General features: G+C 61.4%; 54 protein-coding genes, 1 tRNA gene and 1 pseudogene (2 of these 56 only partly in view). 28 read left to right on the top strand and 28 right to left on the bottom strand.

Features of this window, described 5'->3' with window-relative positions:
- Both RLCC275e_RS19675 and RLCC275e_RS19680 read left to right on the top strand, forming a co-directional pair.
- Positions 1-546, top strand: partial view of a YdcF family protein gene (locus RLCC275e_RS19675; protein ID WP_033179337.1) — the 3' portion only. It extends 165 nt beyond the left edge of the window; only the last 546 of its 711 coding nucleotides appear in the window; its start codon lies beyond the left edge, outside the window; its stop codon occupies positions 544-546.
- A 252-nt stretch (positions 547-798) separates the two neighbouring features.
- Positions 799-1596, top strand: coding sequence for a lysophospholipid acyltransferase family protein (locus RLCC275e_RS19680; protein WP_033179338.1), 798 nt, complete (start codon positions 799-801; stop codon positions 1594-1596).
- A gap of 2 nt (positions 1597-1598) precedes the next feature.
- Here RLCC275e_RS19680 and RLCC275e_RS19685 read toward each other — a convergent pair whose 3' ends face one another.
- Positions 1599-2129 (bottom strand): gamma-glutamylcyclotransferase, encoded by a 531-nt coding sequence (locus tag RLCC275e_RS19685; protein WP_033179339.1) that lies wholly within the window; start codon positions 2127-2129, stop codon positions 1599-1601.
- Between the two features lie 51 nt (positions 2130-2180).
- Here RLCC275e_RS19685 and RLCC275e_RS19690 point away from each other — a divergent pair, with 51 nt between their 5' ends.
- The gene (locus tag RLCC275e_RS19690) at positions 2181-3182 is read left to right on the top strand and encodes a DUF2125 domain-containing protein (RefSeq protein WP_033179340.1); all 1002 of its coding nucleotides are present in this window, start codon (positions 2181-2183) and stop codon (positions 3180-3182) included.
- A 93-nt stretch (positions 3183-3275) separates the two neighbouring features.
- Here RLCC275e_RS19690 and RLCC275e_RS19695 read toward each other — a convergent pair whose 3' ends face one another.
- The 4 genes from RLCC275e_RS19695 to RLCC275e_RS19710 all read right to left on the bottom strand — a co-directional run bounded on the left by RLCC275e_RS19695 (position 3276) and on the right by RLCC275e_RS19710 (position 6634).
- Positions 3276-3695, bottom strand: a complete 420-nt coding sequence (locus tag RLCC275e_RS19695; protein WP_033179341.1) for a GNAT family N-acetyltransferase — start codon at positions 3693-3695, stop codon at positions 3276-3278.
- An 8-nt stretch (positions 3696-3703) separates the two neighbouring features.
- Entirely contained in the window at positions 3704-4627 is a 924-nt protein-coding gene (locus tag RLCC275e_RS19700; RefSeq protein WP_033179342.1) for a prephenate/arogenate dehydrogenase family protein, read from the bottom strand.
- Positions 4624-5721, bottom strand: coding sequence for a histidinol-phosphate transaminase (gene hisC, locus RLCC275e_RS19705; protein ID WP_171816871.1), 1098 nt, complete (start codon positions 5719-5721; stop codon positions 4624-4626). The genes RLCC275e_RS19700 and hisC overlap by 4 nt, the downstream gene beginning before the upstream one ends.
- A 136-nt stretch (positions 5722-5857) precedes the next feature.
- Positions 5858-6634, bottom strand: a complete 777-nt coding sequence (locus RLCC275e_RS19710; RefSeq protein ID WP_017962305.1) for a class I SAM-dependent methyltransferase — start codon at positions 6632-6634, stop codon at positions 5858-5860.
- A 53-nt stretch (positions 6635-6687) separates the two neighbouring features.
- Here RLCC275e_RS19710 and gloB point away from each other — a divergent pair, with 53 nt between their 5' ends.
- Together gloB and RLCC275e_RS19720 are read left to right on the top strand one after the other, a co-directional pair.
- Positions 6688-7458, top strand: coding sequence for a hydroxyacylglutathione hydrolase (gloB, locus tag RLCC275e_RS19715; protein ID WP_033179344.1), 771 nt, complete (start codon positions 6688-6690; stop codon positions 7456-7458).
- Positions 7458-7880: a cupin domain-containing protein gene (locus tag RLCC275e_RS19720; RefSeq protein WP_033179345.1), complete on the top strand. Its 423-nt coding sequence runs from the start codon at positions 7458-7460 to the stop codon at positions 7878-7880. Before gloB ends, RLCC275e_RS19720 begins: the two co-directional genes overlap by 1 nt.
- Before the next feature lie 2 nt (positions 7881-7882).
- On the opposite strand, the gene yddG is transcribed toward RLCC275e_RS19720, so the two are convergent.
- Together yddG and RLCC275e_RS19730 are read right to left on the bottom strand one after the other, a co-directional pair.
- Positions 7883-8770, bottom strand: coding sequence for an aromatic amino acid exporter YddG (gene yddG / locus RLCC275e_RS19725; protein WP_033179346.1), 888 nt, complete (start codon positions 8768-8770; stop codon positions 7883-7885).
- Between the two features lie 31 nt (positions 8771-8801).
- Positions 8802-9584 carry a DUF3108 domain-containing protein gene (locus RLCC275e_RS19730; protein WP_130707875.1) on the bottom strand — a complete coding sequence of 261 codons (783 nt, stop codon included), beginning with the start codon at positions 9582-9584 and terminating at the stop codon, positions 8802-8804.
- 242 nt (positions 9585-9826) lie between these two features.
- Between RLCC275e_RS19730 and rpmB the strand changes: the two genes are divergently transcribed.
- Positions 9827-10123 (top strand): 50S ribosomal protein L28, encoded by a 297-nt coding sequence (rpmB, locus tag RLCC275e_RS19735; protein WP_003543341.1) that lies wholly within the window; start codon positions 9827-9829, stop codon positions 10121-10123.
- 112 nt (positions 10124-10235) lie between these two features.
- Positions 10236-10871 (top strand): VUT family protein, encoded by a 636-nt coding sequence (locus RLCC275e_RS19740; protein ID WP_017962311.1) that lies wholly within the window; start codon positions 10236-10238, stop codon positions 10869-10871.
- A gap of 11 nt (positions 10872-10882) precedes the next feature.
- Here the strand turns inward: RLCC275e_RS19740 and RLCC275e_RS19745 are convergent.
- The 5 genes and pseudogenes from RLCC275e_RS19745 to RLCC275e_RS19765 form a co-directional block, all read right to left on the bottom strand.
- A pseudogene (locus tag RLCC275e_RS19745) lies at positions 10883-11448 on the bottom strand (ATP-binding protein).
- A 191-nt stretch (positions 11449-11639) separates the two neighbouring features.
- Positions 11640-12677, bottom strand: a complete 1038-nt coding sequence (locus RLCC275e_RS19750; RefSeq protein WP_033179347.1) for an esterase-like activity of phytase family protein — start codon at positions 12675-12677, stop codon at positions 11640-11642.
- A 13-nt stretch (positions 12678-12690) separates the two neighbouring features.
- Positions 12691-14592, bottom strand: coding sequence for a cobaltochelatase subunit CobT (cobT, locus tag RLCC275e_RS19755; protein WP_033179348.1), 1902 nt, complete (start codon positions 14590-14592; stop codon positions 12691-12693).
- Positions 14593-14604: 12 nt separating this feature from the next.
- The gene (gene cobS, locus RLCC275e_RS19760; protein ID WP_027682639.1) at positions 14605-15597 is read right to left on the bottom strand and encodes a cobaltochelatase subunit CobS; all 993 of its coding nucleotides are present in this window, start codon (positions 15595-15597) and stop codon (positions 14605-14607) included.
- A 310-nt stretch (positions 15598-15907) separates the two neighbouring features.
- Complete coding sequence (locus RLCC275e_RS19765) at positions 15908-16525, bottom strand: J domain-containing protein (protein WP_011653732.1); 618 nt, start codon at positions 16523-16525, stop codon at positions 15908-15910.
- 102 nt (positions 16526-16627) lie between these two features.
- Here RLCC275e_RS19765 and RLCC275e_RS19770 point away from each other — a divergent pair, with 102 nt between their 5' ends.
- Positions 16628-16912: a BolA family protein gene (locus tag RLCC275e_RS19770; protein WP_171816872.1), complete on the top strand. Its 285-nt coding sequence runs from the start codon at positions 16628-16630 to the stop codon at positions 16910-16912.
- A 48-nt stretch (positions 16913-16960) separates the two neighbouring features.
- Here the strand turns inward: RLCC275e_RS19770 and RLCC275e_RS19775 are convergent, their stop codons facing one another.
- From RLCC275e_RS19775 to RLCC275e_RS19785, 3 genes are read right to left on the bottom strand one after another with little or no spacing between them, the layout of a single operon-like run.
- Entirely contained in the window at positions 16961-18271 is a 1311-nt protein-coding gene (locus RLCC275e_RS19775; RefSeq protein ID WP_033179349.1) for an HlyC/CorC family transporter, read from the bottom strand.
- Positions 18271-19401 carry a 3-dehydroquinate synthase gene (gene aroB / locus RLCC275e_RS19780; protein WP_033179350.1) on the bottom strand — a complete coding sequence of 377 codons (1131 nt, stop codon included), beginning with the start codon at positions 19399-19401 and terminating at the stop codon, positions 18271-18273. Before aroB ends, RLCC275e_RS19775 begins: the two co-directional genes overlap by 1 nt.
- Positions 19398-19988 (bottom strand): shikimate kinase, encoded by a 591-nt coding sequence (locus tag RLCC275e_RS19785; protein WP_018069267.1) that lies wholly within the window; start codon positions 19986-19988, stop codon positions 19398-19400. Before RLCC275e_RS19785 ends, aroB begins: the two co-directional genes overlap by 4 nt.
- A gap of 148 nt (positions 19989-20136) precedes the next feature.
- On the opposite strand from RLCC275e_RS19785, the gene RLCC275e_RS19790 reads away from it, so the two are divergent.
- The 5 genes from RLCC275e_RS19790 to RLCC275e_RS19810 all read left to right on the top strand — a co-directional run bounded on the left by RLCC275e_RS19790 (position 20137) and on the right by RLCC275e_RS19810 (position 24055).
- Complete coding sequence (locus RLCC275e_RS19790; protein WP_003543363.1) at positions 20137-20313, top strand: hypothetical protein; 177 nt, start codon at positions 20137-20139, stop codon at positions 20311-20313.
- Between the two features lie 5 nt (positions 20314-20318).
- Positions 20319-21272, top strand: a complete 954-nt coding sequence (gene xerD, locus RLCC275e_RS19795; RefSeq protein WP_033179351.1) for a site-specific tyrosine recombinase XerD — start codon at positions 20319-20321, stop codon at positions 21270-21272.
- Between the two features lie 62 nt (positions 21273-21334).
- A complete protein-coding gene (locus RLCC275e_RS19800; protein WP_033179352.1) occupies positions 21335-22288 on the top strand; it encodes an acetyl-CoA carboxylase carboxyltransferase subunit alpha in 954 nt (317 codons plus the stop codon).
- A gap of 310 nt (positions 22289-22598) precedes the next feature.
- Positions 22599-23825, top strand: a complete 1227-nt coding sequence (locus tag RLCC275e_RS19805) for a L,D-transpeptidase family protein (protein WP_033179353.1) — start codon at positions 22599-22601, stop codon at positions 23823-23825.
- Positions 23826-23830: 5 nt separating this feature from the next.
- On the top strand, positions 23831-24055 hold the full coding sequence (locus tag RLCC275e_RS19810) for a sulfurtransferase TusA family protein (protein WP_033179354.1): 225 nt from the start codon (positions 23831-23833) through the stop codon (positions 24053-24055).
- Here RLCC275e_RS19810 and RLCC275e_RS19815 read toward each other — a convergent pair.
- Positions 24052-25233: a CobW family GTP-binding protein gene (locus tag RLCC275e_RS19815; RefSeq protein WP_033179355.1), complete on the bottom strand. Its 1182-nt coding sequence runs from the start codon at positions 25231-25233 to the stop codon at positions 24052-24054. The genes RLCC275e_RS19810 and RLCC275e_RS19815 overlap by 4 nt on opposite strands.
- Positions 25234-25252: 19 nt before the next feature.
- Positions 25253-26386, bottom strand: coding sequence for a D-alanyl-D-alanine carboxypeptidase family protein (locus RLCC275e_RS19820; RefSeq protein WP_033179356.1), 1134 nt, complete (start codon positions 26384-26386; stop codon positions 25253-25255).
- Positions 26387-26543: 157 nt separating this feature from the next.
- Here RLCC275e_RS19820 and RLCC275e_RS19825 point away from each other — a divergent pair, with 157 nt between their 5' ends.
- From RLCC275e_RS19825 to eat, 9 genes are all read left to right on the top strand, one after another.
- On the top strand, positions 26544-27707 hold the full coding sequence (locus RLCC275e_RS19825; protein WP_033179357.1) for a M20 aminoacylase family protein: 1164 nt from the start codon (positions 26544-26546) through the stop codon (positions 27705-27707).
- Positions 27708-27761: 54 nt separating this feature from the next.
- Positions 27762-27838, top strand: a tRNA-Arg gene (locus RLCC275e_RS19830).
- A 70-nt stretch (positions 27839-27908) separates the two neighbouring features.
- Positions 27909-28724 (top strand): hypothetical protein, encoded by an 816-nt coding sequence (locus RLCC275e_RS19835; protein ID WP_033179358.1) that lies wholly within the window; start codon positions 27909-27911, stop codon positions 28722-28724.
- A gap of 56 nt (positions 28725-28780) precedes the next feature.
- Complete coding sequence (locus tag RLCC275e_RS19840; protein ID WP_033179417.1) at positions 28781-28981, top strand: helix-turn-helix transcriptional regulator; 201 nt, start codon at positions 28781-28783, stop codon at positions 28979-28981.
- Positions 28978-29166, top strand: coding sequence for a hypothetical protein (locus tag RLCC275e_RS19845; RefSeq protein WP_033179359.1), 189 nt, complete (start codon positions 28978-28980; stop codon positions 29164-29166). Before RLCC275e_RS19840 ends, RLCC275e_RS19845 begins: the two co-directional genes overlap by 4 nt.
- Positions 29163-30020: a hypothetical protein gene (locus tag RLCC275e_RS19850; RefSeq protein ID WP_050516782.1), complete on the top strand. Its 858-nt coding sequence runs from the start codon at positions 29163-29165 to the stop codon at positions 30018-30020. The genes RLCC275e_RS19845 and RLCC275e_RS19850 overlap by 4 nt, the downstream gene beginning before the upstream one ends.
- 708 nt (positions 30021-30728) lie before the next feature.
- Entirely contained in the window at positions 30729-32177 is a 1449-nt protein-coding gene (locus RLCC275e_RS19855) for an ethanolamine ammonia-lyase subunit EutB (protein ID WP_033179360.1), read from the top strand.
- Entirely contained in the window at positions 32174-32920 is a 747-nt protein-coding gene (gene eutC / locus RLCC275e_RS19860) for an ethanolamine ammonia-lyase subunit EutC (protein WP_033179361.1), read from the top strand. The genes RLCC275e_RS19855 and eutC overlap by 4 nt, the downstream gene beginning before the upstream one ends.
- A gap of 28 nt (positions 32921-32948) precedes the next feature.
- Positions 32949-34313 (top strand): ethanolamine permease, encoded by a 1365-nt coding sequence (gene eat, locus RLCC275e_RS19865; protein WP_027682627.1) that lies wholly within the window; start codon positions 32949-32951, stop codon positions 34311-34313.
- 158 nt (positions 34314-34471) lie between these two features.
- Here eat and RLCC275e_RS19870 read toward each other — a convergent pair whose 3' ends face one another.
- Positions 34472-34990 carry a DUF2937 family protein gene (locus RLCC275e_RS19870; RefSeq protein WP_033179362.1) on the bottom strand — a complete coding sequence of 173 codons (519 nt, stop codon included), beginning with the start codon at positions 34988-34990 and terminating at the stop codon, positions 34472-34474.
- 146 nt (positions 34991-35136) lie between these two features.
- On the opposite strand from RLCC275e_RS19870, the gene RLCC275e_RS19875 reads away from it, so the two are divergent.
- Positions 35137-35379 carry a hypothetical protein gene (locus RLCC275e_RS19875; protein ID WP_018482748.1) on the top strand — a complete coding sequence of 81 codons (243 nt, stop codon included), beginning with the start codon at positions 35137-35139 and terminating at the stop codon, positions 35377-35379.
- A gap of 117 nt (positions 35380-35496) precedes the next feature.
- Complete coding sequence (locus RLCC275e_RS19880) at positions 35497-35649, top strand: hypothetical protein (protein WP_165418930.1); 153 nt, start codon at positions 35497-35499, stop codon at positions 35647-35649.
- Positions 35650-35732: 83 nt separating this feature from the next.
- Here RLCC275e_RS19880 and RLCC275e_RS19885 read toward each other — a convergent pair whose 3' ends face one another.
- Positions 35733-36023 (bottom strand): BON domain-containing protein, encoded by a 291-nt coding sequence (locus tag RLCC275e_RS19885; protein ID WP_033179363.1) that lies wholly within the window; start codon positions 36021-36023, stop codon positions 35733-35735.
- Positions 36024-36084: 61 nt separating this feature from the next.
- Positions 36085-36735, bottom strand: coding sequence for a hypothetical protein (locus tag RLCC275e_RS19890; protein ID WP_033179420.1), 651 nt, complete (start codon positions 36733-36735; stop codon positions 36085-36087).
- 407 nt (positions 36736-37142) lie between these two features.
- On the opposite strand from RLCC275e_RS19890, the gene dxr reads away from it, so the two are divergent.
- Positions 37143-38333 (top strand): 1-deoxy-D-xylulose-5-phosphate reductoisomerase, encoded by a 1191-nt coding sequence (dxr, locus tag RLCC275e_RS19895; protein WP_033179364.1) that lies wholly within the window; start codon positions 37143-37145, stop codon positions 38331-38333.
- A gap of 15 nt (positions 38334-38348) precedes the next feature.
- Here the strand turns inward: dxr and RLCC275e_RS19900 are convergent, their stop codons facing one another.
- From RLCC275e_RS19900 to hemA, 7 genes are all read right to left on the bottom strand, one after another.
- Positions 38349-39422, bottom strand: a complete 1074-nt coding sequence (locus RLCC275e_RS19900; protein ID WP_171816873.1) for an ABC transporter ATP-binding protein — start codon at positions 39420-39422, stop codon at positions 38349-38351.
- 24 nt (positions 39423-39446) lie between these two features.
- On the bottom strand, positions 39447-41369 hold the full coding sequence (locus RLCC275e_RS19905; protein WP_033179366.1) for a glycoside hydrolase family 127 protein: 1923 nt from the start codon (positions 41367-41369) through the stop codon (positions 39447-39449).
- A gap of 20 nt (positions 41370-41389) precedes the next feature.
- Entirely contained in the window at positions 41390-42253 is an 864-nt protein-coding gene (locus RLCC275e_RS19910; RefSeq protein WP_033179367.1) for a carbohydrate ABC transporter permease, read from the bottom strand.
- A complete protein-coding gene (locus tag RLCC275e_RS19915) occupies positions 42250-43167 on the bottom strand; it encodes a carbohydrate ABC transporter permease (protein ID WP_033179368.1) in 918 nt (305 codons plus the stop codon). The genes RLCC275e_RS19910 and RLCC275e_RS19915 overlap by 4 nt, the downstream gene beginning before the upstream one ends.
- 74 nt (positions 43168-43241) lie before the next feature.
- Entirely contained in the window at positions 43242-44480 is a 1239-nt protein-coding gene (locus RLCC275e_RS19920; protein ID WP_033179369.1) for an ABC transporter substrate-binding protein, read from the bottom strand.
- Positions 44481-44534: 54 nt separating this feature from the next.
- Positions 44535-45512, bottom strand: coding sequence for a LacI family DNA-binding transcriptional regulator (locus RLCC275e_RS19925; protein ID WP_033179370.1), 978 nt, complete (start codon positions 45510-45512; stop codon positions 44535-44537).
- Positions 45513-45851: 339 nt separating this feature from the next.
- Positions 45852-47066: a 5-aminolevulinate synthase gene (gene hemA, locus RLCC275e_RS19930; protein ID WP_033179371.1), complete on the bottom strand. Its 1215-nt coding sequence runs from the start codon at positions 47064-47066 to the stop codon at positions 45852-45854.
- 324 nt (positions 47067-47390) lie between these two features.
- Between hemA and RLCC275e_RS19935 the strand changes: the two genes are divergently transcribed.
- From RLCC275e_RS19935 to RLCC275e_RS19945, 3 genes are all read left to right on the top strand, one after another.
- A complete protein-coding gene (locus RLCC275e_RS19935; protein ID WP_012759223.1) occupies positions 47391-47648 on the top strand; it encodes a YMGG-like glycine zipper-containing protein in 258 nt (85 codons plus the stop codon).
- 169 nt (positions 47649-47817) lie between these two features.
- Positions 47818-49746: an autotransporter assembly complex protein TamA gene (locus RLCC275e_RS19940; protein WP_171816874.1), complete on the top strand. Its 1929-nt coding sequence runs from the start codon at positions 47818-47820 to the stop codon at positions 49744-49746.
- A gap of 67 nt (positions 49747-49813) precedes the next feature.
- Positions 49814-55915 (top strand): translocation/assembly module TamB domain-containing protein, encoded by a 6102-nt coding sequence (locus RLCC275e_RS19945; RefSeq protein ID WP_033179373.1) that lies wholly within the window; start codon positions 49814-49816, stop codon positions 55913-55915.
- 62 nt (positions 55916-55977) lie between these two features.
- Here the strand turns inward: RLCC275e_RS19945 and RLCC275e_RS19950 are convergent, their stop codons facing one another.
- Positions 55978-56372 carry the 3' portion of an Lrp/AsnC family transcriptional regulator gene (locus RLCC275e_RS19950; protein ID WP_171816875.1) on the bottom strand. The gene runs 43 nt beyond the window's last position, so 395 of the gene's 438 nt are visible here — the last part of the coding sequence; the start codon falls outside the window, past its right edge; its stop codon occupies positions 55978-55980.

The raw sequence follows: 56372 nt of genomic DNA on the forward strand, positions 1-56372 counted from the left end.
TCGGTGACGACACTCAGGCCGCCGGCCGAGCCGAAAGCGGATGCGATCGTGGTCCTGACGGGTGGTTACCAGCGCATCGACCAGGCCGTGGAGCTGCTGCAGAAGGGTGCCGGCAAGCGCTTGCTCATCTCCGGCGTCCACCCGACGACGACGCCGGCACAGATCCGCAAGATGACGCAGGGTTCGGCCGATCTCTTCTCCTGCTGTGTCGATATCGGCTACGATGCGATCGACACGATCGGCAATGCCGAGGAGGCTTCGAACTGGATCCACGCCAAGGGATACCGGAGCGTTCTGATCGTCACCAACAATTACCACATGCCGCGAAGCCTTGCCGAACTCTCCTATGTCGATCCCGACATCGAGTTCATCGCTTATCCCGTGGTCAATTCGGATTTGAAGAGCCGCAACTGGTTCACCGATCCGAATGCGATGCGCGTCATGCTGGCCGAATATGTGAAAGTGCTGCTGACCGGCGCCCGCAACATCACCGGCTTCGGCCGCCACACCGGGCTGCGCTCGGCAAACGCGTCCGGCCAGGAATAAAGCACCGCGCTTCGATAGGACGCGCAAGTACGGTCCATCACTTTGAAAGTTGCGCATAATTCCTTCCGAAAATCGACTCCGACTTTCGGGGTCATGCTCTATCTTCTTGTTTTTGCGCAATTCCGGACGCAAAACTGCTGCGCAGTTTTGCTGGAATTGCTTCCGGCTTTTACATCGAGGCGTCATCAAATGCTTTTTATGGCGGGCAATATCGTGTAGGCCGGTCGCGTGAGCATGCCTCGGGAAAGTTTCATGATCGCCCTGCGTTCCGTTCTCTTCAACACGATCTTCTACGCCAACCTCATCATCCGGATGATCGTGTTCTCGCCCTACTATTTTGTCGTGCCGCGCAAGATCGCCTATGCGATCCCGAAGAACTGGGCGCGCTCCAACCACTGGCTGATGCGGGTGATCGTCGGCACCACCTTCGAGATCGAGGGGCTGGAGAACCTGCCTGATGGCAGTTACATCCTGGCCCCGAAGCATCAGTCCTTCTGGGATACCTACGCACTGCTGCCCTGGCTGAAGGATCCCGTCTACATCCTGAAGCGCGAACTCATGTGGATTCCGCTCTTCGGCTGGTATGCGAAGAAACAGCGCATGATCCCGGTCGATCGCGGCGCCCGCGGCAAGGTGATGGTGGAAGTACTGAAACGCACGAAGGAGGAGCTTTCGACCGGGCGCCAGCTCATCATCTATCCCGAGGGCACCCGCCGCCCGCCGGGCGCGGAACCGGTCTATAAATACGGCATCGCCCGCATGTACCGTGACCTTAACCTCCCCGTCGTGCCGGTCGCCATGCATCCCGGCCTCTTCTGGCCGCGGCGGAGCATTCGACGTTATCCCGGCCATTTCAAGGTGAGGATCCTGCCGCCGATCATGCCGGGAATGGATCCGGACGCCTTTTTCGCCCATCTGATCGAGGTATCGGAGCGGGCGAGCGACGAGCTTCTGCTCGAGACCGTCGCGCAAAATCCGCATCTGCCGCTCCCGCCGACGGCGGTCGAAAAACTGGTCGAGCTGCGCAAGCTGAACGCGGCCACTGGCTGAGATCAGGCGGCGCGCAGCCGCTCCACTTCGTTGACGACCTGCTCCAGCCAATGGTCGCGAATGCCCATCTGCTTCAGATGCGCAAGCGTATTGAAGACATAGGCATCATTCGGACCTGACTGGCCGTTTGCTTCGTTCACCACCCGTGCCGCCGCAAGCGCATCGAGCGCGCCGGCATATTGCTCATGCTGACGATCGGTGATGTAGGCGACCGCCTCCACCCGGCGCCGGCCGGCAAGCTGCAGCCGCACCCGGCGCTCCAGGTAGACATTGGTGACCAGCTCGCGGGCGCGGAGATAATCGATCACCTCATCCCATTTTTCCGGCGAAATGCGGAAAGCCATGCCGCGGCAGGCGCCACCCCTGTCGAGGCCGAGAACCAGGCCCGGATTGTCGCGGGTGCCGCGATGGACAAAGGAGCGGACGCAGAGCGAGCGCCTGTAACCGTAGACCAGGGCCTCTGCCCGCTCCATGAACTCGAAGCCCGGATTCCACATCAGCGAACCGTAGCCAAATACCCAAAATTCGTCCATATCGCACGCCAGACCGGGAATCACATTTGCGATTCACCATTGGAGAACATCATGGCAGCGTCAAGCCAATCCGGCAGCGGTAAGAAATTCTGGTTGCTGGGTGGGGGCGTCCTCCTGGTGATGGCGCTTTATACCGGCGGCTGGTTTTATGCGGCCTCAGCGCTGAAGACCACGGTGCTGAAAGCGATCGCGCCGCGCGACCAGGCAGGCGTCAGCGGCGAATGCTCCAATATCGAATTCCGCGGCTATCCCTTCCGGATCGGCCTGTTCTGCTCCAAGATCGACGTCGACGACAATGTCAACGGCGTCTCCGCCACCTTCGGCGCGCTGCGCTCGGCAGCACAGGTCTACGCACCCGGCAATATCGTCTGGGAACTCGATTCGCCGGCAGAGATCCGCACCAGCAACGGACTTTCGATCTCGGCCCAATGGACGAACCTGCAGGCGAGCCTTGCGACGAGGCTGCAGGGCGTCGACCGCAGCTCGACGGTCATCGAGGGTCTGAAGGCGATGGCCGTCTCTTCCTACACCGGCCAGACCATGAGCTTCGATGCCGCTCGCACCGAAATCCATCTGCGGCAGAACGGCGCCGATCTGGATGGTGCAATCTCCGTGCAGGACGCCAACACGGCGATCAAGGACTGGCCGCAAATCTTCCCGAAATTCTCGGCGAGCATCGATCTGACCGTCGCCGGCAAGGCCGGCCTGATCGACGGCAGTGACCGGAACGGCCTCAATGGCGCCACCGGTGAACTGCGCCGCATCGTCGCCGACATCGGCGACGGCAAGGTGATGACGCTGACCGGCCCCTTCTCCTTCGACGAGCAGGGCTTCCTTTCGGGAAAATTCAAACTGGAGATCGAACGGCTCGGCCCCTGGGGCGACAGCCTGAAACAGGCCTTTCCCGATATCGCCTCAAGCGTCAACACGGCGACGAAGCTGCTGAAGTCGCTTGCCGGCGGCAGCGACAAGGTCTCTGTCGATCTCGTCGTCAATCGTGGCAATGCCACCGTCAGCGGTTTCATCCCGCTCGGCCGGATTCCGCCGATCTGATGCATCTCGCCCAAAAGTGTCCAGCGGTTTTGGGATAACGGGATGCATAGGAAATAGAAAAGGCCTGAAGCGCGTCGCATGACGCGATGCGCTTCAGGCTATTCGCTTGATGAAGAAGACTTCCGGGACCGATTGCAGGCCGGGCAATTCGATCGCGCCGGTTTCGGAAAATCCGTTGCGGCGATGCCAGTCCTGGGGCCGGCTTTCGTCGCATTCGCTCGACGTCATCAGCAGGCGGGCGCCGTCGTCGCGCATGGCTTCTTCCCAGGCGAGAAACAGCGCCGTGCCGACGCCCGACCAGCGGTGGCCGGGCAAGACGCGGATCATTTCCATATAGGGAACCCTGCCCCAGAAGCGGGAGAAGCGCAGGAAGCCGACGATCTCGTCGGCCTCTCTGGCAACCAGATATTCGCCGAGCGCGACGCAGCGCGATACCCATGCCTCACCGGCGCTGCCATCCTCGCGCACCAGCCAGTCGATATCAGCCTGGCTCGCGTTTGCCACCTCCACCATCGCGGTGGCTACTTCTTGTCCAGCGCGTGCCGGCCGAAATCCGGCGCGTCGACATCCTGGCCGGCCTGGACGATCGAACGGCGGATGGCGCGCGTGCGGGTGAAGAGTTCGAAAATCTTGTCGCCCTCGCCCCAACGGATGGCGCGCTGCAGATAGGCGAGATCCTCCGAGAAGCGCGCCAGCATTTCGAGGATCGCATCGCGGTTATGCAGGCAGACGTCGCGCCACATCGTCGGGTCGGAGGCAGCAAGGCGGGTGAAATCGCGAAAGCCCGAGGCGGAATATTTGATGACTTCCGTTTCCGTCACCGTCTCCAGATCGTCGGCAGTGCCGACGATATTGTAGGCGATGATATGCGGCAGGTGCGAGACGATGGCGAGCACCTTGTCGTGATGCTCGGCATCCATTTCGTCGACCTTCGAGCCCAGCGCTTCCCAGAAGCTGCGCAGCCGCTTCAGCGCCGTCTCGTCGGTGCCTGCGACCGGCGTGAAGATGCACCAGCGGCCTTCGAAGAGGCCGGGAAAGCCCGCATCCGGGCCGGATTTTTCGGTGCCGGCCAGCGGATGACCGGGGATGAAATGCACATTATCAGGCATATGCGGCAGCATCTGCGCAATGACAGAAGCCTTTGTCGAACCGACATCGGTGACGATGGCCCCCGGCTTCAGGCTTGCCGAGATCTCCTTCGCCACACTTTCCGAAGCGCCGACCGGCACCGAGACGATCACCAGATCGGCATCCTTGACGGCATCCTGCGACGACGTCGTGTAGCTGTCGCCGAGACCGAGTTCTTCCGCGCGCTTCAGCGTATCGGGGCTGCGCGTGGCGACGACGATCTCCGTTGCAAGACCAAGCCGTCTGATATCGTAGGCAAGCGAAGAGCCGATCAGGCCGATGCCGATCAGCGCGATCCGATCGAACTGCACGCTCATGCCTGATGTCCCATGAATTCGGTGAGCGCGGCAATCACGCCACGGTTGGCCTCCTCGGGACCGATGCTCATGCGCAGCGCATTGGCGAAGCCATAGCCGCGTACGGCGCGCAGGATGTAGCCGCGGCTCGTCAACAAATCGTCGGCATCCGCGGCGCGCTTGCCGTCGATCTCCGGGAAATGGATGAGGACGAAATTGGCGACGGACGGCGTCACCTTCAGGCCGATCGCTTCGAGTGCCTGGGTCAGCGTCTCCACCCACATCTGGTTGAAGGAGACGGCCTGCTGGATGAAGGCCTGGTCGCGGATGGCAGCGGCAGCAGCGGCGATTGCCGGCGCGTTCAAGTTGAACGGCGCGCGGACGCGGTTCAGTGCGTCGACGATCTCGGCGGGCGCATACATCCAGCCGACGCGCAGCGCCGCAAGACCATAGGCCTTCGAGAAGGTGCGGGTCATCACCACGTTGGCATAGGAGGATACGACCTCGATGCCGGCTTCATAATCGTTGCGGCGCACATATTCGGCATAGGCGGCATCGAGCACGAGGACGACATGTTTCGGCAGTCCGGCCTGCAGGCGGCGGATCTCGCTGACGGAAACATAGGTGCCGGTTGGATTGCCGGGATTGGCGATGAAGACGATCTTCGTCTTCTCCGTCACCGCGGCAAGGATCGCATCGACATCGACGGTATAGTCCTTCTCCTTGACGACGACAGGCGTGGCGCCGGCGCCCAGGATCTGGATCTTGTAGACGAGGAAGCCGTGCTCGGTGATGATGCCCTCGTCGCCGGCGCCGAGATAGACATGGCAGAGCAGGCCGAGCAGCTCGTCGGAACCATTGCCGCAGAGGATGTTTGCCGGATTGAGGCCGTGCACGGCGGCGATCGCCTCGCGCAGTTCGATCGCCTGCCCGTCAGGATAACGCCCCAGATTGTCGGCAACCGTCTTGAAGGCCTCGATTGCCTTTGGGCTGGCGCCGAGCGGCGTTTCGTTGGACGAAAGCTTGTAGACGCGGGCAACGCCCGGCGCATGTTCCTTGCCCGGCACATAGGCTGCGATATCGAGAATACCGGGACGCGGAACGGGCTTGCTCATCTCAACGCTCATGGGTTCGACCTTGGAATTGCCGGAAATCCGGGCTGAAAAACACCAAGTGGCATTAAAGCGGAATGCGATTGTTGTCGAGACCTATGGGCGTGACACAAGCAGTTGGGAAGCGCTGGGAGGGACGTTACCTGCTGCGTGTGGTCGGCACGCCATGCGGTGCGAGAACCGGCACGAAGACGCGGCGGGAGGCCCGCGCCGCAACCGGCAGCCCCTGATAGAGCCGCTTTTGCGCTTCGACGATGATGACGCCCGAGAAGGCCGGCCACAGCGTTCGGCCGATCCGCTCGAAGGCGCGGCGAAGGCGCAGGATGGTTCTCAGCTTCGAGGGCGGGAAGAACAGCGCTTCAGCCGTCGCGCCCGGCGTGAAGTTCGTCTCGCGCAGCAGATTTGTCAGCTGACCGCGGGAATAGGGGCGGCCCGAACCGAAGGGCGTATGCTCCATGCGTGCCCAGACACCGCGCCGGTTCGGCACGACGATGACCAGCCGTCCGCCCGGCGCCAGCACCCGCCAGAGCTCCTTCAGCGTCTCGCGCGGGCTTTCGGCAAATTCCAGCGAATGCACCATCAGCACCCGGTCGATCGACGAATCCGGCAGCGGCAGTTCCTCGTCGAAAATCAGCGCCGTCGTCGAGAGCGAGCCCATCGGCCAATTCACCGCGCCCTGCCCGGCCGGCATGAAAGCGAAGGTGCGCTCGGTATCGGCCTGGAAACGGTCGAGGAAGGGCACGGCATAACCGAGACCGACCAGACGCTCCTGCGGCAGCCGCACCCAGAGCGAGGACAGCGCCATGGCAATCGACTGCTCGGCAAGACGTCCGAGCTCGGAATGATAGAACTGGCGTAAGTCGACGATATCGGCGTGCATTGCGACAAATGTTATCAGCGGGCGGTTGGACTTCAAGGCCGGAACCTCTACATTTCCGCGAGACTCCTGGGATAAGGGATTATTGAACGATGAAACCTTTGGAATTAGACGTTTTTCTCTGCCGCACCGACAATTTCGGCGTTCTCGTGCACGATCCGGAGACAGGCTTTACCGCGGCGATCGATGCGCCGGAGGAGGCGCCGATCCTCGAAGCGGCGACACGTCGCGGCTGGAAAATCACGCATATCTTCACCACTCATCATCACACCGACCATGTTACTGCCAACCTGGCGCTGAAGGAACAGTTCGGCTGCGAGATCATCGGCCCGATCAACGAGGCCGTCGCCATTCCCGGCCTCGATCGGACGATGGCCGATGGCGACAGCTTCCTTTTCGGCGATCACACGGTCAACGTCATCGAGACACCCGGTCACACCGCCGGCCACATCTGCTATCACTTCGTCGATGACAAGCTGCTGTTTGCCGCCGACACGCTGTTTGCGCTCGGCTGCGGCCGGCTGTTCGAACGCCCGGCCGCCGATATGTGGCATTCCCTGCAGAAACTCTCCGTGTTGCCCGATGAGACCGCCATCTATTTCGGCCATGAATACACATTGTCCAATGCCCGCTTCGCGCTGACCGTCGATCCTGACAATGGGCGCCTGAAGAGCCGTGCCGCCGAGATCGAGGCCTTGCGCACCGACGGCAAATTCACCATCCCGACGACATTGGGGCTGGAAAAGGAAACCAACCCGTTCCTGCGCGCCGCCGATCCGGCGATCCGCCGCAATCTGCTGATGGAAGGCAAGACCAACGAGGAAGTCTTTGCCGAGATCCGCAAGCGCAAGGACAATTTCTGATGTCGCCCGAGGACATTATCCGCGAACTCGGCATGCAGCCGCATCCTGAAGGTGGCTGGTACGTGCAGACATTCCGCGATACGGCGGGCGGAGAACGCGGCCACTCGACGGCGATCTATTATCTGCTGACCACGGGACAGCGTTCGCACTGGCATCGCGTCCACGATGCGGCCGAGGTCTGGCACTATTACGCCGGCGCACCGCTCTCGCTGCACCGCTCGGAAGACGGAACGGCAAGCGAAACCCTGACGCTCGGAACGAATCTTCCTGCCGGCGAGCGGCCGCAGGCGATCATTCCCGCCAATTGGTGGCAATCGGCCGAAACCCTCGGCGATTTCACCCTGGTCGGCTGCACCGTCTCGCCCGGCTTCGAATTTTCAAGCTTCGAGATGGCGCCGCCGGATTGGAAGCCCGGCGGCTGAGATCATTCGGCTGCCACGGGCGGCTGGACCTTGCGGCGGAACATGTCCTGAGCGGCGAGCACCGCCCCGCCGGTGACGAGCACGCAGGCGAGAGCAATGCGCCAGCTCGGCTCCGCAAATCCGAACAGCACCAGAATAAGCGTCGAAAGCAGAGGTGCTGCATAACTTGCTGCGCCGAGAATCTGGATATCGCCGTTCTTGACGCCGTAATCCCAGGCGTAGAAGGCAGCCCCGACCGGAAAGAGCCCGAGCCCGGCGATGGCGACCCACTCGAAACCAGTTGCCGGCCAGACGGTCGTCTCGAGGCCGAGATGGCAGACGAACGACAGGATGGCGGTCGCAAGGCAGAAGCCGGTGACGACATCCGTAGAGACGGCGTCGAAACGCCGCGTCAGCAGCGAATAACCGGACCATGTGAAGGCGCAGAGAAAGGCGGCACCGTAACCGATGGCATAGGCGCCGTCGAATTCGACGCCGTTGCGGCCAACGATCAGGAAGGTACCGCAAAGTCCGGCAAGCGCACCCGCCACATGATACCAGCGCAGCCGTTCGCCCGGCAGCAGCGCCGAACCGACGACGATCAGCAGCGGCCAGAGATAGGCGACCAGCCCCGCCTCCACCGCCGGCGCGTTCCGGAGCGCGGTAAAATAGAGGAAATGATAGCCGAACAGCCCTGCAATGCCGGTTATCCAGACCTTGGCCGGCTGCTTCAGCAGCGCCAGCCGCGCGGGATTGAGGGTAAGCACGACAAGGCCGGGAATGCTGCCGATCGCAAAGCAGACGGCCGAAAGCTGGAACGGCGGCATCTTGCCGGAGGCGGCCGTGAACAACGCCAGGAACGACCACATCAGAATGGCAGTAAAACCGATCAACGTCGCGCGAAGCTTCACCTGTCCCCCTTCACGGAGGCAGAAGGCCCCGTCAGCTGTTGCTGCCGTATTTGACGGCAGTGATCGTCACCATTCCATATTCGGTTGGAATGCGCACATAGACAGGAGCGTATACATTTGCCGCGTCCGACTTGGCAAACCAGATTTCCATGCGATCGCTCTTGCTGAGATAGTCGATGTCCTTGCGGCCCTTTTTGTAGCCCGAGCGCGGAACGAAGCGCACGCTGCAGACGGTTGCCTTGCCCTTGAAGCCATTGGTGGAAAAATCCTCGTCGCCCTTCGGCGAGAGCACCAGATCCATGCGCGTCTCGCCGTCGAAGATCGGCAGCGTCTGCGAGCAGACCTTGGTGTCACCGGTAAAGACCAGGCCGGAGATCGGATCGAGCACCGAGCGCATGTCGCGCGGCGTGACGTCGATCCAGTTCTTCGGACGCTTCGGCGCCGGTGTCGTCGTCGCCGAGATGATGTTGCCGTTGCGGTAGCTGACCTCGTAGACCCGGGCCTTCTTCTTGCCGCTCTTGTAGTAGAGCGAATATTTCTGCGCCTGCAGCCTGTCATTGCGCACGACGCCTGAAACGCTGGTCTTCGCCGAAATCGTCGTGATGAGATCGGCAAGACCGGCGGAATTGATGTCGCCGGCGATCTTGTAGCTGTGATCGTCCTCGATCTGCGTCAGGAACGCGGCGCGCGCGATCGGCAGGCCGGCGAGCGCCACCCGGTATTCCGTCCGATGCTGGATTTCGGCCGCCGATGCCGGTATGGCAAGAAGCGCGGCGATGGCCGAAATGAAAATCCGTCTGCCCGAATGAGCCATGGAAAAAAGCCTTGTCTTGCTGCGCGCTGACAGCCCCTGCTGAGCGCTGTATACTCCTGCCGCGAAGGGAAGAAAACAGCAGCTTTTTGACAGAATTGCGGGAAAGGCCAAGGTTTGGCTTGACGCGAGCAGCCTGCCTGACTATAGAACCGCAACTTTCCAATCATGCCCGTTGGATTGCGCGTCTGGCTTTGCCGGAAGTGGCAATTCGATGGCCCGAGAAAAACAAGAATAGGTGTTCCATGTCCCGCGTGTGCGAATTGACCGGCAAGGCCGTCCTGACTGGTAACAATGTCAGCCATGCCAACAACAAGACCAAGCGCCGGTTCCTGCCGAACCTGTGCCAGGTAACGCTGATTTCCGACGCTCTCAACCAGCGTTATCGTCTTCGCGTTTCGGCTGCCGCTCTTCGCACCGTCGAGCATCGTGGCGGCCTCGATGCCTTCCTGCTGAAGGCCAGCGAAAACGAACTGTCGATGCGCGCCCGCCTGCTGCGCCGTCAGATTGCCAAGAAGACCGCCGAAGCCGCTGCTGCGTAAGCTTCTGCCCTTCTTCCATACGGCTTCAAAAGGCTTGAACGGATAATACCGGACAAGCCTTTTGCTTTGCCGGTCCGTCTCTCCAACTGGTGGCATCACCCAGGATAAAAAAATGCTGAAGACTCGCTATACCATTGCCTATGTCGCGCTGATGACGCTTGTCGTCGTCGCCTCCAACTTCCTCGTCCAATTTCCGCTGAACGCCGAAGTCGCCGGCATCAACCTCGCCGACATCTTGACCTGGGGCGCCTTCTCCTATCCGATCGCTTTCCTGATCACCGACCTGACCAACCGTCAGTTCGGCCCGCAGGCAGCCCGCAAGGTCGTCTTTGCCGGCTTCGTCGTCGGTGTGACGCTCTCCTTCTTCACCTCGGTGCCGCGCATCGCCATCGCCTCCGGCTCGGCCTATCTCGCCGGCCAGCTGCTCGATATCGCCGTCTTCAACCGCCTTCGCCGCCAGGCCTGGTGGCGCGCGCCGCTGGTCGGTTCGCTGATCGGCTCGGCGCTCGATACGGTGATGTTCTTCTCGCTGTCCTTCGCCGCGTTTTTTGTCTTCCTCGGCCCGAACGATCCCTTTGCGCTCGAAGCAGCCCCCGTCCTCGGCGTTTTCGCCACCGAGGCACCGCGATGGATTTCCTGGGCGATCGGCGATTTCGCCGTGAAGATGATCGTCGGCCTCGTCATGCTGCTGCCTTATGGCGCGCTGATGAACGTGCTGCGGCCGATGCAGGCCGCTCGCGCCAGCTAGTCTAGTTGAAGTTACGGACGCCGCCGGACCGCACCGGCGGCGATAGCCGGATGCAGCAGCACTTCTGCCGCCAGGTCGTCGATACCCAGCGTTGAATCGAGCCGCAGCACCGGCGCTGTCTGCGTTTCCAGCCATTGTTCATGTGCCGCAAGGCTGCGGCGTTCGGGACCGGCCGTATCGTAGCTCGCCGCCCATTCCAGGAATTCCCCGCTTTTTGCGGCCATGTCGCCGCCGGGCGTGATTCTATTGCCGTATCGGGAAATCTCCCGCGCAAGGATGCGCGCCATTCTAAGCTCCGGGTCGATCGTCAGGAACACGATCAGATCGTAAAGCGGCTCAACCGGCCTTCCCCATTTCAGCGCCGATCCGGAGAGGATCCAACCTTCATGCCGCTCCACCTCATCGAGCAGCAGCCCGATGCGCTCGTCGGCATCCCTCGGCGTGGTGAACGGCGGATCGGTCGGCAACCAGAAGAAGTCGTCGGTGTCGAGATGGGCGATGTCGAGCTTTCGACAAGCGCACGGCCGAGCGATGTCGTGCCGGAACCGGACGCGCCCATGACATGAATATGCACCACGAACTTCCCTCCGAGGCTGCTTTTCCCTATGCCGCAAGCCGACCGATTGCGGCGTGATAGCCGAGGCATATGACATCAGTCTGACGTCTAGAGCGCCGTGCGTCCTTTAGGACGCACAAAGGACGCTCTAACATTTTGATCTTAGCCATCGACCCGAAAATCGATTCCGATTTTCGGGTCGATGGCTAAGATCAATTCCGCTTCCGGGAATTCGGCGCTGACCACGCGGCCTCTTCCGAAAGCCGGAATTCCAGCATCAGATTGCGCTGCAGGATCGAATGATTGTCGTCCGACACCAGGATGATATGGGTCGTGCCGTCGGCCGCCTGGAAAGCATCGAGCCCTTCCATATTGTCGATCTGCGAGTTGAAATTGCCTTCCAGCAACAATTCGCCGTCAACGACGGCGTCGGGCCTGATATCGGCGCCCTTGATGCGCCGAAGACGCATGCCGATGCCTTCGGCCATGTTGAAGCGGCGCTCCAGCAGCAGCAGGTCGCCGTTCGGCAGGAAGGCGCCGTCGGTGATGTCGAAGCTGCCATCCCGCTCGACCGAGAAACGTCCTTTCAGCGGACCGCTGAGAATGGCCGCCAGCCGGTTGCCGTCGCTGTCGAGACCGCGTTCGGAGACGACCACCACACCACCCCGCAACGGGCTGGATGCCGGCGCCACGGCGATGGTTTCGATGCCGCGGTTGTCGTCCAGCATCTTCCGCGGGATAAGAATCGGCAGAGTGGCGATCGCTCCCGAGCCGGCAAAGCCGGGATCCGGATAGACATCGACGCGATGATCCTGCTCGAAGGAGACCAGGATCCGGTCGCCGTCAAGCGCCAGGCCTTCGGCATCCATATGTCCCTTGCCTTCGAAGCTGCGCCCGGCGCTGTTCTTCATCGGCGTGATCTCGACATCCGAAAGGCCGGAAAGCCTGCCCTTGACGTCGCGCTCGATGCTGCCGGTCAGCCACTGGCCGGTATCGAGCACGACGACGAAATGTTTTTGGTCCGGTCGGAAACGGATGGAGGAGAGCGAGCCGAACAGCGCTCGGCTGGACACCATCTCCAGCCCGCCGAGAAATTCCAGCGATCCGAATTGCATCTCCGAAGAGCCGATCCTGAAATCGGAGATTTGCCGGCTAATGACCGGCACGTCGTCGCCGGCCCATGACGAGGAAGCGCCGGCTGCGATACAGAGCGCGATAGACGCCACACGGCAGAGGCGCTTGACCGTCATTCTTCCAGCGGCGTCAGCCGGCACGGCGTATCCGGCCGCCGCGCGGCTGCACGGATTGGTCTTCAAACAATGAGGCAAGCTGCTCGGTCATCGCACCGGCAAGCTCGTCCGCATCGACGATCGTCACGGCGCGGCGATAGTAGCGCGTCACGTCATGGCCGATGCCGATCGCCAGCAGTTCGACAGGCGAGCGCGTCTCGATCTGTTCGATGACGGCGCGCAGGTGCCGCTCGAGATAATTGCCCGGATTGACCGACAGCGTCGAATCGTCCACCGGCGCTCCGTCCGAGATCATCATCAGGATACGGCGCTGCTCGCGTCGCGCGAGCAGGCGATTATGCGCCCAGATCAGCGCCTCGCCGTCGATATTTTCCTTGAGCAGGCCCTCGCGCATCATCAGCCCGAGATTGGCGCGCGCGCGCCGCCACGGCGCGTCGGCCGACTTGTAGATGATATGACGCAGGTCGTTGAGGCGGCCGGGCGTCTGCGGCTTGCCGCCGGCAAGCCAGTTTTCACGCGCCTGCCCGCCTTTCCAGGCTTTGGTCGTAAAGCCCAGGATCTCGACCTTGACGCCGCAGCGCTCCAGCGTGCGGGCGAGAATATCGGCGCAGGTGGCGGCAACCGTGATTGGTCGGCCGCGCATCGAGCCGGAATTGTCGATGAGCAGGGTAACGACGGTATCGCGGAACTGGGTGTCGCGTTCCATCTTGAAGGAGAGCGCCTGCATCGGATCGATGATGATGCGCTGCAGCCGGGCCGGATCGAGATAACCCTCTTCCAGGTCGAAATCCCAGGAGCGGTTCTGCTGCGCCATCAGGCGGCGCTGCAGCCGGTTGGCGAGACGGCCGACCGCACCTTGCAGATGCGCCAGCTGCTTGTCGAGAAAGGCGCGCAGGCGCTCCAGCTCGGCGGCGTCGCAAAGTTCCTCGGCGGTGATAATCTCGTCGAACTCTTCGGTAAAGACGTGATAATCGACCTTCTCGTTGAAATCGGCAAAAGGCGTATTCGGCCGGCGGGTCTCGCCCGGCGTTTCCGAATCGTCCTCGCCCTCTTCCATCATGTCGTCATCGGAGATTTCGGCGCCTTCGGTCTCGCCGTCCTCCATCTGCTCGTCGGCGACCTCACTGTCCTCGACAGGGGCGGCATCCGTGCCGGCATCCTCGTCGACCTCGTCCTGGTCCTGCTCGTCGCCGCTCGACTGGTCTTCCTGCTCCGACTGGTCGTCATTGTCGGCATCGCTGTCGTCGTCGCCGTATTCCTCGGCCATTTCCATCGCCGACAGCATGTTGCGGATGACCTTGGCGAAGGCTTGCTGGTCGTTGATCGCGCTTGAGAGGTTGTCGAGTTCAGTTCCTGCCTTGTCTTCGATAAAGTCGCGCCAAAGGTCCAGCACCTTGCCGGCGGAGGCTGGCGGGCGCTGGCCAGTCAGCTTCTCGCGCACCATCATCGCAACGGCTTCGCCGACCGGTGCGTCTTCCTGGCGCTCGATGCCGGTCAAATTCGCCTTGGAATATTTCTCATCCGTCATGGAGCGCAGGTTCGACGCCATGCCCTCCATGCGCAGCGCGCCGATCGATTCGACACGCGCCTGCTCGACCACATCGAAGATCGCCCGGGCATCCGAGCCCTGCGGCGCCATCGTCGCATGCACCTTCTCGTCATGGCAGGCGAGCCGCAGCGCCATCGAATCGCCGAGACCACGAGTGACCGCCAGCTCATGCGCCGTCGGCCGCTTGGAAAGTTCCGGCAGCCGAATGCGCTCGCCGGTCATCCCCGGCCGTTCATTGGCGAAGGTCACCTCGACGTCGCCGTCGCCAGCGATCGAGCGCACGCAGCCGGTTATCGCCCGGCGCAATGGCTCGACGTCGACAGGCGCGCCGGGCTTTGCTTTCGAATTGTCACCGCGAGCTGCCATGATCGGTCGGTCTCAAGCCCCGAGAACGATGTTGGCGGCACTTTCCTTCAGCTCGACGCCGAAGGCGCGCTGATAGTGCTCGGCGACCAACGGGCGTTCCAGCTCATCGCACTTGTTGAGGAAGGTGACGCGGAAGGCGAAGGCGAGATCGCCGAAGATCTCGGCGTTTTCGGCCCAAGTGATGACCGTGCGAGGGCTCATGACGGTGGACAGATCGCCGTTCATGAAGGCAGCGCGCGTCAGGTCGGCGACACGCACCATCTTCGAAACCGTCTCGCGGCCGTTCTTGTCATTACCGAAGCTCTTCACCTTGGCGGCGACGATATTCACTTCGTGATCATGCGGCAGGTAGTTCAGCGTGGTGACGATCGACCAGCGGTCCATCTGCGCCTGGTTGATCTGCTGCGTGCCGTGATAGAGGCCGGTCGTGTCGCCGAGGCCGATCGTGTTCGCAGTCGCAAACAGGCGGAACGCCGGGTGCGGCCGAATGACGCGGCTCTGGTCGAGCAGCGTCAGGCGGCCGGAGGATTCGAGCACACGCTGGATGACGAACATCACATCGGGGCGGCCGGCATCATATTCGTCGAAGACCAACGCGACATTGTGCTGGTAGGCCCAGGGCAGGATGCCGTCCTTGAACTCGGTGATCTGCAGCCCGTCCTTGACGACGATCGCATCCTTGCCGACGAGATCGATACGGCTGACATGGCTGTCGAGGTTGATGCGCACGCAAGGCCAGTTGAGCCGCGCCGCCACCTGCTCGATATGCGAGGACTTGCCCGTGCCGTGATAACCGGAGATCATCACGCGGCGGTTATGGGCGAAGCCTGCGAGAATGGCGAGTGTCGTGTCGCGGTCGAACAGGTAGTCGGTATCGAGGTCCGGCACATAGGCGTCGCCCTTGCTGTAGGCGGGAACGCGGATGTCGGAATCGATGCCAAAGGCCTCGCGGACCGAAACGGTGGTATCGGGCAGTTCTGATATATCCAGGTCGATCTTGCTCATCATGTCTCCAAGGCGGGTGATGCCACCCGGCCATACTGTCTCAGGCCATGTCGCAACCGTGACGCCGCGTTTTTTATTCCGCGCCCGTCCAGGTCGGAACGTCGGCGATGCTTCTCCGGGACTGAAACGAAACCTCGGCGGGATAATGACCGCGTGCGAGCATTCTTGAAAGAGTCCCGGACAAGAAACGCCGCATCCGGAAGGTCGGCGGAGGCGATGTCGGGAAAACGCACAAATATGAGCCGCGTTTGCCTGCGGCCTCAGCCGATTTGGACCATACCCGATTGAAGCCTAAGAGCAAGGACGGGAATTAACAAAAACCGTTCTGCTTCAACAATTGATAGGCCTGGATGACGGCGCGGAAACGCTCCTCCGAGCCGCGGTCGCCGCCATTGGCATCCGGATGGTGTTTCTTCACCAGTTCCTTATAGCGGCTCTTGATCTCCGCCGATGTCGCATTGGCGTCGAGCCCCATTGTTTCGAAGGCCTTGGTCTCAAGCGATTTCAGCTTGCGCGCCTGGGGAAAACGCGGTCCGCTGCCCTTGCCGCCTTCCTTGACGAAGCCGAAGGGATCGCGAACGCGGGTATACGCGCCGGAGCGGATCTCCGAATGCAGCGGACTGTCCTTCGCCGCCTTGTTGACGCCGACCGTCCATGTCGGCCGATGGCCGGTGATCGCCTCTTTCTGGTAACGCGCGATCTCGCCGTCCGAAAGACCGGAGAAATAATTGTAGCCCTTGTTGTATTCCTTGACGTGCTCGAAGCAGAACAGGAAGAACTGGCCTTCCGCATTGCGGCCGACGGGAGCGCGATGCGCCCCCTTCTTGTCGCACCCGTCCCATTGACAGGTAGGCGGCGCCTGCTCTGTCTCCGGCTCGCGTTTGCGGCGTGTTCGGATGCGATCGAAATATTTGGAATCAAGTCTCATGACGGCGCTAATTATGGGGCTGTCGCGAAGCGACAACAAGAATTGACAAATGGGAATGTTGCAGGCTTGGTAGGAACCCCTTTCGCGAACCAGCAAGACCGGATGATGACCCTGCGAACCCGCATCGAAGAAAAACTTGTTGAAGCCTTCGCGCCCGAACGCCTGAGCGTCATCGACGAAAGCCATCTGCATGCCGGCCACCAGCCCGATATCACCGGCACCGGCGAAACCCATATGCGGGTGAGGATCGTTTCCGGGAAATTCGCCGGCATGTCGCGGCTGGCACGCCACCGGGCAATCACCGACCTGTTGAAACCGGAGCTCGATGCCGGCCTGCATGCGCTGGCCGTCGAACCGGCTGCACCTGATGAACCGACCCGCTGGTAGCGGCACCGAAGCCTATATGGATATTCGCCGCCTAAAACCCAAGCCGGATCAGCCGGGCTTTGCGCCGTCTTCCCCGGCCGGGCGGATGCGCAGCTTGGTGATGCGGTTCTTCTCCCGCTTCATGACGACGAAACGCTTGCCGTAAAAGGTGAAGGCTTGGCGCTCTTCCGGGATGGTCATCGATTCGTGGATGACGAGGCCGGCGATCGTCGTCGCCTCCTCATCGGGCAGGTTCCAATCGAGCGCGCGGTTGAGGTCGCGGATCGGCACGCCGCCGTCGACGACGACGGAACCGTCGGCTTCCTGACGCACGCCCTGTATTTCGATATCGTGTTCGTCGGAAATGTCGCCGACGATTTCCTCGAGAATATCCTCCAGCGTGACGATGCCCTGCACTTCGCCATATTCGTCGACGACGACGGCGAAATGCTGCTTGCGCCGCAGGAAGGCGTTGAGCTGGTCCTCGAGGTTGGTGCTGTCGGGCACGAACCACGGCTTCTGCGCGATCTTCACGATATCGAGGTTCTGCGGCTCCATGTTCGGCTCGGCAAGCGCCCGCAGCAGATCCTTGGCATGGACGACGCCGATGATATTGTCGATCGTGCCACGCCACAGCGGCATGCGCGTATAGGGGCTTTCGAGGATAACCCGCACCACCGCTTCCGGCGCATCGTCGGCGTTGATCGCCCGCATCGCGGTGCGGTGGACCATGATGTCGGACAGTTCGAGCTCGCTAAGATCGAGCACGCCGCCGAGGCGGTCGCGGTCGGCCTTCACCACCGATCCCTCGCGGTGCAGCAGATCGACGGCACCGCGCAGTTCCTCATGCGCCGTCAGCATCGATGTCTCTCGTGAGAGATTGATGCCGAACAGCGAAAGAATCTGCCGCACGATCGCATTGACGAAGGAGGAAACCGGGCCGACGACGGCAACGAACAGCCTGGCCGGCAGCGCGATAGCGAGTGCGAAGCGCTCGGGCGCCGAAATCGCCCAGCTCTTCGGCAGCACTTCCGCGAAGATCACCAGGATGACGGTCATCGCGAGCGTCGCCAGCGCCACGCCGGAACTGCCGAACAGCCCGAGGAAGAGGCTGGTGGCAATCGAGGAGGACAGGATATTGGCGAGATTGTTGCCGATGAGCAGCGCACCGATCAGCCGGTCGCGCCGTTCGATCAACTGCCGGACGAGGCCGGCGCGTTCGTCGCCGTTGACCTCGAGCGTATGGATACGGCTGCGCGAAACGGCGGTCAGCGCGGTCTCGGAGCCGGAAAAGAAGGCGGACATGAGCACGAGCGCCGTGATCGAAAGGATCTCCGGCCAATATGTCGAAAGAAATGCCAGAGCGCCTTCGACCGACATCAGGCGTGTTTTTCCCGAAGAAAGCTGATCACTTCGGACGCCGGCACGTCGTCGGCGACGAAGGACTGGCCGATCCCGCGCGTCAGGATGAAGGTGAGCTTGCCGCTCTTGACCTTCTTGTCTTGGGCGATCGCGTCCATCAACGTTTCGGCCGGCGGCAGTTCGCCCGGAATGTCGGACATGCGGGTTGGCAGGCCGACCTCCTTCAGATGCCGCTCGACGCGGCGCGCATCGTCGGGGCTTGCAAGGTTCATCCGTGCGGAGAATTCATGCGCCAGCACCATGCCGATCGAAACGCCCTCGCCATGCACAAGGCGGGAACTGTCATAGGCAGTCGCCGCTTCCAGCGCATGACCGAAGGTATGGCCGAGATTGAGCAGCGCCCGCTGACCGTTCTCACGCTCGTCGGCAACGACGACATCGGCCTTTGCCTGGCAGCTTGCGGCAATCGCCTCGATGCGCGCGGAGCCGCCGGTAAAGACCGCTTTCCAATTCGCTTCCAGCCAGGCAAAGAAATCCGGCTTGTCGATCAGCCCGTATTTTGCGACCTCGGCGTAACCTGCGCGGAATTCGCGCGCGCTCAGCGAATTCAGCACATCCGTATCGGCCAGAACCAGGTCCGGCTGGTGGAAGACGCCGATCAGATTCTTGCCGTGGCGGGAATTGATCCCGGTCTTGCCGCCGACGGAAGAATCGACCTGCGACAGCAGCGAGGTCGGTACCTGCACGAAGCGCACGCCGCGGCGCACGATGCCGGCCGCAAATCCCGAAAGGTCGCCGATGACGCCCCCGCCGAGCGCGATGACGTAATCGTTACGCTCGACGCGCGCCTCCAGCACCTTGTCGCAGGCCGTGATCAGATGTTCGAAGCTCTTGGTCTTCTCGCCGGCCGGCAGGACGACCTCAGCCGAGGCGATACCCGCTTCATCCAGACTTGCGACGAGGGCCTTGAGACAGAGCGGAGCGACATTTTCGTCGGTGATAATAGCCGCCTTGCGGCCCTTGAGGCGAGAGGCGATCTCGGCGCCGGCCCGCGCAATCAGCCCCGGCCCGATCAGGATGTCGTAGGCGCGCTCGCCGAGCGGCACATGCACCGTTCGGATGGCGGAGGCGGAGGTTATCGCATTCATGACGCTGCACTTTCCTTCTGAGCTTCGATCAAGGCCTTTAAGACTTCGTCGGCCATGATTTCCTTGCGCACGTCGCGCGAAAGCACGGTCAGATCGGCCTGCGCATAGATCGGATAACGCGCATTCATCAGGCCCTCGAGCGTCTGCTTCGGATTTTCGGTCTTGAGCAGCGGCCGCGTGTCGCGCTTGGCGACCCGATCCCAGAGCACGTCGAGATCGGCCTTCAGCCAGACGGAAAGGCCGCCCTTCTTGATATGTTTGCGTGTCCGGTCGTTGATGAAGGCGCCGCCGCCGGTGGAGACGACACGCGGCCCGCTCTTCAGCAGCCGCTTGATCACCCGCGCTTCCAACGCCCGGAATTCTTGCTCGCCATAGGCGGCGAAAAGCTCGGCGATCGTCATGCGCGACACCCGCTCGATCTCGAGATCGCTGTCGATGAAGGGAATGGCGAGCTGGCTGGCGACGATGCGCCCGACGGAGGATTTGCCGGCGCCCATCAGGCCGACAAGGATCAGATTGCGTGAACCGAGCGCGGCGCGAGCTCTGTCTTTCAAGCTGTCAGCAACGGTCAGCAGTTGTTCACTCATCGGTCCATTCACACTTTGTTTGCAAACGGTATCGACAAATGCAGATGGAGCGTCAAGTCGCGGACAAGGGAATCATGGCTTGAATACCGCTTCTTGCACTTGCAGATAGGCTTCTTATAACAGAAGCAGAGCATGAAGGAGTTGCTGGATGCCGACCCTGTTCCGTTTCCTGTTCGTCTGCGCGATCCTCGCCGGGACGGTCTACGGAGCGATGCTGGCGCTTGTGACCTTCGTGGAGCCCGAGCCGCGCGACGTGACGATCCGCATTCCGTCCGAGCGGGTCAATCCGCCCGCCACGGGCGCGATCGACACGACCAGGAAGTGACCGGCATGGTGGATCTCGGCCGCGTCCATGTGGAATCCTTCCTGGAGATGATGAGCGCCGAGCGCGGCGCTGCCGCCAATACGCTGCAATCCTATGAACACGATCTCGACGACGTTCGCTCCTTCCTGAAGGAGCGCAGCATACGGCTCACCGAAGCCGCCTCCGCCGATCTCGCTGCCTATCTCTCCTCGCTCGCCCGAAAGGGCTTCAAACCCTCGTCCCAGGCGCGCCGGCTTGCCGCCATGCGGCAATTCTACAAGTTCCTCTATGCCGAGGGCCTAAGGACCGACGACCCCACAGGCATTCTCGACGCGCCGAAGAAGGGCCGTCCGCTGCCGAAGACGATGGGCGTCGAAGAGGTCGGCAGGCTGCTGTCACAGGCAGAAGCCGAGGCGCAGGATGCGGCTCCGGGCCAATTGCAGCGCCTGCGCATGCTGGCGCTGCTGGAGCTGCTCTATGCCACCGGAATGCGGGTCAGCGAACTCGTCTCGCTTCCCGCCCGCGTGCTCGATCAGGAAGGCCGTTTCCTGATGATCCGCGGCAAGGGCAACAAGGAGCGGCTGGTGCCGCTGTCGCATTCGGCAATATCAGCCCTGAAATCCTACGGACGCCTGCTGGCGGCCGAAAATGCCGCGGCCAAGGAACCGCCGGAAAGCCCGTGGCTATTTCCCTCCGCGTCGAAGGAGGGATATCTGCCGCGCCAGGTTTTTGCCCGCGACCTCAAGAACCTCGCGATCCGCGCCGGCCTGACGCCGTCGCTCATCTCGCCGCATGTCATGCGCCACGCCTTTGCCAGCCACCTGCTGGCGAACGGCGCCGATCTGCGCGTCGTACAGGAACTCCTCGGCCATTCGGACATTTCGACCACGCAGATCTACACACATGTCCTCGAAGAGAGGCTGCAGCAGCTTGTCCAGACGCATCACCCCCTTGCCAAACAGGCGAAAAAGCACGAATAGGACCGGCGACATGGGGCGGAGCCAGGAAAACGCCCCGGGCACAAGGAACGGAAACGCACCTCATGCACAATTATCTCGACTTCGAAAAGCCGATCTCCGACCTCGAAGGCAAGATCATCGAGCTGAAGAAGCTCGCAACGGAAGACGAGAGCATCGACACCACCGATGAGATCGGCCGGCTGGAGGTTCGCGTCCGTGAGGCGATCGTCGAAATCTATTCCAAGCTCAATCCCTGGCAGAAGACTCAGGTCGCCCGCCATCCGCAGCGACCGCATTTCATCGATTACGCCAAGACCCTGTTCCAGGAATTCACACCGCTCGCCGGCGACCGCAAATTTTCCGAGGATGCCGCGATCCAGGCGGGCCTTGCCCGCTTCCGCGGCCAACCCGTCGCCGTCATCGGCCAGGAAAAGGGCAACGACACCAAGAGCCGCATCAAGCACAATTTCGGCAGCCCCCGTCCGGAAGGCTACCGAAAGGCGATCCGCATTCTTGAAATGGCCGATCGTTTCGGCCTGCCGGTGATTTCGCTGGTGGATACGGCAGGCGCCTATCCCGGCGTCGGCGCCGAAGAGCGCGGCCAGGCCGAGGCGATCGCCCGCTCGACGGAAATGTGTCTCGGCGTCAAGGTTCCCCTGGTCTCCGTCGTCATCGGCGAAGGCGGCTCGGGCGGCGCTATCGCCATCGCCACCGGCAACAAGGTCTATATGCTCGAGCATTCGATTTACAGCGTCATCTCGCCGGAAGGGGCAGCTTCCATCCTCTGGCGCGATTCCACCCGCGCCCGGGAAGCAGCGACCAACATGAAGATCACCGCCGAGGACCTGAAATCGCTCGGCGTCATCGACGGCATCATTTCCGAGCCGCTCGGCGGCGCGCATCGCGATCCCGACAGCGTGATTGCCGCAACCGGCGACGTAATCGCCAGTGCTCTGGCCGAAATGTCACCCCGCTCCGGCGAACAGCTGCGCAACGACCGCCGCCAGAAATTCCTCGCCATGGGCCGCAATCTCTAGAGCATGATGCCGAAAAGTGTGAGCGGCTTTCGGATGACATCATGCTCTATTTCTTTGATTTAGATCCGGATTCAGATTTTAGGCCGATCCGGCCTAAAACATCCGGATCTGGGCGCAACATTCGGCTCTTCGCCGATTGGGGCCAAATCTTGGCCACATTGATGTTATCTGTAGCAATCGCGCTTGCGGGGATGTTCCAGGCACATCATTGGCTGGTAAGATTTTATAAAGTATAAGCCGCCTATGATTCCTTCTGATGCCCGGACTCCATAGGCGGACCGGGTCGTATTATATTTATGGGCTAGTTTGGATGCGCTTACGTCATTTTGCCTATATTTCCATCATGGCGCTGGCTCTGTCCGGCTGCAATGACGCGTTGGAAACCGCGCAGGTCGATCTCTCCAAGGTCAAGAACAAGGTCGAACAGCCGCTTCCCAGCCATATCCTTACCGCCATGGCCGCCAAGGGCATGGACCGCAATTCGCCGATCATGATCCGCATCTTCAAGGAAGAAGGTGCCATGGAGATATGGAAGGCGAAAACCGACAACCGTTTCGACAAGATCGCCGATTACAAGATCTGCGCCTGGTCCGGCCGGCTAGGCCCGAAGGTAAAGACCGGCGACCGGCAGGCGCCGGAAGGTTTCTACGACCTGACTCGCGCCAACCTGAATCCCAATTCGAAATATTATCTGGCGATCAACACCGGCTTTCCGAACCGCTACGACGCGGCGAACGGCCGCACCGGCTCCGATCTGATGATCCACGGCGCCTGCTCGTCCTCCGGTTGCTATTCGATGACCGACCAGCAGGTGCTGGAGATCTACGCTTTTGCCCGCGACGCCTTCAAGGGCGGCCAGTCGACCGTGCAGCTGCAGGCCTTCCCCTTCCGCATGACGGCGGAAAACATGGTCAAGCATCGCCTCGACAGCAGTTACGACTTCTGGAAGATGCTGAAGGTCGGCTACGACAATTTCGAAGTGACGAAGCGCCCGCCTGAGGTGAACGTCTGCGAGAAGAAATACGTCTTCAATCAGCAGGCAACCGACGGCAGCGCCTTCAATGCCGCCGGCAAGTGCCCTGCGATGTCGACGCCGCCGGCGCTGACGGCGGCCCTTGCCTCCTACGGCAAGACCTACGATGCCGATTATGCCAAGGCGATGAGCAAATTTGACGGCATGGCCTGGTACGACCCCACGGAAGCCGAGCGCAAGGCCGTGGTCGCCAAGACGCGCAAGGGCCGCGAACTTGCTTACGCTCCAACCGGGACCTCGCTGGAAGCCGGCCGCATGGTCAAGGTCGCCGAACTTGAAGACCTGATGGCCAAGCGCACCGCGCAGGGTCTCGCCGCCAAGGCGGCGCCTGGTGCCACGCCTGTAGCGCCTGCCCAGCCGCCGGCAACGGCTGTCGCTGCCGCGACACCTGCGGTCGTGCCGGTGCCGATGCAGAACCCGCTGGCCTTTGCGGCGCCCGAACCGCAGGAAACGGCGGAAGCCGTGGCAAAGAAGCCGTTCTGGAAATTCTGGGCGAGGAACTGAACGGCTTGAACCCCGTTCTCTACGATCTTCGCGGCCTGAAATGCCCATTCCCGGTGATCAAGACACGCAAGAAGCTCGCCGCCATGGCGAGCGGCACGCTCATTCGCGTCGACACCACCGATCCGCTCGCCGTGATCGATATGCCGCATTTCTGCAATGAGGATGGCCACGAACTGGTCGAGACGGAAAAGACCGAAAATGGCCACCGCTTCCTGATCCGCAAGGGCTAAATTCTAAGGCCGGGGATCGCGAGCGGATTGTCGGAGAGCGCCGCACGATCGGGCATGTCGATGCGCGGCTTGCCGAGGAAGGCGTCGAACAGATCCTTCACGAAGGCTTCCGGCAGATCTCGGGTGATCAGCACCATGCGCGTGCGCCGGTCTTTCCCCGGCCAGGCGGGAAGCCGCACCGGCGGATGGAAGATGCTCTGCACGCCATGCAGCACCAGCGGCCGGTCCGGGCGGTCGGAAACGGACACGATCGCCTTCATCCTCAGCAGCTTCTCGCCATGGGCAGAGCGCAGGAGATCGATGAACATCTCGAGCGCCATCGGATCAATCGGCTTTTCCTCGACGATCGAGAAAGAGCGGATCGAGGCATCGTGACGATTGACGTCATGTGGGTCCTGGTGCGCATGACCTTGATGATCATGATGGTGGTGACCGTGGTGATCGCCATCATGATGATGATCGTGATGCCCATTACGACCGTGGTCGTGATTGTGATGCGCCTCGTGCGCATCCTCGTCCTGCAGCCAGCGGCCGACATCGGCAATCTTCGTCGCCGGATCGTAGAGCCCGTTGACCAGCACCGCGGCACTACCCGCCTCGGCGCTGTCGGCATCCATCATCGTCGCGCGCGGATTGAGCGCCCGTAGGCGCTTTTCCAGCCCGTCCGTTGTCTCGGCCATCGCCTTTTTCGAGACGATCAGCCGGTCGGCGACCGCCGCCTGCTTGCGCGCTTCCTCGTGATTGTCGAGCGTCTGCAGCCCATTCACCGCGTCGACGACGGTGACGACGCCGTCGAGCTCGAAATTCGTGGCGATGACGGGATTGCCCATGATCGCCTGCATGACCGGCGAAGGATCGGCAAGGCCCGTCGTCTCGATGACCACGCGCTTGACCGGCTTGACGCGGCCGGTCTGCACTGCGTCCATAAGGTTCGCCAGCGTATCCACCAGTTCGCCGCGCACCGTGCAGCAGAGGCAGCCATCGGAAAGCTCGATGATCGAATCGCCGGAACTTTCGACCAGGAGGTGGTCGATGCCGACATCGCCGAATTCGTTGATGATGACGGCCGCATCCTTCATGACAGGATCTTTGAGGATGCGGTTGAGCAGCGTCGATTTGCCGGCGCCGAGAAAGCCGGTCAGGATGGTGACCGGAATCCTGTCGTTGAGCGCGCTCATGTCATTTTACCTTAAAAGCTTAAAAGGATGTCGGGCGCGGCATCGGCACCGGCACGTTGGCGATCGCTCCCGCGGTATCGCCGCGCGCCATTTTTTCCGGCTGCGCAGCCGGCTGCGGGTCCTGGCCAGGAATGAGGCCGGCAAAGACGAATTGCGGATCGTGGTCCATCGGCTGAATGTAGGGTGACTGCACCCTCATGCGGCCGACCTCATCGCGCGTTTCGCTGCGCACTTTGGCGCCCTTGGCGCTGCAGATATCGGCGCTGATGTCGGTCACCTGGTCCTGTCCCACCCCGTAAGGTCTCAGCGAACCCAGCGTGTCGTTGCTGGCAGGCTGGGTGGTGAAACCCTTCTGCAAAAGGTTCGCTGTCGCATCGGCGCGCGCTGCAAGGCTGTCGGTGCCGAGCACGACGGAGACCAGCGTGCGGCCGTTGCGCGTCGCCGAGCCGATCTGGTTGAAGCCCGAGGCGCAGATGAAGCCGGTCTTCATGCCGTCGGCGCCGGCGAAGCGGCCGATCAGCATGTTGAGGCTTGGCACGTTCTGCTGGCCGGTGGTGAAGCCCTCCAGCGAGAAATAACCGGCATATTGCGGAAAATCGCGGCGCAACGCCACCGTCAGCACCGCAAGGTCACGCGCCGTCGTATACTGCCCCTTGCCGGGCAGGCCGTTCGGATTGACGAAATGCGAATCCGTCATGCCGAGCTTCAGCGCCTCGCCGTTCATTCGCGTCACGAAGCCTTCCTGCGTGCCGCCGATGGCTTCGGCGACCGCGACCGCGATGTCGTTGGCCGATTTCACCATCAGGATCTTCAGCGCGCTGTCGAGCGTCAGCTTCTGGCCCGGCTTGAAATACATCTTGGCAGCCGGCTGCGCGGCGGCGCGCTTGCTCATGACGATGGGCGTATCGAGGCTGATCTGGCCGGCGCGGATCGCGTCGAACACGGTATAGACGGTCATCAGCTTGGTGAGCGAGGCCGGATACCATTTGCGGAAGGCTTCTTCATGCTCCAGCACGCGGCCGGTCTGCACATCGACGAGAATATGCGGATTGGCCTGGGCGAGCGAAACGGAGCCCAGAAAAACGGCAGTCGCCGCTGATACGAAAGAAAGCGGCCGCAAGGCAGCAAACAAACGGAAGTGGCGCGTCGACACGGTTCGTCCTTCAGATATCAGGAAAATCTCGAAATCCTCCCCTATTTAGCCTATATGGCTATGACATGGCAAAGGTCATTGACTAAGTAATTTCCACAGCCTCACACCCTTGTGAAGCGATGAAAGATTGTCGAGACTTCATAACAGGAACGCCGATATGCCGATTTTGAACAGAGCCGCCGAGTTGCAGGACGAGGTCGCCGAATGGCGCCGCCACATCCACGCCCGGCCAGAACTCCTCTTCGCGGTGGAAAATACGGCTGCCTTCGTCGCCGAAAAACTCAAGGAATTCGGCGTCGACGAGATCGTCACCGGCATCGGCCGCACCGGCGTCGTCGGCCTGATCAAGGGCAAGGGCGAAGGCTCCCGCACGGTCGGCCTGCGCGCCGACATGGACGCCCTGCCGCTCACCGAGATCACTGGCAAACCCTGGGCTTCGAAGACGCCGGGCAAGATGCATGCCTGCGGCCATGACGGCCACACCGCCATGCTGCTCGGCGCTGCAAAATACCTCGCCGAAACCCGCAACTTCAACGGCAATGTCGCCGTCATCTTCCAGCCCGCCGAAGAAGGCGGCGGCGGCGGCAATCTGATGGTCAAGGACGGCATGATGGAGCGCTTCGCTATCGAAGAGGTCTACGGCATGCACAATCTGCCGGGCCTGCCGGTCGGCCAGTTCGCCACCCGCAAGGGCGCGATCATGGCGGCGACCGACGAATTCACCGTCACCATCAAGGGCCGCGGCGGCCACGCCGCCCAGCCGCACCGGACGATCGACCCGATCGCCATCGGCGCCCAGATCGTCGCCAACCTGCAGATGATCGCCTCGCGCAGCGCCGATCCGCTGCGCTCGGTCGTCGTCTCGGTGACCAAGTTCAATGCCGGTTTCGCCCATAACGTCATTCCGAACGATGCGACCTTCGCCGGTACGGTTCGCACCCTCGACCCCGAGGTGCGGACGCTCGCCGAGACGCGGTTCCGGCAGATCGTCGAGGGATTGGTCTCTGCCCACGGCGCCGAGGCCGACATCAGCTTCCACCGCAACTATCCCGTCACCGTCAACCACCCCGATGAAACCGAGCATGCGGTCGCCACCGCCAGCGCCATCGCCGGCGAAGGCAACGTCAACGCCGAGATCGATCCGATGATGGGCGGCGAGGATTTCTCCTATATGCTGAACGCCCGCCCCGGCGCCTTCATCTTCATCGGCAACGGCGACAGCGCCGGCCTCCACAACCCGGCCTACGACTTCAACGACGAAGCCATCGCCCACGGCATCTCCTACTGGGTCCGCCTCGCCGAACAGCGCCTCGGCCTCTAGCAACAATTAAGGCTTGGCTTCACGCCAAGCCTTTTGTATGCATGGCACTCAAGTGGTCCCGTAGCTCAGCAGGATAGAGCACCAGATTCCTAATCTGGGGGTCGCGCGTTCGAATCGCGCCGGGATCACCATACGTTTCAATTGCTTAGCCCCAAAGAGAAGGGCTCCCGATTTTCCAGGGGCACACTGGGGGCAAATTGAGTGACTGAGACTGCGTCACCGGGGTTATCGAATCGATTATCCGACCTCTTCCGCTACAGCGACGAAGAGGCCGCGCGCATACTTCCCTTGTGCGTCCCCCATACGGGCTGGATAGAAAAATATCCCAGCGATGTGATTGAGGAAATGGGCGGGACTGCTGACGTCCTTGTCATTCGGCTGCTTGAGCATCGCGCCGATAGATTCCTCAACGCTGAGGAGACTAGGCCACCAACCAAGGTTGAGCAAAGAAAGTATCTCAAGGCGCTCGACTACCACATCAACTCCCTTACACAACTCCTGACAGGCGTAACGCATATGGACGGTTCGACGGCCGATCCCTTCAAATTTCTTGCTCGGGCTCGCGCCAAGGCGGGAGAGGAGGCGAACGGCTGGGAATATCGCGACCGCATACTCAAAGACATTCTGCCGCTACAACTCTTCGTCCGATGGCGCCTGCAGACAGATGTAAGGCCAACCCCCGATGAGAAACTTGAAGAGGAAACTAAACGACGGAAGACGTTCCCTCGCTTCTGCTTTGTCGCCGATCTCCTGGCCGCCTATCAGCGCATCACCGACAAGCCGGGTGCGGCCAGCGTGCACGAGGGGAAACACAGTGAGGTTATCGAATTCATTCTGCTGGCCGCCAATCCCGTCCTTCGCACGGCGCAGCAGCCACCCATCGAGGCAGAGTCCGTGAAGAAGGATATCCAAGCCATTAAAGCGTTGTGGCGAGAACGCATCCGGCCGGAAATGACCTATATCGAACAGGATTGGGGGAAACATTTTCGCATGTTTGACGAAGGAAAAAATCCCTAGTTCTTCATACGTTCTCGCGCTAATATGCACTTCATCGCAAACCGATGGAGTTCCAAATGTCGAGCAACAAGCTTCTTCCTATAGGCGAGGTAGTCGAGCGCACGAGTCTCAGCCGCCGGACGCTCTATCGGGAAATCTCCGAAAATCGCTTTCCCAAGTCCGTTCAATTGACGGCTCGCCGGGTCGGGTGGCCGGAGGCTGATATTAATGCGTGGATCGTCCACAAGATCGCAGTTCGCGATGAGGTGGCCGCATGACCAGCGCCGATCACCAGTCCGGGGAGAGCATTGTTCAGGCCGCACAGTGGCTCATTCATCAGAACCCGGTGCCTCAGCCAATCATTCCCATTATTCGAGAACGGTTTGGGCTTTCGGCTCTGGAAGCATGCGAGGCCGCTGCTCTGTCGAACAAATACCGGATACTGAGGCGCGCCAACGGATGAGCGAGTACATCGACGAGCATGGGGAGATATTCCAGGGCAGCCCGATAGTCAGTCTGACTCAGTATCAGACCGAATGTCGGAAGCTTGTGGCGTTCAAGCTCAAGACCATTGAGACGGTTACGGCCGATCCCCGCCTTCACCGTGCGCCGTGCGTCCAGGCTATGGTCGTTTATCTCTCCTTCCTGACAATCGACAAACAGACGCTCCGCGCGACCACTGTATATGCTTCGTCCCTGACATTGATGGCGCGTGGTGGCATCAAATCCGACAGGACGGCTCGCAATGCCAGAGCACTGCTGATCGACAACGGTTACCTAGTACCATCTGGCACATCCACGAAGGATGGGTGCGTTCGCTATAACGTTGCCAACCCGCGAGCCGATAGAGTCACAATGCACATCCACGATGCCGTCGAATATCTGCGAGAAAGGGATGCCGATCGGAAGAAGCAGCACCGGAGGAAGAAAGCTATCCGTACCAATGTCCCAGTAGAAACTACCACCCTGCAAGAAGTATGTCCCGGCAGAAACTACCAGGATGTCCCGGTAGAAACTACCGACAAATACCATAGAGAACACCTTAGAGATTCTTGCTCTGAGGGAAGAGATGATCTCTATAGGCAGAAGGGAGATATCTCATATGCTTCGGCTCATGATGGTCAGGAGGCAAACGTCCCGCTGCCAATCCCCCACGACGACGACGAAGCTGATCATATGATGGATGCGATCTGCGAAGGCGCGGATATACTTCCTGTCATCCGAAAACGGATGATGAGCATGCTCCGGACGGGAGTGCTAACGCCAAACTTGGCGGCGGGGATGATTGGCAGGAGACGGGAGGAGGATGCAGCGTGATCCACGTGGATCTTTTTCAGTGACCCGACAGTCGCCCTTCAAAGCTCGCCCAAGGTTTGAGGCTCGGGTGGTGGCATTTGTCGGGAGATGATCTCGACGAACCCTCTCTCCCACATCAAGGGCAAAGCGCGAAAGGAGCGCGGCATGAGAGACTACGACGCCGACCATCTCTTCAACGATGACGAGCTGCTTGCCGACGGTACTCTCAGACAATCATAGGCTAGCGAGGCCAAGTGTCGCGTTGAGGGCCGCACGACCGGGCTTTGGGACGAAGAAATTGGCGATCAATTGGATTCGTTCAACTGGCTAGTTTTTCAACATCGGCGTCGATCCCCAGTCAGTTCGCTCAAAATGGACGATCGCGTCTCAGCACAGGTTGCCCCACCGAAAAAGCACTCGGGCCAGAACCGCTGAATCAGGACGATCAACGAATATATTCGCAGTCGGTGTTGAGCCGGGCGCAAATCTGCGCACATCGGAGCATATTATCGTAAAGTGGATACAATCACCATAGCGAATTAGCTACCCTAAATTGAAAACGATCTCTGCGATAGGCGCGCCGGCGTAAGCGGTCATGGTCCAGCCATGCGGAGCCTTTGGCACGGCTACCTCGGCATCCCAGCCCATAAAGAATGGCACGCTTCTTGCGTTGCTTGGCGTACAGCCGAGCATAATCGGCGGACGCCCACGAATTCTCACAACCGGAAGGTGGGTGAGTTCTCGGACATTTGGAATGGGCTGATCGACGGCCAGGAGCAGATGACAACATATTCGATCGTTCTAGGACGCGAACGCCATGTCTTTCAGGATCTGAAATCGGTCTTGGCTTGCGCTTCGCCGCTGAAATCCGGTGACGTGCTGGCCGGGATCGCTGCGTCAAGCAACGAGCGGCGGGTGGCCGCCCGCTACCTGCTCGCGGATATGCCTCTCAAAACTTTCCTGGAGGATCTCGTCATTCCATACGAGGTCGACGAGGTCAGCCGACTGATCGTCGACCGCCATGATTGGATGGCATTCGCGCCGGTATCTCATATGACGGTCGGTGAATTTCGCGATTGGCTTCTCTCTTATGATGCGACCGCCGAAAAACTGCTTGCCATTGCACCAGGCCTCACGCCCGAGATGGTCGCGGCGGTCTCCAAGATCATGCGCAACCATGATCTGATCACCGTCGCCGGCAAATGTGAGGTGGTCACGGCCTTTCGCTCCACGATCGGTCTTCCCGGCCGACTGTCGAGCCGTCTTCAGCCCAATCATCCCACCGACGATCCCGAAGGCGTTGCCGGCTCGACGCTCGACGGACTTCTTTATGGGATCGGCGATGCGGTGATCGGCATCAACCCGGCGACCGACAATCTCGAAGCCTGCACAAGGTTGATGGTTCTTTTCGACCGGCTGCGCGAACGGTTCGATATCCCGACCCAATCTTGCGTGTTGACCCATGTCACCACGTCAATCAAGGCGATCGAGGCTGGAGCGCCGCTCGATCTGGTGTTCCAGTCAATCGCCGGCTCTGAGGCCGCTAACAAGGGTTTCGGCGTCGATCTCGCCGTACTCAGGGAAGGCCAGCAGGCAGCGCTTTCCATGAAGCGCGGCACGGTCGGAAACAATGTCATGTACCTGGAGACCGGCCAGGGCAGCGCTCTCTCGGCCGACGCCCATCATGGTGTCGACGAACAGACGGTGGAGGCGCGGGCCTATGCCGTTGCACGTGAACTCAATCCGTTGCTCGTCAATACGGTGGTTGGCTTCATTGGCCCCGAATATCTTTTCGACGCCAAGCAAATTATCCGCGCCGGGCTCGAAGATCATTTTTGCGGCAAACTGCTTGGCGTGCCGATGGGGGTTGACGTTTGCTACACGAACCATGCGGAAGCCGACCAGGACGATATGGATAATCTGATGGTGTTGCTGACTGTCGCAGGCGTCAGCTTCCTCATCGCGGTGCCTGGTGCCGACGACGTCATGCTCAATTATCAGAGCCTTTCCTACCACGATATTGTCGGCCTCAGGCACCAGTTCAATCGTCCGCCCGCTCCGGAGTTCGAAGCCTGGCTTCATCGCATGGGCATGCTTGATCACGCGGGTCGTCTTGCGCCTGCCAGCGCCTCGGGCGCCTTTTCTCGCAACCTCTTGAGCTACAGGGCATCGGCATGACTCCCTTCGAACGCGATCCGTTTGCGCGGTTCCGCAACGCCACCCGCGCCCGGATTGGGCTTGGAAGGGCGGGCGACGCCTTGCCGACATCGGCAATTCTCGACTTCCAGCTTGCCCATGCCCGGGCGCGGGATGCCGTGCATGGGCAAGTGGATTTTGTCGCCCTTGCCAAGCAGCTTGCTCCCGTGCCGACGGTCCGGATTCGGTCTCGCGCCAAAGACCGTACGATCTATCTGGCGCGCCCGGATCTCGGCCGTCAGACCAACGCAGCCGATCTCCCGAGCTCAGGCGATCGCTATGATATCGCCTTCATCATCGCAGACGGACTTTCGGCCTCGGCGGTCGAGCACCACGCGGTGCCGCTGTTTAAGGCATGCATGAAGCGTCTCGGCGGCTTCAGCGTCGCCCCGGTGATATTGGGCGAGCAGGCGCGGGTGGCATTTGGTGATGAGGCAGCCGCAGCGTTTGGTGCAGAAGTTGCCATCGTGCTGATCGGCGAGAGGCCGGGACTAAGCGTGCCTGACAGTCTCGGCGCCTACATCACGTTCCGACCGCAATCGGGACGGCGTGACAGCGAGCGCAACTGTATTTCGAATATTCATGCCGACGGGCTCAGCTACGAGGTCGCAGCAGACAAGATCGTTTGGATCGTCCGGGAGGCGCTTCGCTTGCAACTGACCGGTGTCGATCTCAAGGAAAATGCCGAAGGCGCCATAGAAGCGCTGCCACACCAAGAAGCATAAAGTCCAATCTAAAAAAAGGGGAACAATCATGTCAAATTCTCAACCGACGCTCGCCAAGAGCCTGACCGGGCTGCATTTATGGGGACTTGCGGTCGGCCTCGTCATCTCGGGCGAATATTTCGGCTGGAGCTATGGCTGGGCGGCTGCCGGCACACTCGGCTTCTTGATCACCACGATCCTGATCGCCGTGATGTACACCACCTTCATCTTTTCCTTCACGGAATTGACGACGGCCATTCCGCATGCCGGCGGCCCTTTTGCATATGCGCTCAGGGCTTTCGGCCCGCTCGGCGGCTTCGTTGCGGGCTTTGCGACATTGGTTGAATTCGTCTTCGCCCCTCCGGCCATCGCGCTGGCCATCGGCGCCTATCTCAATGTGCAGTTCCCGGGGCTCGATCCGAAAGTGGCGGCTGTCGGCGCCTATATCATTTTCATGGCGCTGAATATTGTCGGCGTTACCATCGCGGCAACCTTCGAACTCTTCATCACCATTCTGGCGATTGCCGAACTGCTGATCTTTATGGGTGTCGTCGCGCCGGGCTTCTCTTTTGCCAATTTCGCGGCCAACGGCTGGGCTGGCGCCCCTGAATTCTCGGTCGGTGCCATTGGAGGCATCTTTGCCGCCATTCCATTTGCCATCTGGTTCTTCCTAGCGATCGAAGGCGCGGCGATGGCCGCAGAGGAAACCAAGAACCCCACCCGTACCGTGCCGATTGCCTATATCGCAGGTATTCTGACACTCGTCTTCCTCGCCTTCGGCACCATGATCTTCGCCGGTGGCGTCGGCGACTGGCGCACGCTGTCCAACATCAACGATCCGCTACCGCAGGCGATGAAGGCTGTCGTCGGCGAATCCTCCGGCTGGCTGCATATGCTGGTCTGGATCGGCCTCTTCGGCCTGATTGCTTCCTTTCACGGCATCATCATGGGCTATTCCAGGCAGATTTTTGCGCTGGGCCGCGCCGGCTACCTTCCGGAGGTCCTTGCAAAAATCCATCCGAAATTCCGCACGCCTTATCTCGCAGTCCTTGCAGGTGGCGCCGTCGGCATCGCAGCCATCTTTTCCGACAGCCTGATCCAGATCGGCGGTTTGCCGCTGACCGCCAATATTGTCACCATGTCGGTGTTCGGCGCGATCATCATGTACATCGTCTCGATGGCGTCGCTGTTTAAGCTGCGTCAGGCCGAACCTGAACTCGCCCGACCCTTCAGGGCCTGGGGTTATCCCGTGGTGCCAGCCATTGCCCTCGGGCTCGCCCTCGTCGCGCTGGCGGCGATGATCTACTACAATTTCCTGATCTTTGTGATCTTCCTTGCGATGGGCGTGGTGGCGTTCGGCATTTGGCGTTTGCTTTCAGGTGGCATCGCCAAGGAAGCGGCAGCGTCCACGTAACAAGGCTCTCTGGCCCGATCATCGGGAAGGCAACTGGACGAACCGGTTCCGATCAATATCGACGACTCCCGCCGAAGTTTGGCGGGGGTCATTTCAGCGCAAAGCTCGGCTGATATCATTACGTTCCGGGGCCAGTGCCACGTTCGCCACCGATTGGTTCACCGAACCTGACGATGGACGCGCCGCGTCCTCACGACCCGCCGGGCACCCAATCCCAGCAGCGCAGCCACGACGCAGCCGCCGATAAAGCCGATCGCGCCCCAGACGAGACCCGCAAAGCTGACCGGCACGCCGGGCGCGAAGTCCCGCCAGGTATTGGCGAAAACGATGTCATCCGCGTCTCGCAGCAGCACAAAAGGCTTGGCGACGGGTGCGGCGGTGCCGAGGTGGAGCTGCTGCGACAGCAGCGTTTCGTAGCGCGTGATCGTGCTTTGCATCGAGACGCCGCGGTCGCGCAGGAAGTCGTCGGATGATAACGCATAGGCGTTCAGCGCCTGCTGGCGATCGAGATGGTGCGCGGCCGCCTGGGCATTGAAATCCTCGACGATGACCCGCAATTCGTCGATCGCCCCGCCGATCCGCTGGCGGTATTGCTGGGCAAATTCCGGCGCCTGCGAAAACACCGTGCCGCCGGCAAGCCCGGCGACGACGGTGATGATCCTTGCAATCGGTCCCATGATTGATGCCTCCGGCTATCCCCTGCGCTAACGATCCGGCGCGTCAAAGGTTTCTGCCTCCGTCACAATCGGTAACTCTATGTGATTGAACCGACTGCGCTTCCGACGAGTTGATGCCGTGACCAACTCAGAAAGAGAGGCTTGTCATGAAACAGATTATCCTTGCCTGCACGCTCACTGCTGCGTCCATCTTTTCCGCAATGCCGTCCCAGGCGGCAAGTGTGACCATCACCACGGATGATGCGCGTCCCACTTACCGTCATGCGGAACGGCCCTATTACCGCCATCACATGCGGCCGCGCCACGTCTCCCAGGACTGCTTCACCAAGACGGAAAAAATCCGCCGTCACGGCCATACGGTCGTCAAGGAAACCCGAATCTGCCGATAAGGCAATCCATGCAGGCAAGCCCGGCTGATCCTATCGGCCGGGCTTTTTCTATCTGACCTCGCCGATGAGGAACTTCGCAATATCAGCCGCGTTTATTGTGAAACAGGAGTATTCATCATGCGTATCAAGATGATTCTTTTGGCCATCGCCTATATCGCCGTCAGCGCCGTGCTGCTTGCCATCGCCTATCAGCCGCAGGCGTCGGGCGCCGCGCAGAAAACGGATCGTCTGGCCGGCTCGTCCTTCCTCGTCGAACGCTTCGCCGGTTGATCAGCTGAGCGCCGGCTTATAGGCGACGACGTGGAACTATTCCTCGTCCCGCAGGTCTGGCCCGGGGGTAACCCGCCATCCGGCTAATGCGTGCCGTCGAGCGAGGCACCGCCAAGCAGGATCCGGTTCTGCACCACATGCACGCCCTCGACGGCTTGGGCAACCGCGGTTGCCCGTTCGATTTCGCCCACCGTGCCCACGGTGCCGCTCAATACGATCTGGTCGTACTCCATCGTCACCTCGACATCCGACGCATCGATGCCGCCGGCAATCGCCAGCGCATTGGCGACGGCCGCTTCGACCGATGCGCGATTGGCGATCTCTATTTCCATCTCGGGCTCGAGCCCGTGAAATGTCTGCTCCTTGAAAACCATGATCCGTTCCTCCGTGAAACCTCGTAGGAAACGCTGTCGGCAGAGTTTGGTTCAGCACCGGCTACCAGTTGACGCGATAGCGGAGATTGACGCTGCCCGCCTCACCCCCTGAAAATGGATTGCTCACCGAGGCATCGAGATTGAGATTCGGCAAAATGGCCTGGCTGACCCCCACCGTGCTCGAGAAGTCACCGCTGGCATTGCTGACGCCTGTCCCTGCTGAAAGCGAGGTTCCCGTCCAGGGATGGATCAGCTTCAGCGCCTGCGATGCCGTCACCGAAGCCTGCCGGGCCTCGACCGCGTCATATTGCACGCTGATGGACCGGCTCGATTGCATGTCGAGCGAATCGGACAGGATCCAGCTGCGCGAGCGGCTCAGGGTCAGCGCGCTGCTGCCGCGCAGCGTGTCGACGCTGACGCTGGCACCCTGCTGTGACCGGCCTGCCGGGGTGACGCTTGTCCTGGTGATTCTGCCCCAAAGCATTGCCTGTTCGGAATCGGGCAGCAGCGCCCCGCCTTTGGTCGAGGCAAGCGCGATGTCGGCGCCGGCGCTCGTTTCCCATTCCGCCGGCAGGCGAAACCCCATCGTCGCCTTGTAGGACCGGTCCGAAAGCTTGGCCGGCGACCAGATCACCAAGTCATCCGCCCTCGCTGCGGCGGCGAGCGAGGGCAGGATGGCGAAAAGAATGCATGCTATTTTGGATGTCGTCATGAGATCCGAACGTTTTGACCTGACCCAGGGCTGCAGCGCCGAAACCGACGCGACAGCGCACATTGAAAGCGCTCGACACGAACGCGATGGGATCACGGCCAAGCCGCGATAGAGATCACGGCCAAGCCGCTCATCCCGGTTTCATCCTCGATTTAATTTTGGCCGGAAAGCCTGTGGCACCGAGTGCCTGTTCTTCAATGGACGCCGCAGCGTCCCGAATTGCCCATGCGACCGTGAACGGTCGCGGCGGAACCTCCCAATCCCCGTAAGGATTGTTATTAGGATCACATCCGGCCGCCGCTCTGTAAACCCCTCAAGGGTTGAAATCTGCTGCACCGCACACTTGCCGCCCCCTCCAAAGCCTAGTAGAGCCTGAGCCTACGAGAGAAATTTTCGCGAAATTCCACATGATGAACGGCAAAAGCGCGCCGCGGCGCCTCAGCATCTTCGGTTCGACGGGTTCGATCGGCCAGAATACACTCAATGTCGTCGATCATCTGGGCGGACGGGAGAACTTCGAAATCTCCGTGCTGACAGGCAACGGCAATGTCGAATTGCTGGCCCGGCAGGCGAAATCATCCGGCGCACGGCTGGCGGTGACGGCAAACGACCGCCATTACGAATCACTGAAGAGCGCACTTTCCGGCACCGGCATCGCGGTCGCTTCGGGAAAATCTGGGCTGATGGAAGCCGCCGACCGCGACGCCGACTGGGTGATGGCGGCAATCGTCGGCACTGCGGGCCTGGCACCGACGCTTGCCGCCGCACGCCGCGGCGCCGATATCGCCCTTGCCAACAAGGAATGCCTGGTATCGGCCGGCGACCTGTTCATCGCAGCGATCCGCGAAGGCGGCGGCAAGCTGCTTCCGGTCGACAGCGAGCACAACGCCATTTTCCAGGTGCTGGAAGAGAACCAGCGCCACGCGATCGAGCGCGTCATCCTGACGGCGTCGGGCGGCCCTTTCCGCACCGCCTCGCTGCGTGACATGGCTGACGTGACGGTGGAAACCGCACGCGCCCACCCGAACTGGTCGATGGGCTTGAAGATCTCGATCGACAGCGCCTCGATGTTCAACAAGGCGCTGGAGATGATCGAAGCCCGGCACCTTTTCGGTCTCAGACCCGAACAGATCGAGGTCATCTTCCATCCGCAGTCGATCATCCATTCCATGGTCGGCTATACGGACGGGTCGGTGCTGGCGCAACTTGGCGCGCCCGATATGCGCACCGCCATCGGTTATGCCCTGTCCTTTCCGCGCCGGCCGAACCTGCCGGTCGAGCGGCTGGATTTCGCCAAGCTGGCAAGGCTGGATTTCGAGGCGCCGGATGAGGTGCGGTTTCCGGCGCTGCGGCTCGCGCGCCTGGCGATGACCCGCGGCGGTGTTCAGGGCGCCGTGCTGAACGGCGCCAAGGAAGTGGCGCTGGAAGCCTTCATCGAAGGGCGGTTGTCTTTCCTTGCGATGGCAGAGGTCACCGAGAGGGTCATGGACGATCTGGCCGGCCTGCCGCCGGCCTCCGGCATGGACGATGTCTTCGCCGCCGACAGGCAAGCCCGGCAAAGGGCGGTGGAGCTCATGACACTGGCGATCGCCGAGTGAAGTTGTCGGCCGCTATTATCGCAACCGGTTCCCACCCTCGTCGAACAACCGGCAATCCGCGGGTTCAAACAGCAGGCTCACCCGCTCGCCCGCCGCAATACTGATCGGGGACCGATGCTCGACGGTCAGCGACTGGCCATCGGCAAGCTGGCAATAGAGATATTGCGTTCCTCCGAGATACTCCGAAAAATCGACCCTGGCCGTCAGGCTGCCCGATAGGTCGGATGCCACCTTCAAATGCTCCGGCCGCAGACCGAGCGTCACCGCGGCGCCAACCGGGCGGTTTGCGGGCGGCAGACCGCTTTCGATGCGCCAGCCTGCGACTTCGACCAGACCTCCCTCACCCCAGCAGGCATTCAACAGGTTCATCCGGGGCGAGCCGATGAAGCCCGCCACGAAGGTATTCGAGGGATTCTCGTAGATTTCCCGCGGCGTTCCTGCCTGTTCGACGCGGCCGTCGCGCAGCACGACGATCTTGTCGGCGAGCGTCATCGCCTCCGTCTGGTCGTGCGTGACATAGATCATCGTGTTGCCAAGCTCGCGGTGGAGGCGGGCGATCTCGATACGCATCGAAACGCGCAGTTCCGCATCGAGATTGGACAGCGGTTCGTCGAACAGGAAAACATCCGGCTTGCGCACGATCGCCCGGCCGATCGCCACACGCTGCCGCTGGCCGCCCGAAAGCTGTCCCGGCCGCCGGTCGAGAAGATGGTCGATCTTCAGGATCGCGGAGGCGGCCTTGACGCGCGTCTCTATCTCGGCGGCATTGGTACGCGCCATCTTCAACCCGAAGGCCAGGTTGTCGCGCACGCTCATATGCGGATAGAGCGCGTAGGACTGGAAGACCATGGCGATGCCGCGCTCGGATGGATCGAGATCGGTGACAACACGTCCCTTGATCTCGACCTCCCCGTCGGTCACGTCTTCCAGGCCGGCGATCATGCGAAGAAGCGTCGATTTCCCGCAGCCGGAAGGGCCGACGAAGACGACGAATTCACCCTCTGCGATCGTCAGGTCGATCCCGTGGACCACCTGCAGATTGCCATAGCTTTTTCGCACGTCCTGGAGCACGACGCTCTTGTTACCCATACCGTTCGTCATCCCCAAAAAGACCTATCTGTCCGACTGGACCCAGACGAGCATCTCTCCGGGCGCGCGGTTGTCCCAGAGATGATAGGGCACGAAACGCGCGGTGGCGACCTGCCTTTCGGCCGGCGCCTTGCGGTAGAGCGCTGTTCCCCAATTCGATGTTTCCTCGCGCTCGACCTTGAGATCGAGGACGACAGCACCATTGAGATCCTTCAGCACGACGGTTTCGGCTGTGGAGAGCTCGCGGGGCAGGACGATGGCATTGAGGTCTTCGCCATTGTCCGTGGTTTCCAGACAATAGACCAGCGGGCCGCGCATCAACGCGACGCGGCCGGCGTCCTGGCGCACCTTCGGGTTGGCATATTGCGGGCGAAGCGCCAGCGGCAGGTAGAGGGCGACACGATCACCCGCGGCCCACTCACGATCGATCCTGGCATATCCGTCCTGCATATTGGCGTTGAGATCGAGCATCTCTCCATTGACGCTGAGGGTTGCGCCTTCGGCCCAGTCCGGAATGCGCAGTGATAGCGCAAACCGCGCCGGCTTCTCCAGCCTGGTGGTAAACGCGACCGCCCCTTCCCACGGATAGTTGGTGGTCTGCTCAAGTTCCACCTCGGCGCCGTTGGCAAGCATCAGCCGCGCGGTGCTCTCGCCATAGAGGTGCACGGCGATCTCGTTGTCCGAGACGGCGTACATATAGGAGCCGATCGACGTCACCAGCCGGGCGATGTTGGGCGGGCAGCAGGGGCAATGGTGCCATTTCCACCGGTGGTGCTTGCCGGCACTTTCGAGCGGGTTGTCATAGAAGAAGGTCTTGCCATCGGTCGAAAGCCCCGGCAGCGCGCCGTTGTAAAGCGCCTGTTCCATGATGTCGGCATAGCGACGATCCGGCCCGCGGCCGAGCATGCGGCTCGCCCAGAACACCAGGCCGACCGAGGCGCAGGTCTCCGCATAAGCGGTATCGTTCGGCAAATCGAAGTAATCGGTAAAGCCCTCGTTGGAGGCCGCCGGGCCGATGCCACCGGTGATGTACATCTGCTTGGTCGTCAGATCGTCCCAGAGCGTTTCCAGCGCGGCTGTCAGGCTGTCGTCCTTGTATTCGGTGGCGATGTCGGCCATGCCCGAATAGAGGTACATGGCGCGCACGGCGTGGCCGACGACCTTTGTTTGCGCGCGCACCGGCTGGTGCGCCTGCGCATATTCATAGGTCTTCTGGTGGTACTCGGAGACATCGCGCCCGTCGCGGCTTGCCTCGGCGGTGAAGAAATGCGGTTCGGTGCCACGTTCGTCGATGAAGTATTTCGACAGCTCGAGATATTTCTTCTCATCCGTCACGCGGGCGAGCTTGACCAGCGCCAGCTCGACTTCCTCGTGGCCGCAATAGCCTGATATCTGGCCTTCGCCATGGCCGAAAATCTTGATCATGTAATCGGCATAGCGGCATATGATGTCGAGCAGCTTGCGTTTGCCGGTCGCCTGAAAATAGGCGACCGCGGCTTCCATCAGGTGGCCGGCACAATAGAGCTCATGATGGTCGCGCAGATTGGTCCAGCGGCGGTTCGGCTCGACGCGCTGGAACCAGGCGTTCAGATAACCGTCCTCGTCCTGCAGCTTCTCATACATGTCGATGATCTCGTCGGCCCGCGCTTCAAGCTTCGGGTTTGGCCGGCGATAGAGCGAATAGGCGATCGTTTCGATCGACTTGCCGAGGTCGGAATCCCAGAACATCTGCGTCGTCCCGCCCCATGGCTGGATGGGAATGACGACCCCGGGGCTCGGCTGGTCGACATCGATCGCCTTGAGCATGCCGGCCTCGACGCAGCGGTCGAGCAGGGTTTCGGCAGTGGAATTGCAGACGGCGTCCTGCCATTTGCCCCAGAAGCCGCCGAGCTCCACATCGGGAACGGCGACGGGACGAAACTGGCGGTCATTGCTTGGTTTGGTCATAGGCTCCACTTTCTCTAAGATCATTTCACCGCGCCGGCCATCAGCCCGCGCATGTAGTAGCGTTGCAGGAGCAGGAAGACGATCAGGCAGGGGATCGTCATGACGACGACACCGGCCTGGACCGCTCCCCAGTTGATGGCGCCGAGCCGTCCGGCGCGAACCGCCGTCATCAGCACCGGCAGTGTGTATTTCTCATTGCTGGAGAGCAGCACGAGCGCGGCGAGAAACTCGTTCCAGGCATTGAGGAAGGCAAAGATCGCGACCGTCGCGACGCCGGGAAGCACCAGTGGCAGAAGAACCCGCACCAGGAGCCTGAGGTCGCGCGCGCCGTCGATGCGTGCGGCCTCTTCGATCTCCTTCGGCACGGCGTCGAAAGCGTTGCGCATCATGAACACCGAGAAGGGAAGTTGCAGCGTCACATAGACGAGCGTCAGCCCAAGCAGCGAATTGTTGAGGCCAAGCTTTGCCAGGATGATGAAGAGCGGCGTCAGGATCGATTGGAACGGGATCATCAGCGTCGCGATGATCAGCACGAAGAGCGCATTCTTCATCGGGAACCGGTAGCGCGAGAAGCCGTAGCCGGCGAGCAGGCTGACGGCGACGGTGAGCACCACGGTGGCGACCGAAACGAACAGCGAATTGATCATGTGCCGCCAGATGCCGGCACCGAACGTATCGAGCAGCGCGTAGGAATCGATGCTGACGCCTGATGTCGGCCATGGCGGCAAGGGCGGCAGGCTGGCCTCCGTGCCGTGCCGGAAGGACGACAACAGCGTGATCACGAAGGGGGCGAGAAAGAAGAGCGATATCGCGATGCCGGTCAGATGATAGGCCGACTTCGTCCGGATGGCCTTGCGCGCACGGCGTTCCTTTGACGTGGTCATGGGCGCTCCTCTCCGACGCGAAGCAGCCAGAGCTGCACGATGCTGATCGCCATCAGGATGGCGAGAAGCACGATCGACAGCGCTGCGCCATAACCGAGATTGAACGACACGAAGGACTGATTGAAGATGTAGTAGACCACCGAGATCATCTTGTTCTGCGGACCGCCTGACGTCATGATGTAGAACTGGTCGAAGGCGAGGATCGAACCGGTGACGGAGACGATCAGCGCCAGCGCGATCGTCTTGCGCATCAGCGGCAGCGTCAGATGCCGGAAACGCTGCCAGCGGCCGGCGCCGTCGATCCGGGCGGCCTCCGTCAGCTCGGACGGAATGGCCTGAAGCCCGGTCAAAAGAATGATCATGGTGAAGCCTGCGATCTTCCAGACGACCATCACCACGATCGTCAGAAAGGCGGTGTCGAAGGTCGCAAGAAGATTGGGGCTCTTTTCGACGAGGCCCAGCGCCTTCAAGGCCGGGCCGATGAAGCCGCTATCGACATTGGCGAGCCAGACCCAGAGCAGGGAGGCAGTGGCAAGACCGACCACGACGGGTAGGAAGATGATCGTCCGATAGGCGCCGACGAACTGCCGTTCCTTTTCGACGAAGATTGCCAGCGGAAAGGCGATCGCGAAGATCGCGATGGTCACGATCACAGTGTAATAGGCCGTGAAATTCAGCGCCGTCATGAAACGGGTGTCGTTCGCCATGCGGACATAATTGTTGAAACCGATCCAGCGCGACGCCCCCATCAGCGGCCAGTTATGCAGGCTCATCCATCCGGTGAAGAGAACCGGCATGATGAAAAAGACGATGACCAGCGCCATAGCGGGCGCGATGTAGGCGAGGCCGCGCCAGTTCGATCGGCGCCGTCGCCTGCGCCGAGGCAATAGAATCTCTGAACCGGAACCGGTCATCAAAACGCTCCGCATCTGTCGAGTGGAATTGGCCGGGAAGCTGCCACCGCTCCCCGGCCGCGGCCGGGAGAGAGTTATTGGCCGCTATCGATGATCGATTGCATTTCCGACTGAGCGCTCGAAAACGCCCCGTCGACATCGTCGCCGAAGATCGAGGCGTTGGTGAAGCTGGCCCAGGGCCCGTTGGCGCTGTTGATCAAGTCGTTGAACTGCAGCGTATAGGGTGTCTTGGCGACGCCGATCGCCTTCAGGCCAACCTGCATGCGCGGGTCGAGGCCCTCAAGCACCTTGTCGGCGATATCGCCGCGCGTCGGGAGGCTGCCATACTTCGCCATGATCTTCTGGCCGTCCATCGAATACACATATTCGAGGAATTCCTTCACCGCGTCGATCTTCTTCGTGCCCTTGGTGATGACGAAGTTGTCGCCGCCGGCAAAGGACGAAGGCTTCCCGTCCACGCCAGGAATGAGGGTTACGCCGAAGTTGATATCGGGATGCTCGGTTACCAGCGTGCCGATGGCAAAGGCGCCGAGGCTTTGCTGGCCGATCTTGCCGTTGGTGAAGGTCAGGAAGTTCGCGCCGTTGTCGCTGGCGGCTCCCGCCGGCACGAGGTCCTTCTTGACCATGTTGCGGTAGATATCGACGGCCTTGCGCATCTGAGGCGTATCGAGCGTCGCGGTCTTGCTGTCGGCCGACAGAATATCGGCGCCCGCACCCCAGACAAGCGGCGTGAAGGTGAAGATCATGCAGCCGCCGCAGCCGCCGCCGGAGAAATAGAAGCCGTAGGTATCGTCACCCAGCGCCCGGATCTTCTCGGCATTGGCGGTAATTTCGTCCCAATTCACAGGCGCCTTTTCCGGGTCGAGACCGGCCTTCTTGTAGAGATCCTTGTTCCAGGCAAAGACGGAGGTTTCGACCGACAGCGGCAGGCCGTAGATCCGGTCCTGATAGGTGCCGAGGCGAACATGCGATGGCGAAAGCGAGTTGAAATAGGGCAGGGATTTTGCCCAGTCCGTCAGGTCTTCCAGCTGGCCAGCCGCAGCAAAGGCGGGATTATAGATGAGATCCATCGACAGGGCGTCCGGCGCCTGTCCACCGGCGATCGCCGTCGCATATTTCTGCACCAGCTCGGAGAACGGCACTTCGGTCATCACGACCTTGTTCTCGTGGCCGGAATTATAGGCTTCGACGACCTTCTTGAAGGCGTCGCCGATCCCCGAGCGAACCCACATTTCGACATTCTCGGCAGCCGACGCAGCCGACACCAGACATAAGGTAGCGATGCTGGTCGCCGCCAATAGACGCTTGATCATGACACTCCTCCCGATATGGCGCATCTCCTCGCGCCTTTGCTCATTCACGTGTTCTCATTCCTTGGGGGCTTTCCCCCCGCATGACTGCCGGACGATCAGCCGGCACGGCAATTTCCTCACTCCCGGCTCGACAGGCCGTCCTTCCGCAAGTGCAAGCACCGTCAAACCGGCTTGCCGCCCGAGCTCCTTCAGTTCCATGTCCACCGTCGTCAGCGGCGGACGCGTTTGGGCCGCGACAATCTCCCAATTGTCGAAGCCGATCACCGAGACGTCCTGCGGCACCTTGACGCCGCGCTCGCGCAATGCATCCGCAGCACCGCGGGCGATCTGATCATTGCCGCAGAAGAGCGCATCCGGTTTTTCGCCCGACCGCTTCCAAAGCTGTTCGACCGCCTCATGGCCCCAGCTTTCCGACCAGACGCCGTAGAGCACCGGCTCGCGGTGACCTGCCACCTCGTGATAGGCGCCGGCACGCTCCCGCACAGAGAAGAAGTCCTCCGGCCCGGTGATATGCGCAATCCGGCGCCGCCCGATCTTCACGAGCCATTCCACCGCCAGCCGCGCACCCTGTTCGTCGTCAGACCGGAAGGTCACGCTGTTCTGCGTCCCCTCCGTGAATGCGTAAACGACAGGCACATGCAAATTCGACAGATCGACAGGCAGGCGCCGATCCAGGCGTTTTCCCGTCGCAATGATGCCGTCGACCTGCTTGTCGAGCATCGCGTCGACATGGATCTGGGCGAGCGCCGGATCGTCTTCGATGGCGCAGAGAAAGACCGAAACGCCGTGATCGACGAGAGCGTCCGAGATGCCCGCCATGACAGGCAGCGTAAAACGGCCGTAAGTATCGTTCGTCAGCAGCCCGATGGTGAAGCTGCGTTTGCTGAGAAGACCTCTCGCCAGCGCATTCGGCCGGTATCCGATTTCGGCGGCGATCCGCTTCACCCGTTCGCGCGTTTCCGACCCCATCCGGCCGGTATCATTGAGAGCTTTCGACGCCGTCGAGATGCTCACCGCGGCAGCCGCCGCCACCTCGTGGATGGTGATCCTGCCTCTTTTTCCTCCCGATATGTTCAGAACGTCCTCCTTCTGAAGTGACGTGAGAAAAGCTTTTACCAATCTCTATGTCAAGTGAGAAAAGGTTTTCTCATGCGACTCTGATGGTGAGATCGGCAACGCAGCTTGCGGGAAACGCAAGCACAGGGAAAGATCCATGCGCATCAGGTCGGCATTAAGACCAAGCGCAGAGCGGGTGATCTTCAACGGGCAAGGGAGGTTTGTTGCAGCCTCTTGCGGGAGCAAGACCGATCGCTGTCAGAACCTCCAGTGGAGGCCCTGAATTACGGTTCGAACCGAGCGATTATCGAAAAATCAGGCGACGTGCCTTGCGAGCGCGCAACGCGACCAGAGCGAATGCAGTGCCTCGACCAGATGGGCGATATCGGCGTCGGAATGCAGCGGCGTCGGCGTGATGCGCAGGCGCTCGGTCTTCTTCGGCACGGTGGGATAGTTGATCGGCTGGACGTAGACGCCGCAATTGTCGAGCAGCAGGTCGGAGATCCACTTGCACTTGGCCGCATCGCCGACCAGCACCGGCACAATATGGCTCGGATTGGGCATATGCGGAATGCCGCGCTGGTCGAGCAGTGCTCTCAGCTTGCGGACACGGTTCTGATGCCGGGCGCGCTCGAACTGGCTGACCTTCAGGTGCTGGATCGAGGCGACAGCGCCGGCGGCCAGTGCCGGCGGCAGCGCCGTGGTGAAGATGAAGCCGGAGGCAAACGAGCGGATGAAATCGCAAAGTGCCGTTGAAGCGGCGATATAGCCGCCCATCACCCCGAAAGCCTTGCCGAGCGTACCCTCGATCACCGTCAACCGGTCCATCAGCCCCTCGCGCTCGGCAATGCCGCCGCCGCGCGGACCGTACATACCGACGCCATGCACTTCGTCGAGATAGGTCATCGCGCCATATTTGTCGGCGAGATCGCAAATCTCTTTGATCGGGGCGATATCCCCGTCCATCGAATAAACACTCTCGAAGGCGATCAGCTTCGGCGCCTTCGGATCGGCGGCCTTGAGCTTGGCTTCGAGATCGGCCACGTCATTGTGCTTCCAGATCACCTTCTCGCACTTGGCATAGCGGATGCCCTCGATCATCGAGGCATGGTTCAGCGCGTCGGAGAAGATGATGAGGCCGGGGATCTTTGCGCCGAGCGTACCAAGGGCTGCCCAGTTGGAAACATAACCCGATGTGAAGATCAGCGCTGCTTCCTTGCCGTGCAGATCGGCAAGCTCACGCTCGAGCATGACGTGATGGTGGTTGGTGCCAGAAATATTCCGGGTGCCTCCCGCACCCGCGCCACAGTGGTCGATGGCGTTCTTCATCGCCTCGATCACCTTCGGATGCTGGCCCATGCCGAGATAGTCGTTGGAGCACCAGACCGTGACTTCCTTCTCGCCGTCCGCGGTGTAACGCGTCGCGCGGGGAAAATTGCCGCGGTGACGTTCGAGATCGGCAAAAACGCGGTAACGGCCCTCGGTATGAAGCCCGTCCAGCTCGTTTTTGAAAAACGCTTCGAAATCCATCATATGCTCCAGTATCGCGCGGATGTTCTTGATGACTGGACGTCCGCGCGTCAATCCTTACCCTTTGCTTTAACACCAACTGCGGCAAAAGGCCCAGATTTTTGAATGATTCCAAATAAAAAATATGCGAGCCGCGATCAACAAAATTGATGCCGCAGAAGGCCGCCGAGTTTGCCGACCGGGCAAAAAGCGACTCAGCCTGATCGCAAAAAAATCAGCACGCCGGATGGACAACCCTTTCTTCCGACATAGTTTTCGGTCTAGCCTGACAAAAATTAAAAGGGACGGCCTTTGCCCGTTGGGCAACAACCTCGGAGAAAAAAGATGAAGAAAGTTGTCATACTCGCATTGATCGGCCTGTCGATCGCAAGCTGCACGCCGACGCAGCAGGGCGCCGGCATCGGCGCTGCATCAGGTGCCGTCATCGGTGGCGTAGTCACCGGCAACGTCCGTGGCGCGGCAGTCGGCGCCGCCATCGGCGGCGTGTCCGGCGCCTTGATCGGCAGCGTCGCCGAACAGCCCGGCCAGTGCTACTATCGCGACCGCTACGGCCGCCGCTACATCGATAGTTGCCCGCGCTAAGAACGCTTGGACAGCGGTAAATTCAGGAAATCCCGGACACAGGTCCGGGATTTTTTGTGCTAAATTAGCGCGTTGGCAATTTAAAATGGTACACCCCGCGCGATTTTGTCGCTAAGCTGTTCACGGCTGGGCAACGAAGCTTCAATGTAGACATAACCAAAAGCGGCGGATGCGGATCAGAGGGACAGGCCCGAAAACAAGTACTGCGTATCGGCGAACAGGCACCATGATGGTGGTCGCAGCGGCAGCTGCGTTCTCACCGGTCCTGATCGGCGACGCTTACGCCTTCAAGCTTTTCGGCATCACCATTTTCGGCAAAGAGGAAGACGAAGGCGAACAGGTGCCCGATCCGGTGCGCTACCAGGTCGACCTCAAAGCCGATACCGCCGATCCGGACTTGAAAGAAGCGCTGGAAAACAGTTCCCGTCTCGTCAGCGACCAGAAGCTGCCGGTGTCCGGCGATCTCGGCATCGTCGTCAAGGCGCGCGACGACCGGGAGCGGCTGATCGCCACTCTGTATGAAAAGGCCCGTTATGGCGGCCTGGTGACGATCACCATCGACGGCAAGAATATCGACGACCTGCCGCCCAATCCGACATTCGACCGGTCCGGGCCGATCCCCGTCACCGTCGACATTGCTCCCGGCCCCGTTTTCAAGGTCAGGGAGGTCCAGTTCGGCGGCGATGCTGCAAACCATAATCCCGCCGATTACGATCTCGCTCCGGGCGCGCAGGCCGGTTCGCTCGCCATCATCAAGGCCGGCGACAAGATCGTCCAACAATTGAAGAGCGAAGGCCGGCCGTTTGCCAAGTTGACCGAACGCAAGGTCGTCGCCGATCACAACAGCGATACCGTCGATATCGTCCTTGCTGCCGAGGGAGGCCCCATCGCCCCGATCGGCGATGTCGGCGTCACCGGCGAAAAGACCGTCAAGCCAGCTTTCATCCAGCGTTATTCCCGGCTGGACAAGGGCGAAGCCTACTCCCCGGAAACGCTGAAGAAAGCCGGTGAGCGCCTTCGCGCTCTCGGTGTCTTTTCGAGCGTCACAATTCACGAAGGAGATGCATTGGCGCCGGATGGCACCTTGCCGATGACGATCGAGGTGTCCGAAGGCAAGAGACGCTACTTCGGTGTCGGCGCGCAATATTCCACCACCGACGGCTTCGGCATTCAGGGCTATTGGGGCCACCGCAACCTGTTCGGTGAAGCCGAAACGCTTAGGATCGAGGGAGCGGTCTCGCGGCTCGGCGAAACGACGGATGTCGGCAGCCTCGACTATTCCGCCGGCATCCTCTTCACCAAGCCCGGCGCCTTCTTCCCCGCCGCCACGCTGAAGGCCGGCATCATCGCCAAGACCGAAAATCCGGATGCCTATAACGCCACGCTCGTCACCGCCTCGCTCGGCCTTTCCTACGAGCTGACCGACCAGGACACGATCTCCGCGAGCGGCGAGGTCAGCTGGGAGCGCGACGACGACGCCTTCGGCACGAACGACTATCTGACCTTCACCTTGCCGATCCAATATGATCGCGACGCACGCGACGACAAGTTCAACCCGACGGAGGGCTACCGCGCGACGCTGTCGGCAAAGCCTGGCTACGAAATCTTCAACGCCACGCCCTATGCGGCATTCGAGGGCTCGATCTCCGGCTACTTGCCGTTCGGCCAGGAAGACGGCGTGGTGCTTGCCGGCAAGGTTGCAGCCGGCGTCCTGATCGGCGGCGACAGCATTGGGGACATTCCCGCCACGCAGCGCTTCTTTGCCGGCGGCGGCGGCTCCGTGCGCGGATACAGCTATCAGGAAATCTCGCCCTACAACGACAATGGCGATCCCACCGGCGGCCGCTCCTATGTGACCGGTTCGCTGGAGGCCCGCATCAAGATCACCGATACGATCGGCATCGTGCCCTTCATCGATGTCGGCACCGTATCGGACAGCACCTTTCCAGGTTTTTCCGATATCCGCGCCGGCGCCGGCGCCGGAATACGATATGCAACGCCTTTCGGCCCGCTGCGGCTTGATTTTGCCATGCCGCTGAACAAGTACGAAGATGGCACAGATTACGGAATCTACGCCGGCATCGGCCAATCATTCTAAGATTGCCGATTCCGCTCGTGTTTTCCGATCTGTGAGCTGTCATGAAAACGGGGTAGTGTCCGCGCCGATGCAAACGCTGACAAAAATCGTCAACTGGATCGTACGGCTCACCGGCTATGCCGTCGGCGCCACTTTGATTCTCGCCGTCGTCGCACTGGCGATCTTCGGCTTCACCAGTTTTGGCGCTCGCATCGTCACCGAAAAGATAGCCTCCACGCTTTCCAACCGCGACATGACGATCGAGGTTCGCGAACCGCAAGGCCTTTTGACCGGCGGGCTTCGCGCCGCCGAGATCTCCATCTCCGACACCAGGGGCGTCTTTGCGGAAATTCATGGCGTCGCGATCGACTGGAATCCACTTGCGCTGCTGACCGGAACCTTCCATGCCAAACGCTTTGAGATCGAAGCGATCAACGTGCTACGCAAGCCGGTACGCACCCTGCCTTCGCGGCCCCAAGCTGAAAATTCCGGCGGATTCAGCCTTCCGATCAAAGTCGATGTCGACCGCATCGCGCTGCCCGATATCAACCTTGCCGCACCCGTTGCCGGCCGCGCCTTTGCGCTCGCCGCCGAAGGCAGCCTTTCGGCGAACGGCGATGGCGGCGAGGCCGTCGTCAATGTTAGCCGTCACGCGGTTCCGGATGCGCGGCTTGCCGCCGATATCGCCTATGCGCCGGCTGAAAACCGGCTGCGGCTGAAGGCGCAGCTGTCCGAGCCGAAGGGCGGACTGCTGGCAGGCTTTCTCGGGCTGCCGGACAGCCCGGCCGTCAACATCGATCTCGATGGCCAGGGGCCGATATCCGATTGGAAAGGCAAATTGCAGGCTGCCCTCGACGGGCAGCAGCGCGCCGCAATCGAAGCCCGGCATCAGATTACGGAAGACGGGCTGCACCACCTCGACCTCAAGGGCGGCGGTGACCTGAGTTCGCTGCTTCCATCGGCGTTCCGGCCGCTTTTTGCCGGCCAGACCAATATCGATCTTGCCACCACCTTCGACAATCACGGCAAGATCGATATCCAGACCGGCAATATCGCCACCGGCAGCGTGGTGATCGCCGCCTCGGGTACACTCGATCCGGCCGGCAACAACAGCCTGAACGCCAATCTGCTCGGCACGTCGGGGCCTGTCGATTTCCGCTGGCCGCTCGCCGAAGGCGAAGCGCGTTTCCTCATTTCTGGCCTCAATCTGGCGCTGACAGGCGATGCGCAGACCGCCCGACTGAACGTCAGCGGCTCGCTCGACACCGCAACCCTGCCGCAGGCCAATATCGGCAACATCAAGCTGACGGCAAAGAGCGACGCCTTCAATCTCGCCGCGCGTTCCGGCAGCGTCCAGTTGCGCCTCGTTGCCGGCGATACGACCTTTACCGAGCCGAACCTCAATCGTGCCGTCCAAGGCCCGGTCACGATCGCCTCGCCGCTGCAGATCTCGCCCTCCGGCATCGGCTTCAACGGCACCACCGTCGAAAGCGCCAATATCAACGGCGGGCTCAACGGCTCCTACCGGCTGGCAGACAAGGCGCTGACCGGCAACCTCAAGCTCACCATCAGCCCAGCAGCCCTGCCGGCTGCGGTGACAAGCAAGTTCGACGGCCCGATCTCGCTCGAAAGCCAGGTGGTCGGCACCATCCCGTCAAAATTCGCGCTGTCCAACCTCGTCCTGAAATCCGGCACGCTCGAAGCCGCCGGCAACGTCGCGCTCGACGGCGGAATGTTGAACGCCGATCTCTCCGGCCGGCTGCCTGACATCGGCAAGCTCATCCCCGGCGCCAGTGGTGGGGCGGGTTATGCGTTGAGAATGGGAGGTGAGCTCCCGGCGATTTCCGTGACGGCCAATCTCAAGGCGCCCAGCCTTGAAATGGCCGACCGCACGCTCGGCAACCTCAATATCGACTTGTCGGCTCTCGCCGATCCCAAGGCGCCGCAGGGCAGGATCGCCGCCACCGGCACGATCGACGGCCAGCCAATCGGCATCAACGGCAACGTCACCTCGCAGGACGGCAAGATAAGCATTCCGGCGCTGACCGCCGATATCGGCGGCAACCGACTGACCGGCAATGCGGAATTCTCGCCTAGCCTAGAGTCAACAGCCGCACTGACCTTCGATTTCCCCAATGTCGGCCTGCTCGCCGCACTCGGCGGGCAGAAGGCCGAAGGCGATCTCGAGGGTTCGCTCGGCGTCAGCAGTGATGGTGGCAAGATTGCGCTCAAGCTGCTTGCGACCGGCGGCTCGATCCGCCGTGATACGCTTGCGATCGTCAAGCCGGATATCGATGTCACGGTCAGCGATCTCAAAGCCCTTGCGGCAAACGGTACTGTCAAGGCCGAGGAGGTGAGCGCCGGAGCGAACAGGCTCGCCGGCCTTTCGCTTAGGTTTACCAAGCAGCAAGACCATACCGATTTCGATCTCGATGCTGCCTATGACGGCAATCCCGTGCTGGCGGCGGGCAATGTCGAGGCAGCGGGCGGCACGATGCACCTGAACCTTGACCGGTTCTCGGCAAGCCCCCGCAATATCCCGATCGAGCTTGCCGCACCGACGCAGGTCGCCATCGGCGGCGGTGCCGCCAGCCTGGACGGACTGACGCTGAAGACCGGCGCCGGTTCGCTGACCGTCACCGGTTCGGCCGGCGAAACGCTGAAGCTTGATGCAGATATCCGCGAGCTGCCGGCAGCGCTCGCCAACGGTTTCGTGCCCAATCTTTCAGCCGGCGGCACGATCTCCGGAACGATTGCCGTGACCGGAACGCCGGCAGCACCGGTCGCCGACTTCAAGCTCGACTGGAAAGATGCGACGACGGGCCAGACCAAGGGGGCCGGCCTGGCGCCGCTCGCCATCACCGCCGGCGGCAAATTCGCCGACAATAAGCTCGATTTCGACACCACGGTCGGCAGCAATGACGGCCTTTCGCTCAAGGCCGCCGGCAATGTCGCGCTCGCCGACCCGAAGGCACCGGTCCTTGATGTCAACGCCGATATACTCAACCTGCCTGCCCGCATCGCCAATGGTTTCGTTCCCGATCTCGCCGCCGAAGGCACGATTACAGGAAAAGTGACGGCGTCCGGCTCGCTGGCTGCCCCCACCGCAAATTTCGATCTTGATTGGAAAAGTGCTGCCACGAGCCAAACAAAGCGCGTCGGCCTTGCCGATCTTGGCCTCAAGGCATCCGGAAAATTCGCCGACAGCAAACTCGATTTCGATACAGTGATCGGCGGCGCCAAAGGCCTCTCGCTGAAGGCGAACGGCAATGTCGCCATCACGGGCACGACGATCGGCAACGTCAAACTCGACGCCGCCCTGGTGAATGTTCCGGCAAATATCGCAAACAGTTTCGTCGCCGATCTCGCCGCCGAAGGCGCGATCTCCGGAAAAATCTCGGCCGCCGGGTCGCTTTCCGCCCCGAGTGCTGATTTCGATCTCAATTGGAAAGACGCAGCGACGAGCCACACGAAACGTGCCGGCCTTGCAGCGCTCGGGGTGACCGCATCGGGAAAATTTGCCGACAACAAGCTTGATTTCAACGCGGCAGTCAGCGGCGACAAAGACCTCTCACTGAAAGCCATTGGCAATGTCGCATTGGCCGGTACGGCGATCGACAGCATCAAGGTCGATGCCGAGATCGTCAAGCTTCCGGCCAGCCTGGCAAATGCCTTCGTTCCCGATCTGGCGGCCGGCGGCACGATATCCGGCACCATCTCCGCCGCCGGGACACCCGCCGCACCGAAAGCCGATTTCAAGCTCGACTGGACGGATGCTGCGACCAGCCATACGCGAAGCGCTCATCTCTCTGGCCTCGCGCTTGCCGCATCCGGACGCTTCGCCGACGACCGGCTCGATTTCGATGCCAATCTCGGCGGCCGGGACGGCCTCTCGCTGAAGGCAGCCGGCAACGTCGCGACATCAGGCACCTCGGTTAAAACCCTCGACGTCAAGGCCGATCTCGCCAACCTTCCGGCAGGCCTCGCCAACGGCTTCGTCCCGGGTCTTGCCGCCGAAGGCACCGTCTCGGGAACGGCATCCGCTTCTGGTGCGCTTCCGAAGCCGGCGGTCGATTTCAAGCTCGACTGGAAGAACGCCGCGACCGCCCAGACCAAGAGCAGCGGCCTTTCGGGCCTGAGCGCTGCAGCGTCCGGCAAGTTCGCCAACGACCGGGTCGATTTCGACGCCAATCTCGCCGGCAAGGACGGCGTGTTGGCCAAGGCGACGGGCGGCGTCACGATCGCGGGAACGGCCATCCGGGACCTTTCGATCAATGCCGATATCCCGGCGCTGCCAGCAAATATCGCAAATGCCTTCGTTCCCGGTCTCGGTGCCGAGGGCACGCTTTCGGCAAGCGCCATAACGTCGGGAACGCCGGCAAATCCGATCGTCGATTTCAAGCTCGATTGGAAGGATGCCGCGACCAGCCACACCAAGGCTGCCGGCCTGTCCCGCCTTGCGCTGGCGGCGACCGGGAAATATGCCGGTGACAGGCTGGATTTCGATGCCGCCCTCAACGGCAGCGGCGGCATTGCGCTGAAAGCCACCGGCAATCTCGCCATCGCCGGCACGTCGATCAAGTCTCTTGATGTCACGGCGAATACCACCAATCTGCCGGCAGGCATCGCCAACGGCTTTGTTCCCGGCCTTGCAGCCGAGGGCGCGGTCTCGGCGACCGTAAAGGCCACCGGCGCGCTGTCGGCGCCCTCCGTCGACTTCAAGGTTGACTGGAAGAACGCGGCGACGAGCCAGACAAAAGGCGCCGGCCTTTCGCCGTTCAGCATCGGCGCATCGGGTAAACTTGCCGGAAATAGGCTGACGGTCGACACCAGCCTTGCCGGTGACGCCGGCATGTCGCTGAAGGGCGGCGGCAGCGTCGTCATCACAGGCAATCGCGCCATTGACATGCGTTTCAACGGCAATCTTCCTTTCGCCGTGCTCGGCGCCCCGCTTGCGCAACAGGGCCTCGTCGCCGACGGCGTCGCCACCGTCAATCTCCAGATTGGCGGAACGGCCGCAGCACCCGTCATCAACGGCACTGTCTCGACCAATGGCGCAAAGCTCGTCGACGTTCGGCGCAATATGGCCGTCAACAATCTGACGGCAACCGTGACCTTCAATGGCAGCCAGGCCGTGATATCGCGCCTCACCGGCAGCCTCGGCGGCGGCGGCACGATTTCGGCCAGCGGCACCATCGGCATCCAGCCGGCCGGCGGCTTTCCAGCCGACATTTGGATCAAGCTCGACAAGGCCGTCTACGTCGATGGAACGCTTGTCGTCTCGACCGTCAATGGCACGGTCGGCCTGCGCGGGCCGATCACCAATGCAACGCTGAGCGGCAAGCTCCGGCTGGACAAGACCTCGATCACAGTCCCGGAAAAATTACCGACCTCGCTCAGAGAAATCGACATCCGGCATAAGAATGCTCCGCGCGCGGTGCTTGCGCAGTTGCGCGATGACGGCGAGCGCAAACCCGGCGAAAAATCCTCCGTGATCACGCTGGATCTCGAAATCGACGCGCCCTCGCATATCTTCGTGCGCGGCCGCGGCATCGACGCCGAGCTCGGCGGCCGGGTGACCATCCGCGGCACAGCGGCTGCCCCCATCGTGACCGGTGGTTTCACCATGCGCCGCGGCCGCATGACCATTCTCAACCGTCGTCTGGATTTCTCCGACAAGAGCAGGATCACCTTCGCCGGCGACCTGACGCCGGCGCTCGATATGGAAGCGACCTCGGCCTCCGGCTCGACGACGCTGACCGTCGACGTCGCGGGCCTCGCAACCGACCCCGCGATCACCTTTTCCTCCTCGCCCCAGCTGCCGCAGGACGAAGTGCTGGCGCAGCTGATTTTCGGCCAGTCGATGTCGAAGCTCTCGCCGGTGCAGATCGCCCAGCTCGCCGACGCCGTCAGTCAGTTGGCCGGCAACCGCTCCACATCGCTTTTCGAAGGCCTGCGCAACCAGCTCGGTGTCGACGATTTCGACGTCAGCACCGATTCCAAGGGCCAGACGAGCGTCAGCGTCGGCCGCTATCTCAACGATCGCACCTATTTCGAATTGCAGCAGGGCGGTTCGGCCGGCGCCAAGGCGGTGATCAATCTCGATGTCGGCCGCGGCGTCAAGCTGCGCGGAGCGGCCGGGGGTAATGGTGCGGGCGAAGCCGGCGTTGTGTATGAACGCGAATACTGATGCATCTCGCCCTAAGCTGTGCAGCAGCTTTGGAAGACGGCACGGACAAGCTTTAAGCCGGCTTAGAAGCCAGTCTTGCTCGTTTTGAGAAGGATATTGGTCTCGGTCGAATTGATGCCGTTGACCAGCCGGATGCGACGCAGCGTCTCGTCGAAGGAGGCAAGGTCGCGATCCTCGAGCTCGGCGACGAAATCCCATTTGCCATTGGTGCTGTGCAGCGCGCGCACCTGCGGCAGGCCCCGCAACTGATCGGCCACCCTGTCGGCGAGCTTGCCAAGCACCTCGATCATCACGATGGCGCGCACGCCGGCGGAGCGCGTCTCATGACCGGTGCGGATGGTGAAGCCGACGATGGTGCCGCTGGCCACCAGCCGGTCGATTCGGGCGGCAACGGTTGCCCGCGATGCGCCCGTCATCGCCGCAAGCGAAGAGATGGAAATCCGAGCGTTATGGCGAA

This window comes from Rhizobium brockwellii (assembly GCF_000769405.2).
GTDB lineage: Bacteria > Pseudomonadota > Alphaproteobacteria > Rhizobiales > Rhizobiaceae > Rhizobium > Rhizobium brockwellii.

What these genes read in the sequence shown, in the direction of transcription:
- RLCC275e_RS19680 (WP_033179338.1), top strand. Translation starts at nt 799, where the DNA reads ATGATCGCCCTGCGTTCCGTTCTCTTCAACACGATCTTCTACGCCAAC.
- RLCC275e_RS19685 (WP_033179339.1), bottom strand. Translation starts at nt 2,129, where the DNA reads ATGGACGAATTTTGGGTATTTGGCTACGGTTCGCTGATGTGGAATCCG.
- RLCC275e_RS19690 (WP_033179340.1), top strand. Translation starts at nt 2,181, where the DNA reads ATGGCAGCGTCAAGCCAATCCGGCAGCGGTAAGAAATTCTGGTTGCTG.
- RLCC275e_RS19695 (WP_033179341.1), bottom strand. Translation starts at nt 3,695, where the DNA reads ATGGTGGAGGTGGCAAACGCGAGCCAGGCTGATATCGACTGGCTGGTG.
- RLCC275e_RS19700 (WP_033179342.1), bottom strand. Translation starts at nt 4,627, where the DNA reads ATGAGCGTGCAGTTCGATCGGATCGCGCTGATCGGCATCGGCCTGATC.
- hisC (WP_171816871.1), bottom strand. Translation starts at nt 5,721, where the DNA reads ATGAGCAAGCCCGTTCCGCGTCCCGGTATTCTCGATATCGCAGCCTAT.
- gloB (WP_033179344.1), top strand. Translation starts at nt 6,688, where the DNA reads ATGAAACCTTTGGAATTAGACGTTTTTCTCTGCCGCACCGACAATTTC.
- RLCC275e_RS19720 (WP_033179345.1), top strand. Translation starts at nt 7,458, where the DNA reads ATGTCGCCCGAGGACATTATCCGCGAACTCGGCATGCAGCCGCATCCT.
- RLCC275e_RS19730 (WP_130707875.1), bottom strand. Translation starts at nt 9,584, where the DNA reads ATGGCTCATTCGGGCAGACGGATTTTCATTTCGGCCATCGCCGCGCTT.
- rpmB (WP_003543341.1), top strand. Translation starts at nt 9,827, where the DNA reads ATGTCCCGCGTGTGCGAATTGACCGGCAAGGCCGTCCTGACTGGTAAC.
- RLCC275e_RS19740 (WP_017962311.1), top strand. Translation starts at nt 10,236, where the DNA reads ATGCTGAAGACTCGCTATACCATTGCCTATGTCGCGCTGATGACGCTT.
- RLCC275e_RS19750 (WP_033179347.1), bottom strand. Translation starts at nt 12,677, where the DNA reads ATGACGGTCAAGCGCCTCTGCCGTGTGGCGTCTATCGCGCTCTGTATC.
- cobT (WP_033179348.1), bottom strand. Translation starts at nt 14,592, where the DNA reads ATGGCAGCTCGCGGTGACAATTCGAAAGCAAAGCCCGGCGCGCCTGTC.
- cobS (WP_027682639.1), bottom strand. Translation starts at nt 15,597, where the DNA reads ATGAGCAAGATCGACCTGGATATATCAGAACTGCCCGATACCACCGTT.
- RLCC275e_RS19765 (WP_011653732.1), bottom strand. Translation starts at nt 16,525, where the DNA reads ATGAGACTTGATTCCAAATATTTCGATCGCATCCGAACACGCCGCAAA.
- RLCC275e_RS19770 (WP_171816872.1), top strand. Translation starts at nt 16,628, where the DNA reads ATGATGACCCTGCGAACCCGCATCGAAGAAAAACTTGTTGAAGCCTTC.
- RLCC275e_RS19775 (WP_033179349.1), bottom strand. Translation starts at nt 18,271, where the DNA reads ATGTCGGTCGAAGGCGCTCTGGCATTTCTTTCGACATATTGGCCGGAG.
- aroB (WP_033179350.1), bottom strand. Translation starts at nt 19,401, where the DNA reads ATGAATGCGATAACCTCCGCCTCCGCCATCCGAACGGTGCATGTGCCG.
- RLCC275e_RS19785 (WP_018069267.1), bottom strand. Translation starts at nt 19,988, where the DNA reads ATGAGTGAACAACTGCTGACCGTTGCTGACAGCTTGAAAGACAGAGCT.
- RLCC275e_RS19790 (WP_003543363.1), top strand. Translation starts at nt 20,137, where the DNA reads ATGCCGACCCTGTTCCGTTTCCTGTTCGTCTGCGCGATCCTCGCCGGG.
- xerD (WP_033179351.1), top strand. Translation starts at nt 20,319, where the DNA reads ATGGTGGATCTCGGCCGCGTCCATGTGGAATCCTTCCTGGAGATGATG.
- RLCC275e_RS19800 (WP_033179352.1), top strand. Translation starts at nt 21,335, where the DNA reads ATGCACAATTATCTCGACTTCGAAAAGCCGATCTCCGACCTCGAAGGC.
- RLCC275e_RS19805 (WP_033179353.1), top strand. Translation starts at nt 22,599, where the DNA reads ATGCGCTTACGTCATTTTGCCTATATTTCCATCATGGCGCTGGCTCTG.
- RLCC275e_RS19815 (WP_033179355.1), bottom strand. Translation starts at nt 25,233, where the DNA reads ATGAGCGCGCTCAACGACAGGATTCCGGTCACCATCCTGACCGGCTTT.
- RLCC275e_RS19825 (WP_033179357.1), top strand. Translation starts at nt 26,544, where the DNA reads ATGCCGATTTTGAACAGAGCCGCCGAGTTGCAGGACGAGGTCGCCGAA.
- RLCC275e_RS19840 (WP_033179417.1), top strand. Translation starts at nt 28,781, where the DNA reads ATGTCGAGCAACAAGCTTCTTCCTATAGGCGAGGTAGTCGAGCGCACG.
- RLCC275e_RS19845 (WP_033179359.1), top strand. Translation starts at nt 28,978, where the DNA reads ATGACCAGCGCCGATCACCAGTCCGGGGAGAGCATTGTTCAGGCCGCA.
- RLCC275e_RS19850 (WP_050516782.1), top strand. Translation starts at nt 29,163, where the DNA reads ATGAGCGAGTACATCGACGAGCATGGGGAGATATTCCAGGGCAGCCCG.
- eutC (WP_033179361.1), top strand. Translation starts at nt 32,174, where the DNA reads ATGACTCCCTTCGAACGCGATCCGTTTGCGCGGTTCCGCAACGCCACC.
- eat (WP_027682627.1), top strand. Translation starts at nt 32,949, where the DNA reads ATGTCAAATTCTCAACCGACGCTCGCCAAGAGCCTGACCGGGCTGCAT.
- RLCC275e_RS19870 (WP_033179362.1), bottom strand. Translation starts at nt 34,990, where the DNA reads ATGGGACCGATTGCAAGGATCATCACCGTCGTCGCCGGGCTTGCCGGC.
- RLCC275e_RS19875 (WP_018482748.1), top strand. Translation starts at nt 35,137, where the DNA reads ATGAAACAGATTATCCTTGCCTGCACGCTCACTGCTGCGTCCATCTTT.
- RLCC275e_RS19880 (WP_165418930.1), top strand. Translation starts at nt 35,497, where the DNA reads ATGCGTATCAAGATGATTCTTTTGGCCATCGCCTATATCGCCGTCAGC.
- RLCC275e_RS19885 (WP_033179363.1), bottom strand. Translation starts at nt 36,023, where the DNA reads ATGGTTTTCAAGGAGCAGACATTTCACGGGCTCGAGCCCGAGATGGAA.
- RLCC275e_RS19890 (WP_033179420.1), bottom strand. Translation starts at nt 36,735, where the DNA reads ATGACGACATCCAAAATAGCATGCATTCTTTTCGCCATCCTGCCCTCG.
- dxr (WP_033179364.1), top strand. Translation starts at nt 37,143, where the DNA reads ATGATGAACGGCAAAAGCGCGCCGCGGCGCCTCAGCATCTTCGGTTCG.
- RLCC275e_RS19900 (WP_171816873.1), bottom strand. Translation starts at nt 39,422, where the DNA reads ATGGGTAACAAGAGCGTCGTGCTCCAGGACGTGCGAAAAAGCTATGGC.
- RLCC275e_RS19905 (WP_033179366.1), bottom strand. Translation starts at nt 41,369, where the DNA reads ATGACCAAACCAAGCAATGACCGCCAGTTTCGTCCCGTCGCCGTTCCC.
- RLCC275e_RS19910 (WP_033179367.1), bottom strand. Translation starts at nt 42,253, where the DNA reads ATGACCACGTCAAAGGAACGCCGTGCGCGCAAGGCCATCCGGACGAAG.
- RLCC275e_RS19915 (WP_033179368.1), bottom strand. Translation starts at nt 43,167, where the DNA reads ATGACCGGTTCCGGTTCAGAGATTCTATTGCCTCGGCGCAGGCGACGG.
- RLCC275e_RS19920 (WP_033179369.1), bottom strand. Translation starts at nt 44,480, where the DNA reads ATGATCAAGCGTCTATTGGCGGCGACCAGCATCGCTACCTTATGTCTG.
- hemA (WP_033179371.1), bottom strand. Translation starts at nt 47,066, where the DNA reads ATGGATTTCGAAGCGTTTTTCAAAAACGAGCTGGACGGGCTTCATACC.
- RLCC275e_RS19935 (WP_012759223.1), top strand. Translation starts at nt 47,391, where the DNA reads ATGAAGAAAGTTGTCATACTCGCATTGATCGGCCTGTCGATCGCAAGC.
- RLCC275e_RS19940 (WP_171816874.1), top strand. Translation starts at nt 47,818, where the DNA reads ATGCGGATCAGAGGGACAGGCCCGAAAACAAGTACTGCGTATCGGCGA.
- RLCC275e_RS19945 (WP_033179373.1), top strand. Translation starts at nt 49,814, where the DNA reads ATGCAAACGCTGACAAAAATCGTCAACTGGATCGTACGGCTCACCGGC.